The 48718-nt window shown below is 42.8% G+C and carries 43 protein-coding genes and 1 pseudogene (1 of these 44 only partly in view); 38 read left to right on the plus strand and 6 right to left on the minus strand.

Annotation, left to right across the window (positions count from 1 at the left end):
• The 11 genes from GQY27_RS12665 to GQY27_RS12715 all read left to right on the plus strand — a co-directional run.
• Window positions 1–340 carry the final stretch of a glycosyltransferase family 2 protein gene (locus tag GQY27_RS12665; RefSeq protein ID WP_160034883.1) on the plus strand. The gene continues 1073 nt to the left of window position 1, outside the view, so the window shows 340 of its 1413 coding nt (coding positions 1074–1413); its start codon lies beyond the left edge, outside the window; it ends in the stop codon at window positions 338–340.
• Between the two features lie 135 nt (window positions 341–475).
• Entirely contained in the window at window positions 476–1087 is a 612-nt protein-coding gene (locus GQY27_RS12670; RefSeq protein WP_160034885.1) for a DedA family protein, read from the plus strand.
• Between the two features lie 117 nt (window positions 1088–1204).
• Complete coding sequence (locus tag GQY27_RS12675; RefSeq protein WP_160034887.1) at window positions 1205–2731, plus strand: helix-turn-helix domain-containing protein; 1527 nt, start codon at window positions 1205–1207, stop codon at window positions 2729–2731.
• Between the two features lie 43 nt (window positions 2732–2774).
• Window positions 2775–4598, plus strand: a complete 1824-nt coding sequence (locus GQY27_RS12680; protein WP_236570582.1) for a sensor histidine kinase — start codon at window positions 2775–2777, stop codon at window positions 4596–4598.
• Window positions 4588–6126: a response regulator gene (locus GQY27_RS12685; RefSeq protein ID WP_160034889.1), complete on the plus strand. Its 1539-nt coding sequence runs from the start codon at window positions 4588–4590 to the stop codon at window positions 6124–6126. Before GQY27_RS12680 ends, GQY27_RS12685 begins: the two co-directional genes overlap by 11 nt.
• A 126-nt stretch (window positions 6127–6252) precedes the next feature.
• The gene (locus GQY27_RS12690; RefSeq protein WP_160034891.1) at window positions 6253–7935 is read left to right on the plus strand and encodes a type 2 periplasmic-binding domain-containing protein; all 1683 of its coding nucleotides are present in this window, start codon (window positions 6253–6255) and stop codon (window positions 7933–7935) included.
• A gap of 138 nt (window positions 7936–8073) precedes the next feature.
• Complete coding sequence (locus GQY27_RS12695; RefSeq protein WP_160034893.1) at window positions 8074–9039, plus strand: ABC transporter permease; 966 nt, start codon at window positions 8074–8076, stop codon at window positions 9037–9039.
• Between the two features lie 14 nt (window positions 9040–9053).
• Complete coding sequence (locus GQY27_RS12700) at window positions 9054–9980, plus strand: carbohydrate ABC transporter permease (protein WP_236570587.1); 927 nt, start codon at window positions 9054–9056, stop codon at window positions 9978–9980.
• Window positions 9981–11540 (plus strand): glycoside hydrolase family 43 protein, encoded by a 1560-nt coding sequence (locus tag GQY27_RS12705; protein WP_160034897.1) that lies wholly within the window; start codon window positions 9981–9983, stop codon window positions 11538–11540.
• Between the two features lie 54 nt (window positions 11541–11594).
• Window positions 11595–12632 carry an endo-1,4-beta-xylanase gene (locus GQY27_RS12710; RefSeq protein ID WP_160034898.1) on the plus strand — a complete coding sequence of 346 codons (1038 nt, stop codon included), beginning with the start codon at window positions 11595–11597 and terminating at the stop codon, window positions 12630–12632.
• Between the two features lie 81 nt (window positions 12633–12713).
• Window positions 12714–13700, plus strand: coding sequence for a glycoside hydrolase family 43 protein (locus GQY27_RS12715; protein WP_160034987.1), 987 nt, complete (start codon window positions 12714–12716; stop codon window positions 13698–13700).
• A 134-nt stretch (window positions 13701–13834) separates the two neighbouring features.
• On the opposite strand, the gene galU is transcribed toward GQY27_RS12715, so the two are convergent.
• On the minus strand, window positions 13835–14716 hold the full coding sequence (gene galU / locus GQY27_RS12720) for a UTP--glucose-1-phosphate uridylyltransferase GalU (protein ID WP_160034900.1): 882 nt from the start codon (window positions 14714–14716) through the stop codon (window positions 13835–13837).
• Between the two features lie 388 nt (window positions 14717–15104).
• Here galU and GQY27_RS12725 point away from each other — a divergent pair, with 388 nt between their 5' ends.
• The 17 genes from GQY27_RS12725 to GQY27_RS12805 all read left to right on the plus strand — a co-directional run bounded on the left by GQY27_RS12725 (window position 15105) and on the right by GQY27_RS12805 (window position 30248).
• Complete coding sequence (locus tag GQY27_RS12725; RefSeq protein WP_160034902.1) at window positions 15105–16739, plus strand: lactate permease LctP family transporter; 1635 nt, start codon at window positions 15105–15107, stop codon at window positions 16737–16739.
• 42 nt (window positions 16740–16781) lie between these two features.
• The gene (locus tag GQY27_RS12730) at window positions 16782–17735 is read left to right on the plus strand and encodes an L-lactate dehydrogenase (RefSeq protein ID WP_160034904.1); all 954 of its coding nucleotides are present in this window, start codon (window positions 16782–16784) and stop codon (window positions 17733–17735) included.
• Window positions 17736–17869: 134 nt separating this feature from the next.
• The gene (locus GQY27_RS12735) at window positions 17870–18157 is read left to right on the plus strand and encodes a nucleoside-diphosphate sugar epimerase (protein ID WP_160034906.1); all 288 of its coding nucleotides are present in this window, start codon (window positions 17870–17872) and stop codon (window positions 18155–18157) included.
• A 5-nt stretch (window positions 18158–18162) separates the two neighbouring features.
• Window positions 18163–18507, plus strand: a complete 345-nt coding sequence (locus tag GQY27_RS12740; RefSeq protein WP_236570583.1) for an alpha-helical endospore appendage domain-containing protein — start codon at window positions 18163–18165, stop codon at window positions 18505–18507.
• 2 nt (window positions 18508–18509) lie between these two features.
• Window positions 18510–18797 (plus strand): hypothetical protein, encoded by a 288-nt coding sequence (locus tag GQY27_RS12745; protein ID WP_160034908.1) that lies wholly within the window; start codon window positions 18510–18512, stop codon window positions 18795–18797.
• Window positions 18798–18818: 21 nt separating this feature from the next.
• On the plus strand, window positions 18819–19157 hold the full coding sequence (locus tag GQY27_RS12750) for a hypothetical protein (RefSeq protein WP_160034910.1): 339 nt from the start codon (window positions 18819–18821) through the stop codon (window positions 19155–19157).
• Between the two features lie 253 nt (window positions 19158–19410).
• Complete coding sequence (locus GQY27_RS12755; RefSeq protein ID WP_201450725.1) at window positions 19411–20478, plus strand: CgeB family protein; 1068 nt, start codon at window positions 19411–19413, stop codon at window positions 20476–20478.
• A gap of 50 nt (window positions 20479–20528) precedes the next feature.
• Entirely contained in the window at window positions 20529–21674 is a 1146-nt protein-coding gene (locus GQY27_RS12760; RefSeq protein WP_442950906.1) for a CgeB family protein, read from the plus strand.
• 187 nt (window positions 21675–21861) lie between these two features.
• A complete protein-coding gene (locus tag GQY27_RS12765) occupies window positions 21862–23280 on the plus strand; it encodes a glycosyltransferase family 4 protein (protein ID WP_160034912.1) in 1419 nt (472 codons plus the stop codon).
• A gap of 24 nt (window positions 23281–23304) precedes the next feature.
• Window positions 23305–24396 (plus strand): non-hydrolyzing UDP-N-acetylglucosamine 2-epimerase, encoded by a 1092-nt coding sequence (wecB, locus tag GQY27_RS12770; RefSeq protein WP_160034914.1) that lies wholly within the window; start codon window positions 23305–23307, stop codon window positions 24394–24396.
• Window positions 24389–25375: a polysaccharide biosynthesis protein gene (locus GQY27_RS12775; RefSeq protein WP_160034916.1), complete on the plus strand. Its 987-nt coding sequence runs from the start codon at window positions 24389–24391 to the stop codon at window positions 25373–25375. Before wecB ends, GQY27_RS12775 begins: the two co-directional genes overlap by 8 nt.
• On the plus strand, window positions 25372–26202 hold the full coding sequence (locus GQY27_RS12780) for a dTDP-4-dehydrorhamnose reductase family protein (RefSeq protein ID WP_160034918.1): 831 nt from the start codon (window positions 25372–25374) through the stop codon (window positions 26200–26202). The genes GQY27_RS12775 and GQY27_RS12780 overlap by 4 nt, the downstream gene beginning before the upstream one ends.
• Window positions 26184–27143, plus strand: a complete 960-nt coding sequence (locus GQY27_RS12785) for an NAD-dependent epimerase/dehydratase family protein (RefSeq protein WP_160034920.1) — start codon at window positions 26184–26186, stop codon at window positions 27141–27143. Before GQY27_RS12780 ends, GQY27_RS12785 begins: the two co-directional genes overlap by 19 nt.
• On the plus strand, window positions 27140–27862 hold the full coding sequence (locus GQY27_RS12790; protein ID WP_160034922.1) for a glycosyltransferase: 723 nt from the start codon (window positions 27140–27142) through the stop codon (window positions 27860–27862). Before GQY27_RS12785 ends, GQY27_RS12790 begins: the two co-directional genes overlap by 4 nt.
• A gap of 16 nt (window positions 27863–27878) precedes the next feature.
• Complete coding sequence (locus GQY27_RS12795; RefSeq protein WP_160034924.1) at window positions 27879–28460, plus strand: class I SAM-dependent methyltransferase; 582 nt, start codon at window positions 27879–27881, stop codon at window positions 28458–28460.
• Window positions 28461–28478: 18 nt separating this feature from the next.
• Window positions 28479–29180: a glycosyltransferase family 2 protein gene (locus tag GQY27_RS12800; protein ID WP_236570585.1), complete on the plus strand. Its 702-nt coding sequence runs from the start codon at window positions 28479–28481 to the stop codon at window positions 29178–29180.
• A gap of 21 nt (window positions 29181–29201) precedes the next feature.
• Window positions 29202–30248: a glycosyltransferase family 4 protein gene (locus GQY27_RS12805; protein WP_160034928.1), complete on the plus strand. Its 1047-nt coding sequence runs from the start codon at window positions 29202–29204 to the stop codon at window positions 30246–30248.
• Window positions 30249–30334: 86 nt separating this feature from the next.
• On the opposite strand, the gene GQY27_RS12810 is transcribed toward GQY27_RS12805, so the two are convergent.
• Window positions 30335–31612, minus strand: a complete 1278-nt coding sequence (locus GQY27_RS12810) for an MFS transporter (RefSeq protein WP_160034930.1) — start codon at window positions 31610–31612, stop codon at window positions 30335–30337.
• Between the two features lie 187 nt (window positions 31613–31799).
• On the minus strand, window positions 31800–32696 hold the full coding sequence (locus GQY27_RS12815; protein WP_160034932.1) for a LysR family transcriptional regulator: 897 nt from the start codon (window positions 32694–32696) through the stop codon (window positions 31800–31802).
• Window positions 32697–33057: 361 nt separating this feature from the next.
• Here GQY27_RS12815 and GQY27_RS12820 point away from each other — a divergent pair, with 361 nt between their 5' ends.
• The 5 genes from GQY27_RS12820 (at window position 33058) to GQY27_RS12840 (ending at window position 40562) form a co-directional block, all read left to right on the plus strand.
• Window positions 33058–35043: an NAD(P)/FAD-dependent oxidoreductase gene (locus GQY27_RS12820; protein ID WP_160034934.1), complete on the plus strand. Its 1986-nt coding sequence runs from the start codon at window positions 33058–33060 to the stop codon at window positions 35041–35043.
• A 133-nt stretch (window positions 35044–35176) separates the two neighbouring features.
• On the plus strand, window positions 35177–36040 hold the full coding sequence (locus GQY27_RS12825; protein ID WP_160034936.1) for a shikimate dehydrogenase: 864 nt from the start codon (window positions 35177–35179) through the stop codon (window positions 36038–36040).
• 97 nt (window positions 36041–36137) lie between these two features.
• Window positions 36138–37352 (plus strand): MFS transporter, encoded by a 1215-nt coding sequence (locus GQY27_RS12830; RefSeq protein ID WP_160034938.1) that lies wholly within the window; start codon window positions 36138–36140, stop codon window positions 37350–37352.
• A gap of 66 nt (window positions 37353–37418) precedes the next feature.
• Window positions 37419–38192 (plus strand): type I 3-dehydroquinate dehydratase, encoded by a 774-nt coding sequence (gene aroD, locus GQY27_RS12835; protein ID WP_160034940.1) that lies wholly within the window; start codon window positions 37419–37421, stop codon window positions 38190–38192.
• Window positions 38193–38366: 174 nt separating this feature from the next.
• A complete protein-coding gene (locus GQY27_RS12840) occupies window positions 38367–40562 on the plus strand; it encodes a stalk domain-containing protein (protein WP_160034942.1) in 2196 nt (731 codons plus the stop codon).
• Window positions 40563–40663: 101 nt separating this feature from the next.
• On the opposite strand, the gene GQY27_RS12845 is transcribed toward GQY27_RS12840, so the two are convergent.
• Window positions 40664–42085, minus strand: a complete 1422-nt coding sequence (locus tag GQY27_RS12845) for a glycosyltransferase family 4 protein (RefSeq protein WP_160034944.1) — start codon at window positions 42083–42085, stop codon at window positions 40664–40666.
• A gap of 21 nt (window positions 42086–42106) precedes the next feature.
• Window positions 42107–43177 (minus strand): glycosyltransferase family 4 protein, encoded by a 1071-nt coding sequence (locus tag GQY27_RS12850; RefSeq protein ID WP_160034946.1) that lies wholly within the window; start codon window positions 43175–43177, stop codon window positions 42107–42109.
• Window positions 43178–43379: 202 nt separating this feature from the next.
• On the opposite strand from GQY27_RS12850, the gene GQY27_RS12855 reads away from it, so the two are divergent.
• The 5 genes from GQY27_RS12855 (at window position 43380) to GQY27_RS12875 (ending at window position 48328) form a co-directional block, all read left to right on the plus strand.
• Window positions 43380–44342: an ABC transporter ATP-binding protein gene (locus GQY27_RS12855; RefSeq protein WP_160034948.1), complete on the plus strand. Its 963-nt coding sequence runs from the start codon at window positions 43380–43382 to the stop codon at window positions 44340–44342.
• The gene (locus GQY27_RS12860; RefSeq protein WP_160034950.1) at window positions 44339–45052 is read left to right on the plus strand and encodes an ABC transporter permease; all 714 of its coding nucleotides are present in this window, start codon (window positions 44339–44341) and stop codon (window positions 45050–45052) included. The genes GQY27_RS12855 and GQY27_RS12860 overlap by 4 nt, the downstream gene beginning before the upstream one ends.
• Before the next feature lie 5 nt (window positions 45053–45057).
• A complete protein-coding gene (locus GQY27_RS12865) occupies window positions 45058–46446 on the plus strand; it encodes a GldG family protein (protein ID WP_160034952.1) in 1389 nt (462 codons plus the stop codon).
• On the plus strand, window positions 46443–47399 hold the full coding sequence (locus tag GQY27_RS12870; protein WP_160034954.1) for a DUF4340 domain-containing protein: 957 nt from the start codon (window positions 46443–46445) through the stop codon (window positions 47397–47399). Before GQY27_RS12865 ends, GQY27_RS12870 begins: the two co-directional genes overlap by 4 nt.
• Window positions 47400–47551: 152 nt before the next feature.
• A complete protein-coding gene (locus GQY27_RS12875) occupies window positions 47552–48328 on the plus strand; it encodes a YhcN/YlaJ family sporulation lipoprotein (protein ID WP_160034956.1) in 777 nt (258 codons plus the stop codon).
• Between the two features lie 108 nt (window positions 48329–48436).
• On the opposite strand, the pseudogene GQY27_RS21750 reads toward GQY27_RS12875, so the two are convergent.
• Window positions 48437–48547 (minus strand): annotated as a pseudogene (locus tag GQY27_RS21750) (DUF817 domain-containing protein); the annotation flags it as partial.
• Window positions 48548–48718 lie beyond the last annotated feature (171 nt).

Below are 48718 nucleotides of genomic sequence, written 5' to 3' on the forward strand. Positions count from 1 at the left end.
GAAGAAAGCAGTCACTCTATCAAGACCCGAACTTCGCCAAATCCCTTCAGGGAGGGATATTACGGCAAGCAGTGAACAAGAAATTACGGAAATGATCAGGGAGAAAAACTATATTTTAGGCTTACCTGAGGGAAGTATCATTATGGTGGATTCCCTAAACGGAAATTTGGAATGGTTTCAACTAAGTCAAGGGAAGCGAAGACCATTCGTTACCAGGTATGCTGCGGAGTACTGGTTGAACGATACGGATACCGTTCATACTCTTAGTAGTCAAGTCATTCAAACCTTACCGCTGGGCCTGCCCCTGATTGCACCTTCTGTGCTGAAACATCCGTTATAAATCAGGCGCAAGAACCTTCTGCTTTTCTCTATGATTCTTATGAAAGGCAGAAGGGTAAACTTGATTAAAGTTATACATTTGGATTACTATTTCTAGAAGAGAAAATACATTTATTTCTGTACATAAGGAGACTTCATGAATCTGATTGATGTAGTAGAAAGATTGTTCGATCAATACGGGTACTATGTATTACTTATTGGATTGCCTCTAGATTTTATTGCTTTGCCCATACCTCCGGGAAATAGCACGTTAACATATACGGGATATTTAGTATACCTAGGTTTGTTGCACTGGCTTCCTGCTTATTTATTTGCTCTGGCAGGTGCAATTCTAGGTGTAACGATTACATATGGTATTGGTTATCGGTTTGGAACTCCGCTCGTAGATCGGTTTGGAAAGTGGCTGTCTATTCATCCGGAGTTCTTAGAGAAGACAAGGAAACGATATGATAAATATGGGGATAAGCTGCTATTATACGTCTTTTTTGTTCCCGGTGTGAGACAATTTATCGGTTATTTCATCGGCATTATTCGCCTCCCCTACCGTACAGTAGCAACGTACGCCTATGCAGGCACAGCCATTTGGGTCACTGTTTTTTTCTCTATTGGTTACGTGTTTGGTGAACAGTGGAAGCAAGTATTTCAGATCGTTGAACGTTCGCTGACCCGGACGCTTATTTTGCTTGGCGTCCTATTTGTACTTTATCAGCTCATCCGCTGGATCATCCGCCGCTCACGTAAGGGATAATCATAGTCTGGGCAAATAAAGCGAAAATGTGATATATTACAATAAATAATGTTATTTTAACAGGTATTTACATTTAACACCGTACGAGCTTCATTCACAGGAAGGAGGAAGCAAGGTATGATGAATGTTTTATTGGTAGATGATGAGCCATGGGTGCTGGAGGGCTTGCGAACCATGGTGAACTGGGACAAATATGGTTTTCAAATCTGCGGAGAGGTCGAAAATGGAGATGCTGCATGGACCTTAATTGAAGATCTTCAGCCGGATCTGGTGCTGACGGATATTCATATGCCTTCCCTAAGTGGTCTTGAACTGATTGACCGTTCTATGCAGGAACTGGCTAAGCCGCCGAGATTCGTCATATTAAGCGGTTATGATAGTTTTGAATATGCGAAAATAGCACTTGAACAGCGTGTCGAGGATTACTTGCTTAAACCTATTGATGAAGTGGAGATCGAAAAGGTTTTAGAACAGATCGGCCTTAAAATTCAGGAAGAGCAGGCTTTCGAGGATGTACATCAGCGCGAGCAGGCTTTATATGTGAATAGTTTGTTCAACCGACTGCTCGCGGGAGAAGACTGCAGCATTCTAAAAAAGGAAGTAGAAACATTGCTGCATATGAAAGGTCATGAGAATATCGCCTGTCTTTTAATTGAAACGGATCCTTATGAGGAAGACATAAAGTCGCAGGTTCGCAGACTAACGGGTGCTAATTGTGCTGAGCTCTTTACGGATGCAGAAGGAAGAGTAGGTGTATTCTCTGCGATGGCAGAACCATCCCAGGAGCGGATGAAGACTCTCGGAAAAGAACTCTATAAGCTGTACTCCAATCGTACGCAAATGACAATGGCTCTCGGACAACATCGAGGCGGAGCAGAGGCTACGAAGCAGGCATACGAGAAAGCATTATTCGCTCTTAAATGGAAGCGCTACCAAGGAGAAGATGGCATTATTCATTATGAGGATCTACCACAGAATGAGGGTATGACGAGTGTAAATCAAGAAGCGTTAACAATTCTGATGGAGACGATTTTGTCCGGAGAACAGGAAAAAGTGGACGGAGCAGTACGCGATCTGCTTGCTAACTCTGATTCTCTGATGCCGGTATCGGATATTGATTATGCCAGGGTTCAATTACTTGCACTCGAAATGGGTATTCGTAAGCAGTTGAAGGAGCTGGATGGAGATGTGGATCAGTTTATGCAGGACATGCAAAATACGGTGGGACTTACTACCGGAATCAGCTCCTATTCTGCGGTTCAAGAATATGCGCTAAGGTTAACTCAGAATGCGATGAAGATGCTGATGGAGCTGCGGAAAGTAAAAGAGGACAGCACGATTTTTCAGGTAGTGCAGTACGTTAATCAGGAGTTTCGAGAAAAATTACAACTACAGGAACTTGCACAAAAGTTCCATATGAATGCTAACTATTTAGGGCAAGCATTCAAACAGCAGACCGGCAAATCTTTTCGAGAGTATCTAAATGACAAGCGAATGGAGGAAGCAAAGCGATTGTTGCGCCAGAGTCGTTTCAATATTGCTGAGGTTTCATTGAATTCAGGGTATCCCAATGTCGACTATTTCGTAAGTCAGTTCAAACGAATGACTGGGATGGCACCTTCTGCATATCGAAAACAACGATGATGACGACTTGATAAGTGACAAATGGAGGATGGCGATAACAACCATGTTTAAGAAATTTCGATTTCGCGGCATCGTGAACGATATTCCCCTGAACTACAAGTTTATGCTGATCTATATTATTGGGATTTTGCTTCCCATCATCGTGAGTAATTCTCTGTTTATGGACCGGATGACTGGGCTGATCAAAGAACGGGAAGAACAAAATTTACAAATATCCCTGGAGCGGGCAAGAAAGGATATCCATACAATGATTGACGGCGGTGTTGCTGTCAGTCATGCCTTGATCACGGACAAGGTATTGTCTGAATCTATGGACCGGCAGTACGATGGACAACTAGATTTCTACAGAACACTTGATGAGCAGCTTCGTCACCGAGTGACCTCATATATTCCTGTGAATAACCAAATTCAGCGAATTGGTATTTACACGGACAATCCAACCATCGTGCCTGGAGGCGATTATTACTATCTGGATAGCTCGGTGCGCTTGAGCAATTGGTTTAAGAGATGGGAAGCGGTGGGGGAACCTCTGCAAGTGATCGCTTATCGCGATCAGGCAGCTAATGACCAGGCAATGACCTCGTCATATTTTAGCGTTATTGAAAAAATGGACTATTACTATGCGGACAATGCTTATCAGAAGTTGGTTCGCATTGATTTTTACCTAAATCGTTTTTATGACGTGATCGCGAGAGAAGAAAGCTCACTCGATCTATATCTAGTCAACGCCCAAAATCAAATTATTGTATCTGCAAATGATAAGTACCAGGGTGAAATGGGCAGCGATTATGTGTTATTTGATACGAGCAAGGCGACAGAGCAAGACTTACATATTGTTCCAATTGGCAATGCCAGCTATGTGAAGGGATGGAAACTGATTGGTGTGCCTCAGGAAACACGAACAAAACAAGCGATGCTGTCTATGCAGCTTTACTTTGGCATGCTGGCAGGCATTATTACTTTAATTACCTCAATTTTCATATATATTATGCTGCGTTCGTATAATTACCGAGTAAAACGTCTGTCGAGGCATATGCAAAAGGTAGGGAACGAGAAATTCGATCTGATTAACATCGATGGCGGAAAAGACGAAATCGGTGATTTGATCCGTAATTTTAATATGATGACCGCCCAGATCCAATCCTTGATTAACAATGTGTATAAGCTTGAAATTCAGCAACGGAGTTTAGAGGCCGAGCGTATACGCGCTGAGCTTAATTTATTGCAAAGCCAGATGAATCCCCATTTCTTATTCAATACATTGAATGCGCTGCTCGTGGTTAGTACCAAGAACAATTATGTAGATGTTAAAGACATTATCAAAGACCTGTCCAAGCTGCTTCGTCGTCTTCTAAATTGGAAAGATGATTTGGTCACCTTGGAAGAGGAGATGAGTTTTACAGTAATGTACCTCGGGATTGAAAAATTCCGTTTTCGGGACAAGTTTGAGTACTACATTGATATCAGTGATGAGGCACGGCTTTATAAAATACCAAAAATGAGTATCCAGCAATTAGCGGAAAATGCTTGTAAGCATGGGATACAAGCCACTCCAGGGCTTGGTTATGTGAAAATCCGAGCTGAAGTCATGAGCGATTGCCTGCGTATCGTTGTATCTGATAATGGCAAGGGCATGGATAAAGAACGGTTGCAAGAGGTGATGTACCATATGAGGGGCAAAGAGGAATGTGGAGGAAATAATATTGGCCTTCGGAACGTTTATCGCCGTCTCGAATTGTATTATGACGATAAAGTAAATTTTAGAATTGTGAGTAAAATGGGTGATGGGACCGAAGTGTCCTTTGAAATTCCTCTACAGCTGCTTGAGAATCAAAGTGGAGAAGGAGGCAGAAACAATGACATTTAAAGTGCTGCTGATTGATGATGAGCCATGGGCGCTTGAGGGCTTGCAGCTTTGGATTCCATGGGAACAGCTAGGATTTGAGGTTTGCGGTGTTTGTGAGAATGGGGCAGAAGGACTTAAACGGATGGAAGAATGGAAGCCAGATCTTGTCATGGTCGATATTCATATGCCAGTTATGGATGGACTAGAAATGATTGAGGAGTGGCGGCGAAGAGGTAACGGGTCGACTAAATTCATTATTATTACGGGATACAGTGATTTCGAATATGCAAGAAAAGCACTAAAATTTCGAGTATCTCGTTATTTGCTCAAACCTCTAGATGAGGATCAGGCAGTGCTTGAAATTCGTGCGGTAGTACAGGAACTGATCAAGGAGCAGGAACAGCTTCATATTGGACAAGTCGTACAGCGAGAACACGAGATTTTGTCAATAAAGGAAACGCTCATGGGGAAAGAGTTATCCATAGAAGCGCATCAGGTTATACAGTCTCTCTCCCAGTCTGCGGAGGTATGGAATGTATGTCTGGTTCAGGGGCCCCAAGAGAATGCTGCTCGGTGGATCAGTCTTGCTGCAGATTTTCTAAATCAAGGGGATCCCGTTTATATGATTCGTTTGCGAAATAATTTGGTTTCCATTGTATTCGGTGATGCTGCTCATGAATCGAATGAACCCATCAGAAAACAATTGGAAGCAATGGCTCGCCGTCTGGCGAGCTTTCGTGCATTTATGGCTGTTGGTTCTGCCGTGTCTTCACTGACTCATATTAGGCAGTCCCAAATAACGGCAGAAGAGGCGCTGCTGCATGCCTTTTATGAAGAGGATAATAGCATGATTTTGGATTATGACAAGCTCAAGGATCAGAACTTTTCAAAGCATTACAATCAGCTGGAGATACTGGAGCGCATACTGGCAGCATTTCAGCTCATTGACCACGCGGCCTACCGATCTGTCGTAGAGTATACGGAGCAGACCTTCCGGCAAGTACGAGTCCATCCAGATGAAGCTCAGAAATTTGTAATCTATCTTCTTCATGAGATTCGGACGTATATGGATAAGCAGCTGACGCGGAATGCAGGAATTCTAGTCCAATTGTTTGAGATTCCAAATCTGGATGCAGCTATGCTGACCTTTGATGTTCTGATCGATATGCTGTATTCGTGCGGACGAGTCTGCTTTGAGCTATTGCTTAAAGAAAATCCAGCTGAAACACAAGGTATTGTGCAAGATATTAATGATTATATTCATATGCATTTTCGTGATGGGTTGACCATTAAGATGCTGGCGGAACATTTCTTCCTTCATCCGGCCTACTTAGGGCAGTTATTAATACGTAAAAATGAGATTGGATTTAATGAAATGCTTCATAATTTGCGGATTGAGGAAGCTTGCCGTTTACTCCAAATGAATCAATACAAAAATAGTGAAATTTCTGAGAAGGTAGGATATTCAAGCTACCCTCTTTTCTTAAAGCAATTCGAGAAACGGATGAACATGTCGCCTAATGATTACAAGAAAAATGTCCAATTATAAGAAAACCTGTATTTTCCTCGGAAAGATCTATAATTCAGATATAGTTTCCACTACACGTTAAATCTATAATGAAATTACACAATGTAAGGGCTTTCAACATGGCAAGACAAAATTTGGAGGTGCTTTATGGGGGAAAGAAAAAAACCGTTTTTCCGCGCGGGGGCAACATTGCTGTTGTCGCTGGGTGTAGTGCTTGCCGGCTGTTCAGGCGGCAGTGGAAGTGATTCAGGCGGCGGAGAAACAAGCAGTAAGGGCAGCGAGGTTGGAACTGATAATCCGATAGAAATCTCGGTATTCCTAAACGAGGCCGGACAACAGCCAACTGCAGACAACAAAATCTACAAAAAAATCAAGGAAGAGCTTGGCGTTACATTTAATTTCGAATTTCTGGCTGGTGACAAGAACCAGAAGCTCGGCGTTATGATTGCTGGCGGTGATTATCCAGACTTGATCTCTGCGGATACTAAGCTGACAGCAGCAGGTTCGGTAATTCCTCTGGAAGATTTAATCGAGGAACATGCACCTAACTTGAAGAAACACTACGAGAAATACTGGAATCAGATGAAAGACCCTAATGATGGACACATCTATTATCTTCCTAACTACGGGGCATATAACGGTGAAGTGTCTGATACTTATTACAGCGGACCTGCATTCTGGGTTCAAAAAGAAGTGTTGAAAGAATTCGGTTATCCAAAACTGAAGACACTCGATGAGTACTTTGACTTAATCGAGAAATATAAGGAAAAATATCCAACGATTGACGGCAAGCCAACCATCGGATTTGAAATACTGAATTATGACTGGAAAAACTGGGGCTTGCTAAACGCGCCACAGCATTTGATCGGTCATCCAAATGATGGCGGTGTGGTTGTCAATGATGGGAAATCTGAGATTTTTGCGGATAAAGATTATGCCAAACAGTATTATCAAAAACTCAATGAAGTTAATGCCAAAGGCTTGCTAGATAAGGAAGCGTTTGCGCAAAACTATGATCAGTACATGGCTAAAATATCGAGTGGTGCGGTACTCGGTATGTTCGACCAGAAGTGGAACTTCGGAACTGCAGAGGATTCCTTGATCACGCAAAATAAAATCGAACGAACTTATGTAGGTTTCCCGCTTGTATTTGACAAGAACACGAGAGACTATTACCGTGACCGTGCAGCACTGAACTTAAACAATGGATTTGGTATTACGGTAAGTGCGAAAGACCCAGTGAAAATTATTAAAGTACTTGATAAGTTGATCGAAGAAGATTGGCAGAAGTTATTCACTTGGGGTGTTGTGGACGAAGATTACTATGTTAACGAAGAAGGCCGTTTCATGAAGACACAAGAACAGCGTGACAAAGCAACGGATGCAACTTGGAAGCTTGCAAACAAAGCAGATGCTTTCTATGCAACTGCACCGAAGCTGGAAGGTTACTTCAGTGATGGAAACGCAACTTCAGCAAGTAATCAGCCGGAAGAATATCAAGCAAGCTTGAAACCGTTTGACAAAGAAGTACTCGATGCATACGGATTTAACAGCTATATTGACTTCTTCAGTGCTCCACCGGAAAACCCAGTTTATTACCCAGCATGGTCAGTTGACCTGGTTGAAGGATCTCCAGCCAAAATTGCAAATACGAAGTTGACTGAAACGTCTACTAAGTATTTACCTAGAGCTATTCTGGCTAAACCAACTGAATTTGACGGTGTTTGGAATGAATATGTTTCTGAGATTCAAAAACTAGACGTTAAAGCTTATGAAGATCGCATCAATGAAGTATTGCAGTGGAGAATTGATAACTGGTCTGCGAAGTAAGGCTGTTTCGATCAGGAAGGAAGGTATCCTTCCTTCCTGATTTTTTTTTCAAAATAGCATGTTTGACACGATGTTATATGGAAGCGCTACTCTACGTTTTTCTTTTCATGACAAAGATGGATAGGGAGTTTGATATTTATGGAGGAAATTGTAGTGGGCACCAAGCCCCACAGCCCGAAGAAAAAACCGAAAAACAAGCGGCTGACCTGGCAAACGATTAAAGAACAGAAACAGCTCATATTCATGTCTGTTCCTCTGTTAGCATATATCATCACTTTTTCATATGTACCTGTCTGGGGTTGGACGATGGCTTTTCAGGATTACAAACCTGCACGAAGCTTCTCGGATCAAACTTGGGTGGGATTTAAACATTTTAAATTTTTGTTCACAGATGACAACTTTCTACGCGTACTTAGAAATACGCTAGGAATGAGTATTATTAACTTAATACTAGGATTTGTAACAGCCATTATCTTGGCCCTTCTGCTTAATGAGATCAAAAAGGTACTATGGAAGCGGACGGTACAGACCATTTCCTATCTGCCTCACTTTTTATCCTGGATTATCGTTACCGGCATCGTGGCGACATCGCTTGCTTCCGATGGGATTGTCAATGATATTTTAATGAAATTGCATCTAATCGATCAGCCGATCCTGTGGCTGACAGAAGGTAAGTATTTCTGGGGAGTCGTTGCAGGCTCACATGTTTGGAAAGAAGTAGGATGGAATACAATCATTTATTTGGCAGCCATTGCCTCTATTGATCCGGCGCTGTATGAAGCATCTGATATCGATGGAGCTAACCGCTATCAAAAAATGTGGAATATTACTTTGCCAGGAATTAAGCCTACGATTGTCATCCTGCTGATTATGTCTATCGGACATATTCTAGAAGCGGGATTCGAGGTTCAATATTTGCTTGGCAACGGACTTGTAGTGGATTGGTCAGAAACGATTGATATCTTCGTGCTTAAATACGGGATTGCACAAGGCAACTATTCACTGGCTACTGCAGGCGGGATATTTAAGTCTGTGGTTAGCATTACCATGTTGCTCTTTGCGAATTGGACGGCCAAGCGGCTTGGGGAAGAGAGGCTGTTATGATGAAAAAAACACCAATGTCTGGTTCAGCAGTAGTTTCTACACGGCGTTCGGGAAACGGAACCCTAGAACCAATGCTGTTCAACACCTTCAATACTATTTTCATGATCATGCTGGTGACAGTGACACTGTATCCATTTTTGAACACAATTGTTGTTTCATTTAATGCAGGAAATGATACCATTCGAGGAGGATTATACTTATGGCCTCGTGAGTTCACCCTGCAGAATTATAAAGCAGTATTTGCTTCAGGGACCATTTATAATGCATTCCTAGTATCTGTAGCACGTACCGTTCTATCCACCGTGCTGAATATTTTCTTGACTAGTATGCTGGCTTACACGCTGAGCCGGCGAGATTATGTCTTCCGTAAGCTGATTACTACGATCTTTGTTCTCACCATGTATTTCAACGCAGGACTTATTCCAGGGTATTTCTTGATTAAAGACCTGCATCTAATTAATTCGTTCTGGGTATATGTCTTACCATCACTTATCAGTGCATTTAACCTTATCGTTATTCGGACTTATATTTATACCATTCCTGAAGCCTTGATCGAATCAGCAAAAATCGACGGTGCAGGAGAATTCAAAATTTTCTGGAAAGTCATCTTTCCGTTATGTACACCTGTTCTTGCAACCATTGCCCTTTTTGTTGCGGTCGGTGCATGGAATACCTGGTTTGATGCATTCCTATACACGTCTTCTCGTCAAGAACTGAGCACACTGCAATATGAATTGATGAAACTTTTATCTTCTAGTATGAATGCCAACAGCAACCCTTCGGTTGCCAACGGTGTGGGAATGGAGAATGCAACCCAGGTAACGCCGATTTCCATCCGAGCAGCAGTTACAATTGTTGCCTCAGTGCCAATCTTAGTAGTTTACCCGTTCATGCAAAAATACTTTGTCGTTGGACTCAATGTAGGGAGTGTGAAGGAATAAATGAAGGATCAGCTACTATCAAAAACGATTCGTTACACGAATCCAATCCTTCCTGGATTCTATCCCGATCCTAGTATCGTGAAAGCAGAAGATTATTTTTATCTTATTTGCAGCTCATTTGAATACTTCCCCGGCGTTCCGATTTTTCGGAGCCGGGATTTAATCCATTGGGAGCAGATAGGCAATGTACTAGATCAGTTCAGCCAGCTTGATTTAACTGGGCAGAAAAGTTCTGACGGGATTTATGCTCCTGTACTTAGATATCATGAAGGCATTTTCTATATGATTACAACAGATGTGAGGGGCATCGGTAACTTTTATGTTACGGCAACAAACCCTGCGGGGCCTTGGTCAGATCCGATTCGCATTCCTTATGGAGGGATCGACCCATCGTTGTTTTTCGATGATGACGGCAAAGTGTATGTTACTGCTCAGCAAGGTGCCGATTACGACTCTCATGCCATTCAGTATGAGATCAATATTGCTACAGGAGAGGCACTCTCTGATCCGCAAATCGTCTGGTATGGAGATGGCGGTCCCTGGACGGAAGGACCGCATTTATACAAGATTAATGGATTGTATTACATGATGTCCGCTTCTGGAGGTACGGCCAAGGAACACCGTGAAATCATCGGTCGAAGTGAAAATCCGTATGGTCCGTTTGATCGCTACCCTGAGCCGATTCTAACACATCGTGATCTGGATCATCCTATCCAGTATTTAGGTCATGCCGATCTGGTCGAAGATCATCAAGGCGACTGGTGGGCTGTATTCCTTGGGGTTCGATTGACAGATGACGGATACAGCGTGCTTGGACGAGAAACGTTTCTCGCTCCTGTCGTTTGGAAGGATGGTTGGCCGCACATCGACAATAATGAAGGGACAGTGAGCCTGGATATGTCAGTCCAGCGGTTAGAGATGACAGAACCTTCTGACCTAAACAGGAATGAAGCAATCGTTGTTGGCCGGGAGGACTTTGATGCTGAGCTTGGGCCGCACTGGCTGTATGTACGCAATCCAACAGATGGGAAATGTACGGTTACGGAAAGACCAGGTTTCCTTACCTTGTATGGTCAAGAAGCAGGGCTTAACGATACCCAGCAGATCACATTTGTCGGCAGAAGACAGCAGCATTTGAATGCCAGCTTTACTGCTTGCATATCATTCGTGCCGGCTTTCGAAGGAGAAGAGGCTGGACTATGTATTCGCCGAGATGAGGATGCGCATTATGAAATTGGCATAAGACGGTCTGCAGGTCAAAATATTATTTTTGCCCGCCTGACGGAACGTGGAGAGTCCGAAATTGTGCATGAGAGCGAGGTAGAAACGGAGCAACTATTACTCCGAATCGAATCGACAGAGGACCAATACACCCTAACTTGTTCGGAGGATGGACAGAGCTGGTTACGTTTAGGCTCAGGTACAGCTCGTGCAATCTCTCCAGAGGCTTTTGTGCATAAAATGTGCTTTACCGGGGCAGTGGTCGGGCTATATGCTACCGGCAATGGCCAGGAAAGTCAGACACCTGCTCGCTTCGACTGGTTTGAGTATCTTGTTTGATTCGCAGTAATGGTTGCGAAAGCAGGTTAACGGCAAGAGAAGAGGAGGGGTACCATGGAACCGAACAGAACAGAAGCTCCACTGAAGGATTTATACAAGGATGCTTTCCAGATTGGAGCAGCGGTTAATCCGACAACGATTGTAACCCAAGAATCACTGCTAACCTATCATTTCAACAGCTTAACAGCAGAAAATGAAATGAAATTCGAAAGTTTGCATCCTCAAGAAGAAGTGTACACATTCGAAAAGGCAGACATCATAGCTGCGTTTGCCAAAGAACATAACATGGCGCTGCGCGGACATACACTGGTATGGCATAACCAAACTGCAGGCTGGTTGTTCGAGAATGGAACAGGAGGACTTGCGGAACGTGACGTATTACTTGCACGTTTGCGTGAGCATATTGAGACCGTCGTCGGCAGATATAAAGATGTCATATACTCCTGGGATGTCGTGAATGAAGCAATTTCAGATGATGCGAATGATGAGAATGCATTTTTAAGACCATCGAAATGGTTAGATATTGCTGGAGAGAACTTCATTGCCAAAGCTTTTGAATTTGCGCATGAAGCAGATCCTCAGGCACTATTGTTTTATAACGATTACAATGAGTCCCATCCGCATAAGCGGGAGCGCATTTATCGTCTCGTTCGTTCCTTGTTAGATCAAGGAGTGCCGATTCATGGCGTTGGTTTGCAAGCACACTGGAATCTGAACGATCCGTCTCTGGATGATATTCGCGCTGCGATTGAACGGTATGCAGAGCTGGGATTGCAGCTGCAGCTTACTGAACTGGATATGTCGGTATTCCGCTTCGAGGATAGACGCACTGATCTTATTCAGCCTACGCAGGACATGCTGGAGTTACAAGCTGCAAGATATGAGTCTATTTTCCGCGTGCTTTATGAATATCGTGAACATATCAGCGCCGTAACTTTCTGGGGAGCTGCTGACGATTATACATGGCTTGATGGTTTTCCGGTTAGAGGACGTAAAAACTGGCCTTTCCTATTTGATGAGGCTCATCATCCCAAGGAAGCCTATCAGCGGGTTGCCCAAATTCCTCAACTAAACATGAGCAAGAGGAATTAATGCATTAACGAAATCTATAGATCATCGAAATAATACAGTAATTCATTACACCTTTTGGAAGGAGTTATGTGGATGTCTACTATGCCTAAACAGCCGAAACCCCATGAACCTTTAGTTACTCATATTTATACTGCTGATCCTTCAGCTCATGTGTTCGAGGGTCGTATCTATATTTATCCTTCTCATGATTTGGATCACGATGGTCCAATCAATGACAATGGTGATCAATATAAGATGGAGGATTATCACGTTTTATCAATGGATGATCTGAATTCACCCGTAACAGACCACGGTGAGGTACTGCATGTGAAGGATGTCCCGTGGGCATCTTGTCAAATGTGGGCACCGGATGCCGCTTTCAAAAACGGAAAATATTACTTGTTTTTCCCTGCGCGGGATCATGAAGGGATCTTTCGTATCGGCGTAGCTACGTCAGTGTCCCCGGCAGGTCCATTTAAGGCAGAGGAACAGTATATTCAGGGCAGTTTCAGTATTGATCCGGCTGTCTTTATTGACGAAGATGAACAGGCTTATATGCTCTTTGGCGGACTGTGGGGCGGGCAATTAGAAAAGTGGCAGACTGGAAGCTATGTGGAACATGCAGAAGGCCCAGCTCCGGATGAGCCGGCGCTTGGTCCAAGAATAGCGAAGCTAAGTGAAGACATGCTCTCCATGACCTCAGAAGCGATGGAAATGGTTATCCTGGACCAGGAAGGACAGCCGCTGACCGCAGGTAATGAGGAATGCAGGTATTTTGAAGGACCATGGATGCACAAGTATAATGACAAATATTATCTGTCCTATTCTACAGGTTCGACACACAAGCTGGTTTATGCGATCGGTGACAGTCCGATGGGACCTTTCACATATCAAGGTACGATTTTACCGCCTGTTATGGGCTGGACAACACATCATTCGATTGTGCAATTCAAGGAAAAATGGTATTTATTCTATCACGATTGTTCTCTTTCCGGCGGCGTTGATTACAAGCGTTGCGTAAAATTTGCGGAACTTACGTACAATTCCGATGGTACAATTCGTATGATTGATCCTTACCCCGAAAAGTAAAGTAGACTTTAAGGGCTGTTACGGATTGTTGCTGGATAAAGCAGCAAAGCAGAAAGCTAAAGCTAAGAGGAGTATGTCTCATAACATGGGACATACTCCTTTTTTAAAATCCAAACATTCAAGTCGTTGTGAAATTATCGATGCAAAGAGGGATTCTCAAGTTTGGTATGTAACATGCGTAATACCTCATCGCGGTAAGTAGGATTAGCTAAAGCAAATTCAATATTCGTATCGAGGAATCCTAGTATATCACCTACATCATATCGTTTACCTTCAAATTCGTAACCGTATACAGGCGTAATTTGATTTAATCTCTCAATCGCATCAGTTAACTGAATTTCACCCCCAAGACCAATGTGGTGATCTTCTAGCAACGGAAAGATATCAGGCGTCAGTACATACCGACCGATAATCGCAAGATTGGAAGGAGAGGATCCCGGTTTTGGTTTCTCGACAAATCGCAGTGCTGAGTAACTTCGACCTCTTTTTTCAAGCGGTTCCATAATTCCATATTTGTGTGTTTCTTCATCAGGTACTTGCATAACCCCCAGCACGGAAGCGCCTACCTTTTCATGCTCATCAATCAATTGTTTCAAGCAAGGTATTGGATTCACAACAATGTCATCTCCAAGTAGAACTGCGAATGGCTCATCTCCGACAAATTTACGAGCACACCAGATTGCGTGGCCAAGACCTTTTGGTTCCTTTTGACGGATATAATGAATATTAGGCACGTTAGAGGAAGAAAGAACTTCTTCTAGAGCGAGGGATTTTCCTTTGTCTGCAAGCAACTGTTCCAGTTCAAAAGCATGATCGAAATGATCCTCAATCGCTCTTTTTCCCTTTCCGGTAACGATGATAATATCTTCGACTCCAGCAGCGATCGCTTCTTCAACAATATATTGTATGGTTGGTTTATTCAGGATGGGCATCATTTCTTTTGGCATGGCTTTTGTAGCGGGAAGAAATCGGGTTCCAAGTCCTGCTGCAGGAATTACTGCCTTTTTTACTGTCATGGATCTCATCACCTTCCTAGCATATTGCTTATGATCATCATATCAAGTTTATAGAATAAAGTCACAATTCAAAGGAATTATATGGAATTGATAATGCATTACTAGAAAAAGTCAGGAGAATATTCACTGGAATATATTGTATTTATAATAAATAGTGAGAAAAGTCACATACAAATTTTCAAAGCATCGCTATAGTAAAAAGCGCAGCCGGGACATTTTAACAATCATCATGACTGATAAAAAATGCTTTTTTTTAAATCAGTAAAGTGAAAGTTTTCACATATATAGGTTAGAAAGACAAGCACCACTATTTTGTCAGCAATGTGAATAGGATAATCTAGCGCGGCTCACAATATCTAAACAATTAGGATTAGGGAGTGGAATACAAGTGGGGGTTTGGAATCAAATATACGACCCGATGGGCAATATATGGCTATCTGCTTTGGTGGCTGCAATACCCATCATATTCTTTATTGTTGCTTTGACAGTCTTTAAAATGAAAGGTTATGTAGCAGGAATCCTCAGCATCGTTGTTGCAGCATGTGTTGCTTTATTCTTCTATAAAATGCCTTTCGTTAAAGTAGTAGGTACTGGTTTCTATGGTGTACTTGCTGGTTTATGGCCAGTAGCTTCGATTGTACTTGCAGCAATTTTCCTGTATAAACTTACGGTAAAAACAGGAAAATTTGATATAATCAAGAATAGTATAGCAACGATTACCGAAGATCAGCGTTTACAAGTACTGCTTGTTGCTTTTTCCTTTGGTGCATTTCTGGAAGGGGCGGCTGGCTTTGGTGCTCCTGTGGCGATTACAGCGGTAATCCTGATCGGTTTGGGATTCAAGCCTGTATATGCAGCTGGTCTCTGTCTTGTGGCTAACATTGCCGGAGGTTCTTATGGTGCGATGGGTATTCCTGTTACGACACCAGCTACGCTTACGGGACTTTCTGGACTTGATGTTGCAAGCCGAACATCTTATGTTATTCCGATTATCAGTTTAATGATCGCTTTTCTGTTGGTGTACTTAATTGATGGATTCAAAGGAATGAAACAAACTTGGCCAGCGATTTTGGTAAGTGGAGGTTCATTTGCTATCACTCAGTTTATTGTACTTAATACCCTGGGTGCTGAACTCGTAGATATTATCTCTGCCCTTGTCAGTCTGGTGGTACTTGCACTCTTCCTGCGTGTATGGAAACCAAAAGAAATTTACCGTTTGGATCATGAGGAATCAGCGAAACAAACGAAACAAGCGGTTAAGAAAGAAACGTATAGTTTGGGACAAGTTGCTTTTGCTTGGTTACCCTTTGTTTTGCTAACGATTATGGTTATTTTGTTCTCACTGAAACCAGTCAAAGCGTTGTTCGCAGCAGGTGGACCGCTTAACAATCTGGTCTTCAGTTTCCCTATAAAAGGAGTTCACAACCAAATTCTGAGACAACCTCCGGTTGTTCCAGAAGAGACACCTTACGCTGCTGTATTTAATCTTGATTTATTCTCATCTACTACAACCGCAATTGTCATTGCAGCGCTTCTAACCATTCTGATTTATCGAATTAAAGGAAGCATCATTAAAGAAGCAGCTGTAGAAACGTTCAAAGAATTGTACATCCCGATTATTACAATTTGTAGCGTGCTTGCTTTTGCTTACATTTGTAACTATTCAGGTATGTCTTCAACACTCGGTCTTGCTTTTGCATCAACGGGCAGTATCTTCCCATTGTTCGCACCAATTCTGGGTTGGATTGGGGTATTCTTGACCGGTTCTGTTGTTAACAGCGGTTCTCTATTTGCACCATTGCAGGCTGTAACGGCAAATCAAATCGGCATTTTGCCAGAAGCTATGGTTGCTGCCAACGTAATGGGTGGTGCAATGGCTAAAATGATCTCGCCACAATCTGTAGCAGTAGCTGCAGCGGCAGTAGGTCTTGCGGGTAAAGAGAATGAATTGTTTAAATTTACAATTAAGATCAGTGTAATTTTACTCGTTATTGTTGGGATAATAAACTGGGCTCTTTATTAAGAACAAAAATTCAGCTTTTGAGATTGAAGGGAGATTATTATTATGGTAGGTAATAAAATTAATCGTGTTGTATTGGTAGGTACTGGAGCAGTAGGTTGCAGTTACGCTTACGCTATGATTAACCAAGGGATTGCTGAGGAACTTGTTCTTGTTGACGTAAATGCTGCGAAAGCTGAAGGCGAAGCAATGGACCTTAATCATGGGGTTCCATTCGCACCTTCTCCAACTAAAGTATGGAGCGGTTCTTATGAAGAATGCAAAAATGCCGACCTTGTTGTTATAACAGCAGGTTTGCCGCAAAAACCAGGTGAAACCCGTCTTGATCTTGTAGACAAAAATGCGAAGATTTTCAAAACGATCGTACGTCAAATCATGGACACCGGATTTGATGGCATTTTCTTGATCGCTTCTAATCCAGTAGATATCCTAACTTATGTAACTTGGAAGGAATCCGGTTTGCCAAAAGAACGTGTGCTTGGTTCTGGTACGACTCTCGATACAGCTCGTCTGCGTTATATGGTGGGTGAATACTTGGAAGTGGATACACGTAACGTCCACGCAGCCATTATTGGTGAGCATGGTGATACAGAATTTCCTGTATGGAGTCAAGCTTCCATCGGTATCGAATCCCTTGATAAAGTGATTGAGCGCCGTAATAACCCAGAAGATCGAGCGAAACTTGATGAAATTTTCGTCAACGTTCGTGATGCAGCATATCACATTATTGAACGTAAAGGTGCAACTTACTATGCGATTGGTATGGCACTCGCTCGTGTTACCAAAGCAATCCTTGGTAATGAGAATAGTATCTTAACCGTATCTTCTCTTCTTGAGGGACAATATGGTCAAGATGATCTATATATCGGTGTACCAGCGATTGTTAACCGCAGCGGAGTTCGTGAAGTAATCGATATTGAGCTGAACGAAGAAGAAAAAGCGAAATTCAATCACTCTGCGAAAGTCCTCAAAGAATTGATTGCTAAAGTTTATAACTAATCCCCTTCATATATAGGAACTGAGTTCCCCGGCCCGGCATATGCTACTTAAGGCAAATGCTAAGGCCGGGGAACTTTTTGTTCTTTTGAAAAATCAAATAACCGATCTCAAATATTATAAGAAGGGGCCGGGACATGCAAAACAAATTAGATGAAATGCTTGCGCACATGGCTCATGCGCATCAGCAAGTGGCCAGAGTACTCGAAGCGGAACGAGAGGTCAATGTCCGTATGGCAGGACTCATAAATGAAATGCCAGATCTGATGCCGCAATTTGCAGATGCTCAAGGCTTGCTTGATGGTTCTGCTTCTGTGAATGCAGGGATTGTAGCTTATCTCAGCGGACTTGCTGATTTACAAGAGATGATTGCAGACTCCATTTCTCATTTGGTAAAGGAACTGGCAGTAGCTGATGAAGAGTAAATTTCTTGAAGGCAGGTGATCTGGAAATGAACAGAGAGGAGTCACTGCTCCAAATGCTCGATGCTGCAGTCAAAGTTCAGCACAACATTTCCCTTATCTTGGAAGCGAAAGCACTTGAAGCAGAAAAGATGAGAAACTGGTCCGTCAACCACTTAAGCGCTGCCACCTATGACAGTCATGAGGATCAACTAACCGTCTCTCTTAAACTACAGGAACAGTTACTTGAACTGCTTGAAGGTATTAACCGTATGGAAGCAGGACTGAACAAGAATTTGAAAGCACTGCTTCATCAAAGTGAAGAGAATGGTTTTGATCAAATGATGATGGACTATGATCATGGTAAGGGATAGAGATGAATTTACTATCCAAAGAAAAAGAAGCAAAAATCGCCTTTCTTGAATCGATGACAAGAAGTCAGCTAGCACTGTCACGGATACTGACCATCATTGGCGATCGCTATGAGCTGATTAGCTCCACCGAGGACCTTCTACCTGAGCATATCCTTCTTATTGAACGTTGTCGCCTAGAGATAGCAGAGATGGCTGGGATGATGAAGTTTAGTCCACTAAATAAGGGAACTCCAGCACCTCCATGGTATGCAAATAAGCGATTGCCATGCAAGGGCACGTCCCAAGACTGAACTTAGACAGGAGGAATGATGATGAAAAGAAAAAAGTCATCAAAAGCGGGACCCTTAAAAAAAGGTACTGCCAAAAAGGCAACTCATTCGGCACCGAAATCAGTGAGACTTGCGAAGAAAAAAAAGAAGATGGCAGGGCGGAAGAACAAATCTCTATTGAGAAAGAAACCCTCTTCACTTATCAAAAAAAAGAACGGAAAACGAAAGGTCTCTCGAAAAACTACCGGGAGACGACACTCGTCAGCAAAAAAAACCGGACACAAATCCTACAACGACGCTTACAACGAGGGGTTCAACGTCGGATTTGCCATAGGGTTCGAAGATGGTCATGCACTCGCTTATCAAGGTGAAGAGATCTAAGCTCATGAGGGCCGTCATCTTTGTCTGTCTTAGATAAAACAGACGTTCAAGATGACGGCTTAGGCTCTATTTTCAGGAGGACAAGTCACTCAAATAGACTTACATATACATAACGCAGGTTAGACAAATGTCTGCCGTACAAACGCCAATTTTCTTAGGTTCTGGACACACGTCCATGATGCATTTGACCTTATGGCATATAGTTAGAAGGACTACATGAACTAATGTACAGAGAGAGATAGGTGAGTGCGAGGTGAAGCTTACAAGGAGGAAGCAAAGTTATCTTGAAGGTTATGCGGAAGGGGTTCGGGTTGGCGGGTGTAAAGCAATCCTTCAGAGAGTAAAGCAGCCGGAGACCGTTATTCGAAACATGAATGTACTTTATGTTCCGCAAGGTTTTGAAGCGATTGATGATGGTGTGATTGCTGCGCTTCAAATGACTGTTTCTAAATGTATCGTAGTGAATGCAGCTCATATGAAAGAATATGCGGCTATTCATAGGCCGGATCTTGTGCTCGTTATGAATGGTCTTCATGTCTTTCCTGAGAACCATTTATCACAAATAGATGAGATTCGTGCATTAGGTATTCGTACAGCGATCTGGTTTGTAGATGATCCTTATTTTACAGAAGATACAGCAGACATTTGTCTGCACTATGATCTAGTGTTCACCCATGAAATTAGGGCGGTACCATTCTATCAGAACCAGGGGGCTAAGCATGTCCATCATGTTCCGCTCGGAGTAAACACCTCTCTTTTCTCACCTCGTAAAACATCCTCAGATTATCAATATGATGTTTGCTTCATCGGCAGTGGATTTTGGAATCGTATCTCTTTATTTGATGAACTTGCTCCTTTTTTGAAAAATAAACGTGTCCTGATTGCAGGGGGGCAGTGGGGCAGACTACAGAGGCAAGACTTACTCGCTTCTTTTATCAAGCCGGACTGGATTCCACCAGTGGAAACGGTAGATTACTACAACGGAGCAAAAATCGTGATTAATATGCATAGACCTCCTGAATATGGGCTGGATAATCGGAACACTCATCAGATAACGGCAGGTTCTATTAATCCCAGAACGTATGAAATGAATGCCTGTGGGACCTTGCAAATCACAGATATTAGAGAGGATCTATCGAATTACTACAGGCCCGGATACGATATAGAGACTTATGAAAATAGTGCCGAGTTGCAGGATAAGATTGCCTATTATCTTAGGAATGAAGAAGAAAGGCTAACTGTTGCTTGGAGAAGTCTATATACAACACATGAGAATCATACCTTTCAGACGCGCATTCAGATGCTGCTGAGTTATGTGTAAACTATTCACTTCGTGAATAGATAAGAAGAAGGAGGGTGATCAAGGTGGCCATAAAGCGAGTAAAGGCTTCGAGAAAGAAAACAGTACGAGCAAGACCGAAGCGGTTACCGTATTCAGTAAATCCAGCGAATCAGAGTTCATCTTTTCAACGAGGTTATGATGATGGATATCTGCGCGGCCGCGCTCATTTTATAATGAACCGAGCAGTAGAACCTTTGCCTGTACGACCTCTACACGTCCTATATGTTTCCTCAGGTAAGGGATTTCCTTACTCGCCCCTGGACGAGGCAATAAGAGGGACGTTGCGAGACATGGTTACGAGTCTTCATACAGCAGAACCTCATGAACCCGTTGCAGAAATGGCAGCCTTGCTGAAGCCTGATCTCGTGCTGGTCTTAGATGGAATGTACTTTCCGGTAGAACAGGTAGATGCCATCCGAAATCAAGGAATACGAACTGCAATTTGGCTGACAGATGATCCTTACTATACAGATATAACGCTAAATATTGCTCCACGCTACGATTATGTATTCACACTTGAACTTAATTGCGTCGAGCTATATGAGAGTCATGGATGTCCAGAAGTGCATTATTTACCTTTTGCTGCTTACCTCCCCCAGTTTCACCCGAGTAAGCTGCCTGCCCTTCATCGCAGAGATATCAGCTTCATTGGGTCAGGATATTGGAACCGTGTTAATTATTTCAATCCTCTCCTCCCGCAAATGATGTCGCATCAAACCGTATTCAACGGAATATGGTGGGATCGACTCCCTGACTTTGAAAAATATAAACACAAGATTGAACTGAATCGCTGGATGAGTCCAGATGAGACAAAAGATGTGTATAACGGAACAAAGATTGTGCTCAACTTACACCGTTCCCATGAAGACGATTCTGTAAATAATAATAGTCTTAAAATCCCCGCTTTATCACCCAACCCTCGTACCTTTGAAATTTCAGCCTGTGCAACCCTGCAGCTTACTGATGCCAGAGGAGATTTAGCCCGTTTTTATAAACCTGGAGAAGAGATTGAAACATATGAGACAGCTGCTGAGATGATGGACAAAATTGAATACTATCTTGCTAATGAAGATAAACGGAGAGCTATTGCGCTGAGAGGGTTTGAACGCACTTGGAAAGAGCATTCCTATCATCACCGCATGGAGTCCCTGCTTCAGACGATATTCGGTTTATAGCGAGTATGCTGTAAATTATGTGCGAATGATACGGTGCATATGTCGTGCCGTCATTTGCCGTATTTCATATATTGAGGTAGAGCCATTGAGCCATGATCCTTCAAGTGCACAATCGAAGGAGGTGAACAACGCACATCCTTTCACTCGCTACCTTTAGGTAAGAAAGCAGGAAGGTTGTACGCCCGAGATGACACGAAAGCCAAAATTAATGTTATTCAGTCATATCAGTCACAGCCAAAGTATTACGGGGGCGGAAAAGCTGTTGTTGCGCTTTTGCCATGAAATGAATCCTTACTTTCGCTGTGTACTCGTGGTCCCTAATGAAGGAATGATCTCCCAGTTAGCTCGAAAGAATGGAATTCGGGTAAAAGTCCAGTCTTATGAACTGCTTCACAACATCTACACTCCCCATGAGGGGCTTAGACAAGAGGCAGATCAGTTAATGCATACCCCGTCTTCTTACGCTGTGATCCGTCTGTTGCAAAAAGAATCTCCTCAAATCGTACTCACGAATACCTGTGTAAATGCGGTACCTGCTATGGCAGCACGAATGCTTAACATCCCGGTGATTTGGAAAATTACCGAAACCATTACCCTGAACGCATACACGGGGGAATCCATAAAGATCATTGATGAGTTCAGCAACTGGGTCATCGGCATCTCGCAAACGGTCTTTGAACCTTTACAAGGCGGCAATATCTCCGCAAAATCCACCATATTATCTCCCACATGGGATGCTTCTCTTGCTGCAATTCATCAGTGGAACGATCTTCGAGCATCAAGGCGCAGCATAATTGGACTATCCTCTGAACATTTCTGCATTGGTTATATTTCCACTTTTATATACGATGCCAAAGGGTTATTGCCTTTCGTACGAAGTGCTTTGTCTTTATGTGAATCATATCCCCATAGCAGGTTTTGGATTATAGGAAACCCCGTTGATGAGGACTATTATAACGAGTGTGTGAGAATGATCGCTGAATCGAGATTCCGCCATCAATTCATCTTTACTCCTTTTCTTGAACAAGTCAGCGAAGCGTACTGTGCGATGGATCTTACCGCCGTTCCGAGTATGGTCAAAGAGGGTTTTGGGATGACGGCACTGGAGAGTCTTTACTTTGGAACACCGGTTGTTGCCTTTGGGCAGGGAGGTCTTCAGGAGATGATGGAGGCTGTCGGTAATTCGCATTTACTTGCTGAGCCGGGTAGTGCTACGGACTTAGCAAGCAGGATGGCTGTCTGTATCCAAAATCCAGAGGAAACGGCACGGACGGGTGAACGGAGCAAAATAGCCGCAGAGCAGCGATACGGTGCAGAAACATATAAAAACCGTGCAGAAGATATGATTCGTCATCTCATGAGCCAATTCCCAGGTTGGTTTGGTATACCCTCAGCTCGTCTGCGAACTCATGCCAAAAAGCGTAAACCGGTGAAAAGTAAGAGAAAGATGGATCAGCAACGAAAGAAAAAAACGAACTCTTCGCGACTGAGAAAAATTGTTAAAAAATCTAGAAACACCACGAAGATAAAGCCACTGAAGAAAAATAAAAGGAAGCAAACACGTTCTGTCATGAAGCCTCTGAGGTCTCAGAAAAAACGAAAATGACTTCATGAAAAAGGAGGGGTCACCTTGAAGATTATGACGGTACTTGGAACAAGGCCGGAAATTATCCGGCTAAGTCTTATTATTCCTAAGCTGGACCGTTATGCAGATCGTCACATCCTTGTGCATACAGGACAGAATTTCACAGAAAGTCTCAGCGGTCAATTTTTTAAAGAATTAGGCCTGCGATCTCCAGATTATGTACTTCAGGATGAAGCAGCTACGCTTGGTGAGCAATTGTCTGCGATGTTCAGTCAGCTGGAAAAAATTCTGGTTCAAGAAAAGCCGGATAAAATCTTGCTGCTAGGAGATACGAACAGTGCTTTATCGGCCATTCTTGCGGAGAGAATGGGTATACCGGTCATTCACATGGAAGCAGGGAATCGGTGTTATGACCTCGATGTACCCGAAGAGAAAAACCGCCGGGTAATTGATGCCATATCAAGCATTAATATGCCTTATACAGAACAAAGCAAAGCACACTTAATCCGGGAAGGTGTCCCTAGTCAGCGAATCGTGCTCACGGGCAATCCCATATATGAAGTAATGAAGCATTATGAAAATCGTATGCTGGAAAGCAAGATTATGGAGAAATTAGGGCTTGAAAAAGGAGAGTACTTTCTCGTTACAGCCCACCGTGCAGAAAATGTAGATCATCCCGCGCATTTAGCAGCTATTATGACAGGACTCAACCTCGTAGCAGAGAAACATGAAAAACGGATTATTTGTAGTATTCATCCTCGTACAGCAGCACGGATTAAAGAACACTTGAAGCTGACGATGCATCCCCTAGTAGAATTTCATGAGCCTTTTGGATTTTTTGATTTTCTTCTATTGGAGCAAAATGCATGCTGCGCCTTAACGGACAGCGGAACGGTCCAGGAAGAGTGCTGCATTATGGGAGTGCCTACCGTGACCATGCGTAAGACGACAGAACGGCCAGAGACCGTCGATTGCGGAAGTAACATTGTATCAGGGCTTGAAGCAGACCGCATTGCTGCATCCGCAGCGCTGATGATGGAACTAAATCGTTCCTGGGAGTGTCCAAAAGGGTATCTCGTTAAAGATGTATCGGATAAAGTAGTTAAATTTCTGCTTGGAGGGAAGCTGCATGTTTGAAAATCAACGTATTCTCGTTACCGGAGGTACCGGTTCATGGGGGCATGAATTAATCACTCAATTACTGACTTTAAATCCCAAGGAAGTCATCGTATATTCTCGCGGTGAATCGAGTCAAGTAGCCATGAGCCGTGAATTTGAAGACAGCCGCCTCAGTTTTTGTATCGGAGATATCAGGGATAAGGAAGCCCTCGTTGCCGCTTGTAAAGAAGTGGATTATGTATATCATCTAGCAGCGCTGAAACATGTCCCTGTCTGCGAAGATCAGCCTTATGAAGCGCTGAAAACCAATGTCATTGGTACTCAAAATGTGATTGAGGCAGCGGTAGAGAATGAAGTAAAGAAAGTAATCTATATCTCCACGGATAAAGCAGCAAACCCATCGAACTTTTATGGAATGACAAAGGCGATTGGAGAAAAGCTGATTGTATATGCGAACTTGCTTCGCAGCAAAACAGCATTCGTAACCGTGCGGGGCGGTAATGTTCTGGGTACGAACGGAAGTGTAGTCCATCTGTTTAAGGATCAGATTAAAAATAAAGGCGTAGTATCGATTACGGATATGGAGATGACACGATTCTTCCTTACGCTGCGCGATGCGATATCGCTTTTATTTGATGCTTCTGTAAAAAGTGTGGGCGGTGAAATTTTTGTAATGACGATGCCTACCTGCAAAATTGTAGATCTAGCAGAAGTATTAATCGAAGATGCAGGAATATCTGGTGTTCAGATCGTGGAACGAGGTACTCGGCCGGGAGAAAAAATTCACGAAATCCTGATGAGTGAGTTCGAGAGTAGAACAACCGTTGTTTATGATGAAAAATACCTTGTCATTCTTCCGACAATTAATCTGCCTGAACTAAAAGAACACTATAAATACTACGAGCCGGTGACCTTCTCCAGCTTCAGTTCGGAATTTAATCTGATGTCGAAAGAGGAGATTAAGGAAATCCTGCAGCGCGGGGGGTTCCTTGGATGAAACTGCTCATAATTGGTGGCCAGGGTATGGCAGGCCACATGATGGTTCAATATTTTAAGCAACAAGGAAAACACACGGTGTTCTATACATCTCGTAATAAGAAAGATCCGAATGGACTAATCCTGGATGTGAATGATATTCACAGTGTCGATCTGCTCGTAAAAGCGGTTCAACCTGATGTCATTATCAATGCAGTGGGGATTTTAAATCAATATGCAGAAAAAAATATAATTCAAGCCTACCATGTTAATGGCTTTTTACCGCACCGCCTTGCGAATCTGGCTGATCAAATCGGTGCAAGACTCATTCATATCAGCACAGATTGTGTATTCAAAGGGGACCGGTCAGGAGGATATACAGAAGAGGATTTACCAGATGGAGATACGATATATGCGATTACTAAATCACTCGGGGAAGTTTGTTCCCCGGGTCATCTTACGATACGTACCTCCATCATTGGACCGGAAGTCCGGAAGAACGGGATCGGTCTCATGCATTGGTTCTTTCAGCAAAAAGGGGTTGTGCAAGGGTATGCGAAAGCAAGGTGGAATGGAGTGACTACACTCATGCTTGCTAAGGTGGTGGATGAGTACATGACTTCAAAAGTGTCGGGTCTGATTCACCTGGCTCATCCTGAACCCGTATCGAAGTATGAGTTATTATTGCTTTTTAAAGAAATATGGGATCTCAAAGAAACAGTAATCGTCCCCAATAGTTCGTTTGTACAGGATCGAACCCTCGCTGTCACTCGGGAGGATGTAAACCCTATTCTGCCGTCTTATCGTGACATGCTGAAGGAGTTGAAGGAATGGATACAACAAGGCTGAAAGACAAAGTCGTGCTGGTAACCGGTGCTTCTGGATTTACAGGCCGGCATGCAGTTCAGCTGCTACGTGCCTGTGGAGCAAAGGTTGCGGCCGTCACCCGGTCACTTACTGCAGATTTGCAAGATGATCAGGTAATCTTCCATTTATGTGACCTCCGAGATCGTCAAGCCGTAAATCGGCTGGTGGTTCGTACTCAGCCTGATTATATCTTACATCTAGCAGGTCAGAATTCCGTACCTGTCTCCTGGGCAGACCCCGTGTCTACGATTGAAATGAATGTGATGTCCCCGCTTTATCTGCTCGATGCCATGCGAACACTGCCCGAATGCCGGGCAGTCATCGTTGGTTCACGTCTCAAATACATTCCTGTCCCAGATCTCCCGCTATCGCCTCCTCATCCTTATAGTCTCAGTAAGTACATGGAGGAACTCGTTTCTATGTCATTTTCATCGATGTATAGTCAGCAGATGATCTACGCCGAACCAGGAAATCTAATTGGGCCCGGTCCTTCCACTGGGATATGTTCATTACTTGCTGCCCATGTGGTTTCGGCTGAACAAGGAGAAAATCCTAATCCTTTCCGCCTATCATCCCGTGATGATGCTCGTGATTATTTAGATGTGCGGGATGCCGTTCAGGCATATCTTGCGCTTTTGCTGAATGGAGAGCCAGGCAGAATCTATCCTGTTATTTCAGGGAAAGAAAGAACGCTTGGAGAGATCGCTGACTTACTCCTTTCTTATACAAAAGCGCAGGTACCTCTGCTCTGGGGAGCGCCTTCTTCTGGTCCTGGAGGTGTCTCTGCTGTAGAGAATGATTCTGATTCCTGCACTTCTCTTACCAAATTAGGATGGAAACCAGAAATTCCATTTGCCTCTTCTATAGAGGATGTATTGCAGGATCACCGCCATCGCCGTAGTAAGGAAGGAGGGCAAGCATGAATTCGCTCCCTCTGGTCACGGTGGTCATTCCTTTCTATAACTGTCCCTATATCTCGCAAGCCATTCGAAGTGCACTCAGCCAAACGTATTCTATGGTAGAAATCATCGTAGTGGATGACGGATCTACACAGTATACGGAACAAATCCATCCCTATCTGCCTTTTATTTATTATCTTGGTAAGGCGAATGGCGGAACGGCATCCGCACTCAATCACGGAATTCGGTATGCCTCTGGAGAGTACATCGTTTGGCTCAGCTCGGATGACCGGTTCTATCCAGAGAAAATAGAGAAACAAGTACAGTTTATGATGAATCAGCAGGCTGTCATTTCTCATACCAATTTTAACTATATTAATGAAGATAACAGTGTAACCCAATACCGTGCCGGCATTTCCCCAATGACAGAAAAGGAAATGCTGCGAGTTTTTCTTACGGGGAATCCGGTGAATGGATGTACGGTTATGTTTCATAAATCACTAGCTCAGAACATCGGATTATTCGATGAATCTCTTCCTTATACGCATGATTATGATTTATGGTACCGTGTTCTGCTGAAGGGATATTCGTTTCCCTATTTAACGGAACCGCTGACGGCCTACCGTAAACACCATGGAATGGGGTCTGTAAAATATGCAGATGCAATCCAGCAAGAAATTCGAATGATTCAAAAGAGGTATGCAGAACAGATTCAGCAGATGATTCAAGTGCAAGGACTGTAGGGAAGGGGGAAAGCGAGTGTATCATGAAATACAGAAGACTGATTTTTTACCATTACTCAGTGAATTACTTCGGTTCTCAGATAGTGTGCTTGATGTTGGCAGCGGTCTAGGTGTTTTACTAGAATATTACGAGTCCAGGCTCATAGTAGCACTGGATATCCACCGGCCCTATCTGGAACATCGCGTCTACCGAGCTCCACATGTCATCCCCCTGAATGCAGATGCGAAAATATTAGATCAATTATTTCTTCCTAATTCATTTTCTGCGGTAACCATGATTGACTCTTTGGAACACTTTACAAAAGAAGATGGAACCTCCATCCTTCAGCAAGCCGAAAAAATCGCCAAGAATCGGATTATTATTTTTACACCGCGCGGCTTTTTTCCTCAAGAAGGAGTCGATCACTACAACTTACAGGGTGAAGTGTATCAAAATCATTACAGTGGTTGGGAAGCAGAGGAACTTGAAAGCATTGGATATCAGGTCATTATCCTTAAAGGATTTCACAATCAAAAGAACCCCTCTTTCGAGGAGTCGTATGGAACAGAACATGAGCCTGTTGATGCCCTATTGGCCTGGAAGATCCTTGATGAGTAAAAGTGAGGTGAGATGCTTGTGAATAGCAAACCTGTCGTGACCATCGTCATTCCCTTTTATAATTGCAAATATATTGGAGAAGCCATCGAGAGTGCTTTACAGCAAACCTATAACCATATTGAAGTTATTGTTGTAGATGATGGATCAACTCAGCATACAGAACTCATTACACCTTATAAAGATCAAATTCGCTATATCCGTAAAGTGAATGGCGGGACAGCTACGGCACTAAATACAGGAATTGTACATGCGAAGGGGCAGTATTTTGCCTGGCTGAGCAGTGATGATGCCTTTCTTCCCCATAAAGTGGAGACACAAGTGAATTATATGCTTGAAAAAGGCTTATCTTTTACCCAATCGGCTTATCATTATATGAATTCACTTAGTGAGCAGACTGAAACGATCTATCCGAAACTCGGAAGCAGGTCAGACATGATTCATACTCTTTTATCGTATTGTCCGATCAACGGTTGTTCCGTCATGCTCGGTATGCAGGTATTCGGTAAAGTAGGACTGTTCAATCCGAACTTTCGCTATGCACATGATTATGAGATGTGGCTCAGATTACTTCCGTATTATGAACTTGGATGCGTGGATATCCCGCTGATCAAGTATCGGATGCACGAACAGATGGGGACTGCAAGACATATGGAAGAGATCGAAAAAGAGGTAGCTGCCATTCAGAATCTTCATCGGTCTGCTTTGCTATCTTTACTGTGAATGGATGGAGGTGAAGAGCAGTTGCGTTACATTTTACCTGTATACACGTTATGTCACGGCGGAGCACAGCGAATGATCGCGGAACTTGCGAATCGGCTTGTCGACACGGGGCATGAAGTTTTGATTGTAATGCCAAGCCAAGGTGTAGTGGAATATGAGATCAAAGCACGAATTTTGCAAGTGAAGGAGACCATTTTACAATCACGCCATATCCCTAAGGGGGATGTCGTTTTATCTAATTTTTACACAACAGCTTTTCCGGCGCAGCAAGCCAGCGAAGAAGGCAAAGGGCTGCATGTAAGGTTGTCCTTGTGTTATGAGCCTACTTTTCTGAGAGATAACCAATATTCATTTCCTTCCTATCATCTAACCCCTCATTTACTTGTACTTTCCAGGTGGCAGCAAGATATGATTTTTCTTAATCATGGAATAAAGGGCAGAATTGTACCTATAGGTGTCAGCCGCTTTTTTCATAATATGCATATTCGGGAACAATTAAATGGTCCGCTGCGTATTACTTCGATCTACCGGAAAGAAGAAGGGGATTTTTCGTGGCATCGGGAACAAAAATATTTACTTGCTCAGCTTGATCTTGTGAAAGCCGCTCATCCAGAAGTGAGTTTGAACTTAATAACACCTCCTGGCGAATATGCAGACTCCGAGGATATACAGTTTCTTCAATCGACGGGAAAATATAATATCTATACTCCAGAGAACGATGAAGAATTGAGATATCATTATAACCAGACCGATATCTATGTTAGTTCAGGTTCATATGATACAGGTTCACTTCCGGGTCTTGAAGCGATGAGATGCGGAGCAGCTCTTGTCGCTTGTTATTCAGGAGGAAACACGGAATATGCTATGCATGAACGAAACTGTCTTATGTCTTATCGATACGAGAATCGGTTAGCTAAAGATGTAATCAGGCTGATTGAAAATGATCATCTGAGGTTAAAACTGGCGAAGAATGGGGAACGCGACTCAAGTGTCTTCACCTGGGAGAAAAGTTATTCCGAGCTGGAGCGGATTGTGAACGATATCGTGAGCAGAGTCCGTGCTATTTAGCCCGAAGTTTCTTTTGAGGCTAGATCTATATGAAAAGCCCCCTGCTTAGAAGAGCTTAGAAGGCAGGGGGCTTTTCATCATGAGTTTTAACGATATAAAAGATCTTGTTTTTCTTTTTGAGAAGCCGCTTTTTTTCCGAAAAACAGTGTTTTGGTGAAAAATACCCTGGCATATCTGTAATTGACAACGATAGCTAACACAATACTGATCAGATTGATCGCAATGGCCAGTTCAAATACACTTCTAACATGGAAATGCTCCATTAGCAGGCCAGTGACAAAAGGAATTGTCGTATAGGAAATGGAGGTAGCGGTGTACATGAAACCGGTAATCTGTCCTTTTCGTTCACTAAAAAATTCACTCATCACAGTAAGCGATAACTGCAATACGCCTGAAATTGTAAAACCAATTAACAAGACAGCTGCAATCATTGCCATTTGAGATTTCACGGTCAGAAGCAGTATAAACGCAAACAAGGAAAGAATGGGATATAAGAGAACGACACTCACAGGTTTTAACCATTTGCTAAGTGCAATAACAAGAAAGAATACAGAGACTAAGGAGCCGATATTATAGTAGCTAATCAGCTTAAGCGAATCTGCTTCTGTTAAGCCTATCATCTGTTGTCCATAAGTAGGGAGCCAGAGTTGCATAACATATAAAAGAGCAGGTCCCGTGAAACCAAGTAAGATTAAGCAAATTCCCTCTAGCCTAAAGCGTGGCTGAGAATGATATACCGGTTTTTTCGGTACTTCTTTCGTGATGGTTTCATCATCTTTTTCTTCGTCTTCGCACTTCATACTCGGAAACTTCGCTCTGTAGATCAAAATCGTATTCAGAAGAAAAATGATAGCAGGCAGGAAGAAGGCATATCCATAAAACCAATCTTGATTCATGATAAATAAAATGATGATCGGCAGCAGCGATGCTCCTACCGAGATCACACCTCTAACTAATACCGTTGCTGAGCCAGCTGCTTTTGGAAAGGCTTCTATAAGCGCTGGATAGGTACCCGAATCCATACAAGCATTGGCAACCCCTGCGAGCACTGCAAAAATAACGGCTGTTCCTAAGTTTGGACTGAGCGGAATACCGACCAGGAAGACGGCCATGAGAATACCTGCAATGATAATAAACGGTTTTCGTCCAAATCGATCTGATAATAAGCCTGATACGTATAGTGTAGCAAGGCGGACAAAACAGATGGCTGATACAAGCAAGCTGACACCGGCTGCATTCGTATGAAGAGATTCGGTTAGAAATGACATATGAGATGCCAAAATAATATTAACCATCCCGTATAAGAAATAGTTGATGTATATTCCACAAGCTGCGTGAAGATAACTATTTTTCAGGGTATTCATGATGTACTCCACCTAACCGATAATGATAGTGAAAAAAATCACAAACGATAACACAATAACATAAAAAAATGGATTGAAACTCTCAAACTGGAGTATAAAGTACAATTTTATATAAATCAATAGATTGAATATCAAGAAAATGTGTCATTAAATGTAAAAATCCGTCGCATCATAATAAGAAAAGAAACTACTTAATACTTCCCTGACAATGTGCAATGACATAATCCCGAAATGCAATGGCTGCGGGTGATAAATAACGATTTTTTACTGTAGCCATATAGATATATCGCTCATAGCTTGGGTTAGAGATGGGCAGTGCTTTGACCTGAAAATGATTTAGTGTGCTGATCCGGGGCATAATGCCAATTCCGTAATTTACAGATACAAGTCCTGCCATCGCATTATCCTCCTCAATCTCACAGATAATGTGCGGAGTGACGTCCACTTGGGCAAATAGGTCGTCAATAATGGGCCTTACACCGCTCGCCTCATTAAAGAAAATGAATGGATACCCGGCTGTATCTTTCAAATCAATAGAATCCTGATTCGCTAAAGGATGCTCTGGATGAACAATCACTACCAGTTCTTCTTTTGTGACGGGGATAAACTCAATATGTTCTTGTTCTTCAGGGAGAAAGGAACAGAACGCGATATCAAAGGTGTCATTTTTTAATTCCTGAATTAAAGTTTGTGTATTTCCTTGATGAAAAGAGAGCGTAATATCTTTGAACTCCTCACGAGAAGTAAAGGATTGAATCAGAGAAGGGGCAAAGTGCGGTCCGAGTGTGTAGATAAAAGCTAGATCAACTCGGCCATGATTGGGACTAGCAAGCTCCCGGATTTTATGCTCACCTTTACTAAGCTCAGACAAAGCCTTGTCAACATGTTCGAGGAATACACGACCATACTTGGTCAGACGGACATTCCGTCCTTTTTTCTCGAATAAGGGAACGCCAAGTTTCTTCTCTAGTTCTGCGATGGCGTGACTTAGACTGGGCTGTGTAATATGCAGTTTAGCTGAAGCCTGGGTGAAGTGTTCTAGTTCAGCTAGGACTTGAAAGTACTGTAGATGCCTAAGATTCATAAGTACAACTTCCTTTCCTATGAGTTAGAAAGCAGGATTATTATAAAACAATCCATAGATAAAATCTATTGATTTTTATGAAAATATGAATTTGTTTTATTGAAAATCTGATTATACAATGTAGCCATAAACGTTCAGCTGAATGAAATTGAATTAGATAATGAATAGTGACTAGACTTACCAACAAACGAAAAAAAGAACAGATGATCTCTCACAACACTAGAGCCGCTCGCTTCAGCGGTTATATTTTAGACCTGACATGTGAATTAATTCACATTGGAAGATTCACATGGAAAGTTTGCAAGACGTTAAGGATGCGGGTCTTAAACATCTTAGATTAAATAAACTGGAGGAAGAGTAAATGTATCCTACGATTTTTTCACCCTTAACTGTGAAAAGCATGACCCTCAAGAACCGAATTGTCATGCCGCCGATGGGAACGAACTTTGCCGGTACAAACGGTGAAATGACACCAAACCATATGAAATATTATGAGCAACGGGCGAAAGGCGGAACCGGTCTAATTATTGTAGAAAATGCTTGTCTCGATTTCCCTTTAGGCTCCAATGGAACGACCCAGCTGCGTATAGACCATGATCGTTATATTCCAGGGTTCTACGAGCTGACAGAACGTCTTCATAATCAAGGTGCCAAAGTAGCGATTCAAATTAACCATGCAGGTGCTTCTGCAGTTCCGGATCGAATTGGACAGCAGCCTGTATCCTCTTCTAATATTCCTTCGAAAGCAGGCGGAGCGGTTCCTCGCCCGCTTACCAAAGAAGAAATTCTAGAGATTGTAGAGAAGTACGGAAAAGCAGCAAAACGAGTGAAAATGGCAGGTTTTGATGCGATAGAAATTCACGCAGGACACTCCTATTTGCTCTGTCAGTTCTTGTCTCCTGTATATAACAAACGTACAGATGAGTTTGGCGGCAGTTACGAGAATCGTGCTCGCTTCGCTCGCATGGTTATTGACCGGATCAGAGCAGAGGTTGGACCAATGTTCCCGATCATGCTTCGAATCAGTGCGGATGAATTTGTTGCCGGAGGCAACACTTTAGAAGATTCACTCCAGCTTCTTGATTATCTGCATGAGGAAGTAGACGTCATTAATGTGTCCGCGGCGCTGAATGATTCCCTGCAATATCAGATTGATCAAATGAGTCTGCCTGATGGATGGCGCTCCTATCTGGCAAAAGCAGTACGTGATAAATTTAATAAACCGACGATTGCGAGCGGTAATTTCCGTCATCCACAGGTGGCTGAAAATGTACTCTCTAAAGGAGAAGCGGATCTCATTGCGATCGGGCGCGGACTTATCGCTGATCCTGATTGGGTAAGCAAAGTAAGCCGTGGTGAAGAAGAAATGCTTCGTAAATGTATTTCTTGTAACATTGGATGTGCTGGTCACCGAATTGCACTCAATCGTCCAATTAAATGTACGGTAAATCCAGATGTCATCAATGGAGATGAATATAAAGATAAGCAAGTGAAGAAGCAAACGAATGTTGTAGTTATCGGCGGAGGTACAGCCGGTCTAGAGGCGGCATGTACAGCAGCAGAAGTAGGTTGCAATACATTCCTAATTGAACAGAAATCGTATCTCGGCGGACTAGCTGCTGAAATCTCAAGATTGCCGGACAAAAAACGAATTGCTGATTTCCCTAAATATTTAAATCAAAGAAGCAAACGGTTGAAAAATCTTATTACCTTTACGGATACCGTTGCCGATATCGCTCGAATCGAGAACTTGAAGCCGGATGTGATCGTGAATGCAACAGGATCTAAGCCTTTGCTTCCGCCAATTCAAGGATTGTTAGAACATATTGATAAGCCGGGTAGTCGTGTTCATTCTATTTTCAGTCTGCTGAGTGACGTGAATCAGTTCCCTAATATGGAAGGAAAGAAAGTAGCTGTTATCGGTGGTGGTGCAGTTGGCCTGGATGTAGTTGAATTTTTCTCATCTCAAAAAGCAGAGGTTACCATTGTAGAACGACTTCCTGAACTAGGTAAGGATCTTGATATTATTACTAGAATTTCTATGATGGACATGCTGAAGAAACATGAAGTTGATGTGAGAACAAGCACATCCTTGGTTGAAGTGGCGGGGGATCATTTCAAACTAGAATATGAGGGTGAAGTGAGCTCTCTTGATTTTGACTTTGGATTTGTCTGCCTGGGTATGAGACCAGAACGTCCTGAACTCAGTGAGGTAGAGAAGCATTTTATTCCTCAGGGAGTAGAAGTTATTAATATTGGAGATAGTCTCGGCGCACGTAAAATCTTAGATGGGGTACGCGAAGGGAGAAATATCCTTTCTACCTTGAAAAAGATAGGTTCCTTGTAAGATCAACAGAGGTGTCTGCGTGCTAGAATAAAAAGTTCTGGCACGTGGCTACCGAGGGAATTACAAAGTTGACCGAGTTATGGTCTTGTCTTTGATAAATAATGAATATAAACAACTAGAGGAGATGTTAATCATGGCAGAACGTATTTCAGGAAAAACAAAACTTATTGGTTTATTAGGAACTCCCATTTCTCACAGTTTGTCCCCAAAAATGCATAACGAAGCTTTCGCTAAACTCGGATTAGACTATGTGTATTTAGCATTTGATGTGGATAATGAGCAGCTTCCTGGGGTAATTCAAGGTTTCCGCTCCCTTAATGTACGTGGTTGCAACGTGACGATGCCGAATAAAACGGTTGTTCTTCAATATTTAGATAAGTTATCTCCTGCAGCTGAACTTGCAGGAGCAGTGAACACTGTAGTGAACGATAATGGGGTGCTTACAGGTCATATCACCGATGGAGTAGGGTACATGAGAGCACTCAAAGAAGATGGTATTGATATCATTGGCAAAAAAATGACGATTACAGGTGCCGGCGGAGCAGCCACAGCGATCTGTATTCAAGCAGCACTGGACGGTGTTAAAGAAATCTCTATTTTTAATAGAAAAGATGCATTCTATGAGCGTGCGGAACAAACGGTTAGAAATATTATGGAAAAGACAGATTGCAAAGTGAAGCTGTTTGACCTGGAAGACACGAACACTCTCTATAAGGAAATTGAAGACAGTGCAATCTTTACGAATGCAACAGGCGTGGGCATGAAACCACTCGTAGGTCAAAGCCTCATTACCGACCCTGCTGTACTGCGCAGTGATCTGATTGTATCTGATGTCGTTTATATTCCTGAAAAAACACGTCTGCTTGAGATGGCAGAAGAACAAGGATGCCGTACAATTAACGGTCTTGGCATGATGCTATGGCAAGGTGCAGAAGCATTCAAAATCTGGACAGGGGAAGACATGCCTGTTGATTACATTAAAGAATTGTTGTTCTAGGAAGGCGTCTGCCTTCTCACGGCGACACTTGTGAAAAAATGAACAAACTAATTCGATCTTAACAAATGAATCTACTCTAAAGGAGCAGTGGAATGTTGTGAAGAACAAGTATATGCCAACGGCATTAGCTTTGTATATTAACTATTTTGTACATGGTATGGGTGCTATTATCCTGGCACAGAATATGGGGTTCCTAAGCGAACAGTTAAATACCGATAGCGCCGGAATTTCCTATGTTATATCCGCACTCGGTATTGGACGATTACTCGTTCTGTTTATTTCGGGTGTACTGTCTGACAAATTAGGACGGAAACCATTCGTATTTATCGGGATGGCCATGTATGCCGTATTCTTCGTCGGAATTCTGTTATCACCGAACGTGACCGTCGCCTTTATCTTTGCCTTGCTCGCAGGGATGGCGAACTCGGTGCTTGATTCTGGTACCTATCCGGCCCTCATGGAAGCTTTTCCGAAATCTGCAGGTACAGCAAATGTTATTATCAAAGCGTTTATTTCCGGTGGTCAATTTGCACTTCCAATGATCATCAGTGTACTCATTAGCAGCAACTTGTATTATGGTTACTCCTTCTTGATCTGTGTAGCGATCTTTATCGTCAATGGCTTGTTCCTTATTCGCTTGCCATTCCCTGATCAGGAGCAGCAACAAGAACAGCAAGAAACAACTACCGTAGCAGATAAGAGTCATTCCGGTAGAAAACCTAGCTTCTGGATTGAAGGACTATGCCTCATTCTGATTGGTTATACTGCGACAGCAACGTTTTATCTGATTTCTGTATGGCTTCCAACGTATGGAGAGCAAGTAGCAGGGATGTCAAACACCTCATCATTGCAGCTTATTAGTTACTACAGTATGGGCTCCTTGATCTCTGTGTTTGTTACTTCTTTCCTTGTGAAGAGTCTTGTGAAACCTGTCACTTTTGTATTTATTTATCCGTTAATTTCTTTTATAGCACTGGTTGTACTATGGGCTTTCCCATCTGCGGCAGTATGTGTAATCGCAGGATTTGTGATTGGTTTCTCCGCTGCTGGCGGCGTATTGCAGCTCGCACTTACAACGATGTCTGAGCTCTTTCCAACTAGTAAAGGTAAAATTACCGGTATTGTATATACCGCATCAAGCCTTGCGACATTCTCAATTCCTGTAATTACAGGTATACTATCCAAAACGAGTATCAGCAGTATTATTATGTTCGATGCGATCGTTACGCTTGTCGGTGTTATTCTAGCTATTATAGTCAACATCCGTTACCGGAAAGTAATGAACGCACCACTAAAAGCAGTACAAGGCTAAAGTTAACAGGCAGTTCTAAATTATAGCTGTAATGACCTTATATAGAAGACAAAGGAGTCTATTAATATGCAAAATACGCTAAAACCCGTTATCGTTAAAAACGTCGCAATTGGCGAAGGCGCACCTAAAATTTGCGTTCCTCTCGTAGGAGAGACAGTTGAACAGTTAAAAGAAGAGGCAAATTTTCTAACATTCCAAGATTTTGATGTCATTGAATGGCGCGTCGATTTCTTTGAACATGTAGAAGATATACAGAAAGTGAAAGAAGCTCTAGCGGAAATTCGCTCGATTCTTCCTACCCAGCCGATTGTCTTTACGTTCCGCAGCGCGAAAGAAGGCGGAGAAAAAGAAGTCAGCACCGCTTATTATGTAGAATTGAACCAAGCCATTGCGGCAACAGGACAAGTAGATATCGTGGATGCTGAATTGTTCACTGGGGATGCAGAAGTAAAAGCAATTATTGATGCAGCACATAAGCATAATGTCTATGTGATCATCTCAAACCATGATTTTGATAAAACACCTTCTAAAGAAGAAATCCTATCTCGCCTTCGTAAGGCACAAGAACTTGGCGGCGATATTCCGAAACTGGCAGCGATGCCGCAAAGTGTCTCTGATGTGCTGATGCTGATGGAAGCCACTCATATCATGAAAGAAGAGTATGCGGATAGACCGATCATTACGATGTCCATGGCGGGCAAAGGTGTGATCAGCCGGATTGCGGGTGAACTGTTTGGTTCTGCACTCACATTTGGAGCTGCCAAAAAAGCATCCGCTCCAGGTCAGGTGCCTGTCGAAGAACTTCGCAGTATGCTGAACACGCTGCACAAGCATATGTAAATTTGAGACGTGAAAAGCGTTTGGACCTTTTGGGGTTCAAACGTTTTTTACTTATAGGTAAAATATGGTTTAATTTAAATCGTGTGAAACATTATAATTCATTCTGCGTCTAACTTAGGGCACGGGATTTTTTTACGCAGTCCTACAAATATCACACACCTAGAAGGAGACAGAATGAAACAAATGAAGCGCAGGTTACTAGTTTTAATTACCATTTTAGGACTGCTTTGCTATCCTTTATCAGGGTACGCTCAGGCAGATGAGCTTGATTTTGAAGATCTATTTAACGAGGCAGTTATTCTGTCCATTGGGAGCCCAAACGCCATCTATGATACGGAAGATCGTATTATTGATGAAAATAACTACAATATTGTACCGTATGTGAAAAGTCAACGAACAATGGTGCCGCTGCGCTTTATTAGTGAAAGCCTTGGTGCACGAGTTGCCTGGAATCAAGCTACTTCTACCGCAACCATTACGCTTGCAGGAAAGGAAATAAAAATTACGCTAGGCAGCAAGACCATACTTGTGAACGGGAAAAAGACAGCACTTGACGCACCGGCAGAATATCAACAAGGCCGGACGTTTGTACCTATTCGTCTGATCAGTGAAACACTCGGTAAGAAGGTATTTTACAGCCGGGGAATTATCGTGATTAGTGAGAAAGCGATTCTACATCCGGTGCAAGATGCTGAGATTGTAGATTATTTAAAGTTTATTTTAGAACCCTATAACAAAAGTCCTTATACAGGTAAAAACTTAACAAATCAGCAAATCGCGGGTTTTGAACAAAGTGTTGTTGTATTGGAAGCACTGGATCGCAGCGGTGAATCTACCGGATTTGGCAGTGCATTTGCGGTAGGTTATGGTTTGTACTTAACGAATTATCACGTGATTAATGAAGCAAGCAGTTATGTAATTTACACAGGGAAAGATCAAGTGTATGAAGCAGCAGGCATTGTCGCTGTGGACAAGATGAATGACCTGGCTTTAGTAAAAGCGAAGATACGGACGAATGTACCTCCGCTTCATATCGGTTCCACGCAGAACTTGGCGAAAGGACAAGCCGTTGTTGCGATTGGTAATCCGGAAGGGCTGCAAAACACCGTTTCGACGGGAGTGATAAGCGGACTTCGTGTCATTGATGGCCAAAGTTTGATTCAATTTACAGCGCCCATTGCTTCAGGCAGTTCGGGAGGAGCGCTATTTAATAAAAAAGGAGAAGTTATCGGCGTTACTTCTTCCAGTATTGATGAAGGGAATTTGAATTTTGCTGTTCCTATTGATTATGCGAAATCTTGGATTAGCAAATATAATTCAGCAGCTTTTTCAAAAATAACGGTATTAAATCAAGATCAATTTAGAGAACCTTCGAATGGATCTGGAACAGTTACACCGGAAGAAACTCCAAAGCCTCCAGCAGTTACACCACCGACAGAAAATGTAAGTGTACTCAATGAAGTTATACAGGAAGCAGTAACCGATCCATCGAGGCCCGTTGTCTATGCTATCGATGACACTGAATCTACTATTGTCTCCTATGACCTTGCTAAGAAAAAAGTAACCAAGATTTCCACTTCATTTAGCAAGGCGCCACGGAAACTCGTATATGCAAGTGGAGAACTTTATGTCATTTTTAGTGATGGAGAATACAGTCCCTATCGGTTTGATGAAGAGCAAGGAGGAACCGTGAGAGTACTTGATCCTTCTACACTACAAGTAATAGATGAGTGGGATGTGGATATTGATCCTTACGATATTGCGGCTGATGAATCCGGACATGTATATCTTACCTCAGGCTCCGGTCAGTGGACCTATATGAAAAGTTATGACCGGACGACCAAGAGGGAGCTTTCTTCGTCTCGCGTATATCACCAAACGAAAATCATGATGCATCCATCAGAGAATCGGATTTATTCTATCACTACTCCGTTAAGTCCGAGAGATATGGATGTGTTCCGGCTCACGGATGGGAAGATCACAACCACCTATGATTCTCCCTATCATGGAGACTATAAATTGTCTACGGTATTTGGGATTACGCCAGATGGTAAGTTTATTGTGAACGGTGCGGGTTCGATCTTTACTGCTACCAATAATAAGACGAGTGATATGAACTATGCAGGTACGATGGATAAGTTTGATATCTTTGTTGCGAATAAGAATCATACGGAAAAATTTTATACAGCTACAAAAAATGTGATTAACCAAGTGGATACAAACACGTTATCCACTACGAAAACGTACAAGACACAAGGCACCATCGTAAAACTGCTGATGACAGATACTCAGCTTATTGCGATTACTAAAGTCACTGTGACTGGCTCAGCGCTAACGAGAAATGCGATAGAATTGATTGCAGAGCTCTAGATGAATCCTTTTCTCATAAGGATGAGAAATAAGTGCTTCGATCAAACGATGCGCGCAGACGGCAGACAAACGAGCTTCCTCTAGTTTGTCTGCCGTCTTTTTCATTTTTCTTCCTTTATTACCTTCCGATCAGGCAGGCGGTAATCGGCGGGAAGTTTGCTCATTAAGTCAGCAAGAAGTTCGGAAGCAATCGGCAGATGAGGAAGAGAGAAAGCTGGTGATGTACTTAGGAATTCCGTTCGTGCGTCTCTTCCGATTTTTACATCGGTCTTCTCGTCTTGCCCACGCTCCGCCATCCGATCCTTTTTGATATACCGCTCATAAACCGCAAGGGTATCCTTCGCCTGCCGTTCCAGTGAACGGTATTTACGTGCCCAGGTACGCGCTGCCGTTCCAACACGGGTTCTTACTTTAGGATGGGTGAGAAGGTAGTCAAGCTTGCGGGCAAGAGCGGCAGCATCAGAGGGAGGAACGACATAACCGGTCTTGCCCTCTACTACCATATCCGGCATTCCGGCGGTATCCGCCACAATGACAGGAATTCCTGCAAGTTGTGCTTCCGTCACAGAGAAAGGCTGAGTATCCTGTAAACTCGGCTGTACATAGATATGGACGTTTTTTAGGAACGAAGGCACGTTATCGACCATCCCCCAGAATTTCACATGACCCTTTAATCCTTTGTTCTGAGTTTGTTCTTTATAAAGAGGGCCCATACTTCCTTCCCCGGCAATCCAGATGACAAAATCCCCTCTGTACTTTTTCAGGATCGCGGCCGCTTCAAGCAGAACATGAATCCCTTTGATGTATTCCAAACGACCTGTAAAAGCAATGACTTTCTTGTTAGGAGGAGCAGAATAGGAAGATTGTTTTGTTGCAAGCTCATCATACTGAACCAGGTCTACCGCATAAGGAATTCGGCTGAATGCAGCGCCAGGTGCCTGAAACTGCTGCATCAGCTGCTGAATCCAGCTCGATGAGACAATAAACCCATCGGATGCAGCGATGCCGAGTTGTTCCATCGTCTTATAGTATGTTCCGAGCGGGGTAAGTAAATAATCTTCTTTACGCGTATCAGGGTTTATCTGCAGTTCATCGAGATATCCTTCTAAATGCAGCGATCCATGGTAACTTGTAACAAGCGGAACTTTGCGCTTCATCACACGGGAAATAGAGTATGCGCTAATCGGGTCTTGGGCATGAATTAGATCATAAGATTCGGTTCCAAGATAGGCCATTCCAAGTTCATAGGCATACCGATTCAGTTCTAAAAAAGCAAGATAGGGGTCCGCATGAAGTGCCGGAACATGATGGGGAGAGAGGCTTGAATGCAGAGCAGGGAGGACCGCCTTTTTTTCAAATAACCATCCCTTCTTTAGTATATAAACGGTCTCTTTCTGCATATCAGTTCCAATGACATCGACTTCTATTCCATGTTCCGCGTACCACTCTGATAATTGCCGAATATACGTCCAAATCCCCCCAAGGTTCTGAAGTCCCCAGAAGGTTGCCATGAGTATTTTCATGAAGAAGTGTGCTCCTTCCTATTAAAAAATAGCCAAGGCGTTCATCATTTGACGGAACGAATGAGCATAAGCACCTGGGGAGAATTGAGAGACAAGATACTCACGGCCTGCCTTTTGAATCTGCGTACGCATCGTATGATTGTTCATCAGTTCCAGGACCTCTTTTGCTGCCTGTTCGACCTCTCCAAGCGGATAAAATTTACCGGTTTGATTATGTGTAATGAACGCTCTTACGCCGTCAGAATCCGTGCTGACAACAGGACATTCACAGCTAATCGCTTCAGCTACCGCATACCCAAAGCCCTCCATAATTGACGTTGAGATCATAACCCCGCCTGATCTTGCTGCCATGGAATAATACATCGGCATCTTGGAGTGTGGAACGTTGCTAAAAATTCCGATTTTATCTTCCAAATGGAGTGTTTTTAATGTTTCGTAGAACTGCTGTTCATCCGCTGAAAAGGCAAGGGTAGGGTCATGAAAAAACCATAGTCTTGCTTCTGGTTTTTCTTGAATTACGCGGTGACCAATGTGGAGAAATTCCCGCCAGTTTTTATTAAATTCAAGACGACCAACCCAGAGTAAGGCGGGGTAAGGGGGGATGTCGGTTTCAAGCGGGGCAAAGCTCGTTGTATCGAGCATTCCTTTAATAATGAACAAGTGCATAAAAGGGCACATGTCCAAAAAAAGTTGATGAAGATGGGTGGTTGGGGGAATAAGAACCGCATCTGCATAGGCTTGCAGATAAGGAGAAGCCATTTCGATGGTCTCAACAGCCGCTTCCTTTGTGCCAAGTCCTTGTGCCTCGAAGATGATTTTCCCTTTGTAATGAAGAAAAACACGGAGCCGTTCCAGCATATTAATATCCGAAGTAGAGATGACGGCATCATATTGCTGCTCTTCCAAAAGCGCACGAATCTCCTCATTATCTGACATGGTAAACACCGTACCTGTAGTATTCTGAAGTCCGGTGCCTGGCATGAGATATAAGGTATGTGCTTCGATCCCATGTTGTTTCAAGGCTGCACAGCGCAGCCGATTGAGCGTCTCCACACCGCCGCTTGGAATAAAGAAAGTAAACAGTACTTTCAAGACATACCCCTCCCGTTACTATTGATAAGATAAGGTACGTATAACATGGGGGGACGGTGTGGGTAGTTAGGTATCAGTTCACAATTTAGACAACTTTTTTTAAGGATTCTTTTAGATTGATTTAAGAATCGTTTATTGTTATCAGGCTAGACTGGGAATACCGTTAATGAACGGAGAAGAGAAGCAGAAAGGATGAAGTCTTTTGCTGAAACTGGATCAAGTAAGTAAAACTTACAATGGTCAAAGAGGGGTTCAGGACCTTGATTTCTCAATGGAACGGGGAGAGATTGTTGGCTTTCTGGGCCCAAACGGAGCAGGGAAAACAACTACCATGCGAATGATTACCGGATATTTAAGACCAACCGAAGGCAAAATCCTTCTAGATGGAATGTCTGTACATGAGCAGGGGAGAAAAGTTCGTTCTCGTATCGGATATTTACCAGAGACTCCCCCACTATATCCAGACATGACCGTGCTGTCTTACTTACAATTCGTCGCAAAATTACGTGATGTCTCTGCAAGGGAACAGAAGCTAAGAGTAGATGAGATGGTCAGCCGACTTGGACTAAGCGGAAGAGAACACCAAATGATTCGAAGCTTATCCAAAGGATATAAACAGCGGACGGGACTGGCTGGAGCCATTATCCATAAGCCGGATTTGCTGGTTCTCGATGAACCTACGTCTGGACTAGACCCGAACCAGATTATGGAGATACGGGATTTAATTAAAGAGTTAGGCGAGAATCACACGGTATTACTCAGCACGCATATCCTCCCAGAAGTAAGTGCTTTATGCAGCCGAGTTCTTATTATTAATCAAGGAAAACTTGTGTTGGATGGTTCACCTGATTCGGTAGGGAATTCGATGGGAGATGCATTTGAGGTTCATCTTACGGTAAAAGGAGAAGCAGAACATGTAATGCCTATTCTGACTTCTTGGGGAAATGGACAAGAACACCCTATTACACTGGGTATGCATAGTCAATCAGAAGGGATTTTGCAGCTGCGGCTGAGCACTCCAACTCATTATGACTATAGAGAGGAGCTTTTTTATAAGCTTGCTTCTGAGCATATTCCGATTCTAGAAATGAAGAAACAGGATCAGACGCTCGAAGAAGTGTTCCAGAAGCTGACGATGACGGAAGAAGGGAGAGAGCGGAAATGAAACGGATGATGGCGATTTTCTATAAAGAACTTCAGTCCTATTTTCTTGTTCCAACTACGTACTTTGCTTTTGCGGTGTATGTATTGTTGTCGAGCTTTTTGTTCTTTATGAGCTTTGTCTACTATCAGCCTAGTATTGTGGACTACCGGCTAGTGCTCGGAGATACCGTATCTCTATTGATCTATATTGTACCTCTGCTGACCATGCGTCTTATCGCGGAAGAATTTAAGCAGGGAACCGACGAACTATTAATGACTTCACCCACGAGCGTAACTGAAATTGTATTCGGAAAATATTTGGCGTCTTTGGTCATTTTACTGCTCCTGATTCTATGCAGTCTGACCTATCCGCTTATTATGTCCTTGTATGGTGATATTAATGAAACGACCGTATGGCTGTCCGCACTGGGACTCTTTTTAATGGGCGCTTCGATGATGGCAATTGGACTCTTTGCGTCGTCTCTTACCCAACATCAGATGGTATCAGCGGTAGCTGGTTTCATTATATTACTTGTACTGTGGATGATTGATTCCTTTACAGATAGCAGCAGTGCAATCACAGCTTGGCTCTCTCCATTTTCGTTGTCTAATCGATTCGCGAACTTCACTAAAGGTGTGGTTAGCGGACCTGATGTGATTTTTTATCTTACATTAGCCGGTGTTTTCCTGACGCTCAGTATTCAGGGCATTGAGCGGAAACGGTGGAGGTAAGAAGAATGAAAAAATGGATGAATCATACGAACAGCGGTATTATTTCCGCAGCGGTTATCGGTATTTTTATTTTGCTGACGTTATTTATGAATTCACTCGGAGGCTTTCAGCTTGATCTCTCTGAGGGAAAACAAAACACGTTATCAGACCAAACGAAAGAAGCAGTCAAAGCAATTTCGGAAGATACCCGGGTGCTGGTCTTTACGGTGAACAGCTCAAGTGATGAACTACTAAACCGGGAAGTAACGGATTTAGTCGATGAGTACAGTAAGCTGAATAGTAAACTGAAAGTGGAAAAATATAATCTTGAATCGGAACCTGTACTGGCTCAGCAGTACGAGCTAAATTCAAGTTCCATTGTTATTTTACAAGGAGACAAGCAGCAAATTGTGTCGATGATTGATTTATTCTCTTCTGGGGAGAATGAAGGATCTTATTTGTTCTCAGGAGAAGAAAAATTAACGCAGGCACTTCTTTCACTTGAATCAGATGAAAAACATAAAATAGCCTTTTTAACAGGTCATGGAGAACTGGAACTGTCTGCGGCTACAACGCTTCAAACCTCCCTAAACCAGAGTAACATGGAAGTGGCTGAGATTACTTTAACAGAAGATGCAGGGGTTCCGGATGGTATCGATGTTCTAGCTATTTTGGGTCCGCAAGAGGATCTGAGTGATGCGGAGTTAAAGCAGGTTCAAAACTATATGGATCAAGGGGGCAAGCTGCTCCTCACCCTTGGTTTTCATGAAGATATGAAGAGCCAGTGGACCAATATTGATGCACTGATGAAACAGTACGGAGTGGTAGATGAACATGCCATTATGGTTGATCAGGAATCTTCCACGACGAATGGACCTTTATGGTCCATGCCTGAGCTTGAATCACATGCGGTTACCGATAAATTAATTCAAAATCATCTTCAGCCTGTCTTCAGTCTATCGCTCGGACTTAGCGCTGAAACACAAGATCAATGGATGGTAACATCTATTCTGGAGTCCTCAGACACGAGTTATGGGGAAACAGATATAACAGGTCTTTTGGAGAATGAAACCAATAATGATACGAAAGAAGATTTGCAAGGACCCGTCAAATTAGGATACGCCATAGAAACGACAGATGGTAATCCAAAAGCCGTTATTATAGGTGCAACCACTTTCATGCAAGATTACGAAATTGGAAGCGGGGGGAACCGGGATTTTATTCTCAATACCATTAATTATCTCGCAGAAAAAGAAAATGGCTTGACCATTCGTCCAAGGGAGCAGCTGGGATATGAACTGGCTTACTTGACACAGGCCCAAGGTTCGGCAATTTTTGCGATTGCCGTCATCGGAATGCCGCTTATTTTTGTCATCATTGGTGCTTTATTATGGTGGAGGCGCAGAAAAAAATGAAAAAGTTTATTCCGACGATTCTTTTGTTAGTTGTACTCACAGGGATGTGGGCTTTCGCTCACTCCGAGAACTATTTTCAGGAACAAGCTGAACCGGAAAAACTAATGGGCACGGATGTGATAGACCCAGCAGCGATTACGTCATTCCGTATTGTAAGCGGCGGCGAAATAACAGAACTTACGAAGCAAAATAACGAGTGGGTAATGACTTCCCCAGAAGCGTATCCTGTGAATAGCTATGCCGTTGATGAGTGGCTTGATACAGTGACCAACGTGGATCTTGCCTCTGTCGTAGAAGAGAATCCGACAGATCTTGAGAAATATGGACTTTCTCTAGATGATCAGGGAATTATAATTACAACGGAAGATGGCGGTACGATTGAAATCGCACTTGGAAATAACCTGCCCACAGGAAGCAAGGTTTACGCACAATTAGGGGCAGGACAAGTGGTGAGTATTGCAGAAACGACGGCATCAAATCTCCTATTGAGTCCTCTACAATTGATGGATACCACGCCTTTTGAATGGGATAATGATCAGCTTGTATCCCTTGAGTGGGAGAGCAGCGATATTTCATGGGTTTTAAAACGTAAGGATGAAGAAGAAGGGGAGACAGCGGCCTGGACTTTAAATGGTGGAAATATAGACATTACGGATGCAGATACGCTTATGAATCAGCTAAAGACAATCGCTACGGATCAAGTGCTGCAAAAACCTGAACAAGGAAGTACCTCTGTTTCTTTTACAGTAACTGCTGAATTAAAAGATGGAACGACCCAGGTTTATCAAGGGCTGACGGAGTCCTCTGAGCAAGGTATGTACTATGTGAAAACGAACAAGGATATGACACTTGCTTATGTGATTTCTGCTGATTCGGTGGATAAGGTAACTGATAAAGCAGAAGATTTACTGAATAGACCCAGTGATACAGAAGAAACAAATACAACAGAATAATAAAAGAAAGCTCGAAGACCCTGGTTATACAGTGGGAATCTTCGGGCTTTTTTTGAGTGGCGTGTTCCATATCCTTTCAGCATAAGGCAGTAGTGCTTCGCGCATGCTAACGAAGTGCTATAACAACTTCAATTGGAAGCGGAGGACGAACCATGCCAGGAATGAAAAAAAACAAAGTAGTTACTCTTTCTTTATCTACTGCAATTCTTATGATGTCAGCTCTTACGGGATGTGGGACAACAGCCGATAATCAAGGAGTAAAAACGAACAATGTTCGAAATTACGCCTCAGATGTAAACCGCAACGTTCGTAATGGGATTAACTATGGAATGAATGGTATTAATCCGGACCGAGCTAGTGTACATCGTACAACCAGTCTGTCTGCACACAATCAAATGTCGAAAGCAATCTCTGAAATGAACGGGGTGGGAGAGGCTTATGTTCTGCGCACTGATCATAATGCTTATGTTGCGGTATCGCTCAAAGAAGGAGTACAGCCGCAAAGCACAAGACATCATAACAACCAAAATCTAATGAATCAACATGATCTAGGCAACATGGGTACAAATGATATGGGGACAAGAGCTCCCTATACAACGAGCGGTATTGCACCGGGACTTCATTCCAACAACTATTCTCAAAGCAATATGCTTGGAGATAATGCAAATGGTCCCCAGTACAGTAAAATGAACAACAATCAAGCAGAAGAAGTTACAGATGAAATGAAACAAAAAATAACGAAGAAGATTAAACAAATAGATCCTAAGGTGAAAAATGTATATATTTCAGCAAACCCAGATTTCTTGGGACGTGTACGAGGGTACGCTTCTGATCTTGAGAACGGACATCCGATCAGTGGTATTGTGAATGAGTTCCAGGTTATGATGGACCGTATCTTCCCAGCTAAAACCACGTCTAATCATAAGTAAAACATCTGCATTTTAAGTATTAGACATCATAATTTTATCAAAAATGAAGAAAAGGCGTTGTCCAATAGGACAGCGTCTTTTATATAAGGTTTATAGAAGAATTTATTCTTATTTTATTCGTGATGAGTCATGGTTTGTAAGGTTGGCTTTCACATGTTTAAGCTGGGCAACGATGATAACGCTAATGATCACTAGCAGAAACCAAGAGCTGATTTTACTAAAACTCCCTCGAAATGATTTAAATAACTCACTCTGGCTCATGAATTCGCAGGATTTCTCCTTAGTCAAAGTGTGAAAAATGAAAGCTTAGGAGTAGCAAGTGGCTGAGGTGTCGTAAAAGGGCATAGGAAAACAGAGGTATTCGTTGAATACCCATAACATTCCATATAT

This window comes from Paenibacillus sp. An7 (genome assembly GCF_009870785.1).
In the GTDB taxonomy this organism is placed as follows: domain Bacteria; phylum Bacillota; class Bacilli; order Paenibacillales; family Paenibacillaceae; genus Paenibacillus.

Coding starts and splice junctions, on each gene's coding strand:
- GQY27_RS12670 (WP_160034885.1), top strand. CDS start 476: ATGAATCTGATTGATGTAGTAGAAAGATTGTTCGATCAATACGGGTAC.
- GQY27_RS12675 (WP_160034887.1), top strand. CDS start 1,205: ATGATGAATGTTTTATTGGTAGATGATGAGCCATGGGTGCTGGAGGGC.
- GQY27_RS12680 (WP_236570582.1), top strand. CDS start 2,775: ATGTTTAAGAAATTTCGATTTCGCGGCATCGTGAACGATATTCCCCTG.
- GQY27_RS12685 (WP_160034889.1), top strand. CDS start 4,588: ATGACATTTAAAGTGCTGCTGATTGATGATGAGCCATGGGCGCTTGAG.
- GQY27_RS12690 (WP_160034891.1), top strand. CDS start 6,253: ATGGGGGAAAGAAAAAAACCGTTTTTCCGCGCGGGGGCAACATTGCTG.
- GQY27_RS12695 (WP_160034893.1), top strand. CDS start 8,074: ATGGAGGAAATTGTAGTGGGCACCAAGCCCCACAGCCCGAAGAAAAAA.
- GQY27_RS12700 (WP_236570587.1), top strand. CDS start 9,054: ATGTCTGGTTCAGCAGTAGTTTCTACACGGCGTTCGGGAAACGGAACC.
- GQY27_RS12705 (WP_160034897.1), top strand. CDS start 9,981: ATGAAGGATCAGCTACTATCAAAAACGATTCGTTACACGAATCCAATC.
- GQY27_RS12710 (WP_160034898.1), top strand. CDS start 11,595: ATGGAACCGAACAGAACAGAAGCTCCACTGAAGGATTTATACAAGGAT.
- GQY27_RS12715 (WP_160034987.1), top strand. CDS start 12,714: ATGCCTAAACAGCCGAAACCCCATGAACCTTTAGTTACTCATATTTAT.
- galU (WP_160034900.1), bottom strand. CDS start 14,716: ATGACAGTAAAAAAGGCAGTAATTCCTGCAGCAGGACTTGGAACCCGA.
- GQY27_RS12730 (WP_160034904.1), top strand. CDS start 16,782: ATGGTAGGTAATAAAATTAATCGTGTTGTATTGGTAGGTACTGGAGCA.
- GQY27_RS12735 (WP_160034906.1), top strand. CDS start 17,870: ATGCAAAACAAATTAGATGAAATGCTTGCGCACATGGCTCATGCGCAT.
- GQY27_RS12745 (WP_160034908.1), top strand. CDS start 18,510: ATGAATTTACTATCCAAAGAAAAAGAAGCAAAAATCGCCTTTCTTGAA.
- GQY27_RS12750 (WP_160034910.1), top strand. CDS start 18,819: ATGAAAAGAAAAAAGTCATCAAAAGCGGGACCCTTAAAAAAAGGTACT.
- GQY27_RS12765 (WP_160034912.1), top strand. CDS start 21,862: ATGACACGAAAGCCAAAATTAATGTTATTCAGTCATATCAGTCACAGC.
- GQY27_RS12775 (WP_160034916.1), top strand. CDS start 24,389: ATGTTTGAAAATCAACGTATTCTCGTTACCGGAGGTACCGGTTCATGG.
- GQY27_RS12780 (WP_160034918.1), top strand. CDS start 25,372: ATGAAACTGCTCATAATTGGTGGCCAGGGTATGGCAGGCCACATGATG.
- GQY27_RS12785 (WP_160034920.1), top strand. CDS start 26,184: ATGGATACAACAAGGCTGAAAGACAAAGTCGTGCTGGTAACCGGTGCT.
- GQY27_RS12790 (WP_160034922.1), top strand. CDS start 27,140: ATGAATTCGCTCCCTCTGGTCACGGTGGTCATTCCTTTCTATAACTGT.
- GQY27_RS12810 (WP_160034930.1), bottom strand. CDS start 31,612: ATGAATACCCTGAAAAATAGTTATCTTCACGCAGCTTGTGGAATATAC.
- GQY27_RS12815 (WP_160034932.1), bottom strand. CDS start 32,696: ATGAATCTTAGGCATCTACAGTACTTTCAAGTCCTAGCTGAACTAGAA.
- GQY27_RS12820 (WP_160034934.1), top strand. CDS start 33,058: ATGTATCCTACGATTTTTTCACCCTTAACTGTGAAAAGCATGACCCTC.
- GQY27_RS12825 (WP_160034936.1), top strand. CDS start 35,177: ATGGCAGAACGTATTTCAGGAAAAACAAAACTTATTGGTTTATTAGGA.
- aroD (WP_160034940.1), top strand. CDS start 37,419: ATGCAAAATACGCTAAAACCCGTTATCGTTAAAAACGTCGCAATTGGC.
- GQY27_RS12840 (WP_160034942.1), top strand. CDS start 38,367: ATGAAACAAATGAAGCGCAGGTTACTAGTTTTAATTACCATTTTAGGA.
- GQY27_RS12845 (WP_160034944.1), bottom strand. CDS start 42,085: ATGAAAATACTCATGGCAACCTTCTGGGGACTTCAGAACCTTGGGGGG.
- GQY27_RS12860 (WP_160034950.1), top strand. CDS start 44,339: ATGAAACGGATGATGGCGATTTTCTATAAAGAACTTCAGTCCTATTTT.
- GQY27_RS12865 (WP_160034952.1), top strand. CDS start 45,058: ATGAAAAAATGGATGAATCATACGAACAGCGGTATTATTTCCGCAGCG.
- GQY27_RS12870 (WP_160034954.1), top strand. CDS start 46,443: ATGAAAAAGTTTATTCCGACGATTCTTTTGTTAGTTGTACTCACAGGG.
- GQY27_RS12875 (WP_160034956.1), top strand. CDS start 47,552: ATGCCAGGAATGAAAAAAAACAAAGTAGTTACTCTTTCTTTATCTACT.